Source organism: Massilia aurea (assembly GCF_040790145.1).
Lineage (GTDB): Bacteria > Pseudomonadota > Gammaproteobacteria > Burkholderiales > Burkholderiaceae_D > Telluria > Telluria aurea_C.
Window position 1 is genome coordinate 1 of record NZ_JBFMMP010000023.1, and the last position, 57,168, is coordinate 57,168.

General features: G+C 64.6%; 53 protein-coding genes and 2 tRNA genes (1 of these 55 only partly in view). 25 read left to right on the forward strand and 30 right to left on the reverse strand.

Going from position 1 to position 57,168, the window contains the following annotated elements:
• The 6 genes from AB2N08_RS21130 to AB2N08_RS21155 form a co-directional block, all read right to left on the reverse strand.
• Positions 1 to 76: transfer RNA gene (locus tag AB2N08_RS21130), tRNA-Glu, on the reverse strand.
• Positions 77 to 159: 83 nt separating this feature from the next.
• A tRNA-Ala gene (locus tag AB2N08_RS21135) sits at positions 160 to 235 on the reverse strand.
• 91 nt (positions 236 to 326) lie between these two features.
• On the reverse strand, positions 327 to 1,718 hold the full coding sequence (gene gltX / locus AB2N08_RS21140) for a glutamate--tRNA ligase (RefSeq protein WP_367612874.1): 1,392 nt from the start codon (positions 1,716 to 1,718) through the stop codon (positions 327 to 329).
• 62 nt (positions 1,719 to 1,780) lie between these two features.
• Positions 1,781 to 2,248 (reverse strand): acyl carrier protein, encoded by a 468-nt coding sequence (locus AB2N08_RS21145; RefSeq protein ID WP_367612875.1) that lies wholly within the window; start codon positions 2,246 to 2,248, stop codon positions 1,781 to 1,783.
• Positions 2,249 to 2,379: 131 nt separating this feature from the next.
• A complete protein-coding gene (locus tag AB2N08_RS21150; protein ID WP_367612876.1) occupies positions 2,380 to 3,741 on the reverse strand; it encodes an aminotransferase class I/II-fold pyridoxal phosphate-dependent enzyme in 1,362 nt (453 codons plus the stop codon).
• A 63-nt stretch (positions 3,742 to 3,804) separates the two neighbouring features.
• Positions 3,805 to 4,689 carry a putative bifunctional diguanylate cyclase/phosphodiesterase gene (locus AB2N08_RS21155; RefSeq protein ID WP_367612877.1) on the reverse strand — a complete coding sequence of 295 codons (885 nt, stop codon included), beginning with the start codon at positions 4,687 to 4,689 and terminating at the stop codon, positions 3,805 to 3,807.
• A gap of 47 nt (positions 4,690 to 4,736) precedes the next feature.
• On the opposite strand from AB2N08_RS21155, the gene AB2N08_RS21160 reads away from it, so the two are divergent.
• Positions 4,737 to 5,153, forward strand: a complete 417-nt coding sequence (locus AB2N08_RS21160) for a hypothetical protein (protein WP_367612878.1) — start codon at positions 4,737 to 4,739, stop codon at positions 5,151 to 5,153.
• A 172-nt stretch (positions 5,154 to 5,325) separates the two neighbouring features.
• Here the strand turns inward: AB2N08_RS21160 and apbC are convergent, their stop codons facing one another.
• Positions 5,326 to 6,414 (reverse strand): iron-sulfur cluster carrier protein ApbC, encoded by a 1,089-nt coding sequence (gene apbC, locus AB2N08_RS21165; RefSeq protein ID WP_367612879.1) that lies wholly within the window; start codon positions 6,412 to 6,414, stop codon positions 5,326 to 5,328.
• Positions 6,415 to 6,575: 161 nt separating this feature from the next.
• Between apbC and metG the strand changes: the two genes are divergently transcribed.
• From metG to AB2N08_RS21195, 6 genes are all read left to right on the forward strand, one after another.
• Positions 6,576 to 8,729, forward strand: coding sequence for a methionine--tRNA ligase (gene metG / locus AB2N08_RS21170; RefSeq protein ID WP_367612880.1), 2,154 nt, complete (start codon positions 6,576 to 6,578; stop codon positions 8,727 to 8,729).
• Between the two features lie 164 nt (positions 8,730 to 8,893).
• Entirely contained in the window at positions 8,894 to 10,210 is a 1,317-nt protein-coding gene (locus AB2N08_RS21175; protein WP_367612881.1) for an enoyl ACP reductase FabMG family protein, read from the forward strand.
• Between the two features lie 98 nt (positions 10,211 to 10,308).
• Entirely contained in the window at positions 10,309 to 10,518 is a 210-nt protein-coding gene (locus AB2N08_RS21180; RefSeq protein WP_332531156.1) for a DUF3460 family protein, read from the forward strand.
• Positions 10,519 to 10,532: 14 nt separating this feature from the next.
• The gene (locus AB2N08_RS21185) at positions 10,533 to 11,390 is read left to right on the forward strand and encodes a segregation and condensation protein A (protein WP_370662443.1); all 858 of its coding nucleotides are present in this window, start codon (positions 10,533 to 10,535) and stop codon (positions 11,388 to 11,390) included.
• A 28-nt stretch (positions 11,391 to 11,418) separates the two neighbouring features.
• On the forward strand, positions 11,419 to 12,258 hold the full coding sequence (panC, locus tag AB2N08_RS21190) for a pantoate--beta-alanine ligase (protein WP_367612883.1): 840 nt from the start codon (positions 11,419 to 11,421) through the stop codon (positions 12,256 to 12,258).
• 103 nt (positions 12,259 to 12,361) lie between these two features.
• On the forward strand, positions 12,362 to 13,156 hold the full coding sequence (locus AB2N08_RS21195) for a PilZ domain-containing protein (protein WP_367612884.1): 795 nt from the start codon (positions 12,362 to 12,364) through the stop codon (positions 13,154 to 13,156).
• 11 nt (positions 13,157 to 13,167) lie between these two features.
• Here AB2N08_RS21195 and AB2N08_RS21200 read toward each other — a convergent pair whose 3' ends face one another.
• From AB2N08_RS21200 to AB2N08_RS21275, 16 genes are all read right to left on the reverse strand, one after another.
• Positions 13,168 to 14,382, reverse strand: coding sequence for an EAL and HDOD domain-containing protein (locus AB2N08_RS21200; protein ID WP_367612885.1), 1,215 nt, complete (start codon positions 14,380 to 14,382; stop codon positions 13,168 to 13,170).
• 33 nt (positions 14,383 to 14,415) lie between these two features.
• Positions 14,416 to 15,066 (reverse strand): protein phosphatase CheZ, encoded by a 651-nt coding sequence (cheZ, locus tag AB2N08_RS21205; RefSeq protein ID WP_367612886.1) that lies wholly within the window; start codon positions 15,064 to 15,066, stop codon positions 14,416 to 14,418.
• A gap of 1 nt (position 15,067) precedes the next feature.
• A complete protein-coding gene (gene cheY / locus AB2N08_RS21210; RefSeq protein WP_367612887.1) occupies positions 15,068 to 15,466 on the reverse strand; it encodes a chemotaxis response regulator CheY in 399 nt (132 codons plus the stop codon).
• A gap of 129 nt (positions 15,467 to 15,595) precedes the next feature.
• Positions 15,596 to 16,660, reverse strand: coding sequence for a protein-glutamate methylesterase/protein-glutamine glutaminase (locus AB2N08_RS21215; protein WP_367612888.1), 1,065 nt, complete (start codon positions 16,658 to 16,660; stop codon positions 15,596 to 15,598).
• A gap of 17 nt (positions 16,661 to 16,677) precedes the next feature.
• Entirely contained in the window at positions 16,678 to 17,274 is a 597-nt protein-coding gene (gene cheD / locus AB2N08_RS21220; protein ID WP_367612889.1) for a chemoreceptor glutamine deamidase CheD, read from the reverse strand.
• A 15-nt stretch (positions 17,275 to 17,289) separates the two neighbouring features.
• Positions 17,290 to 18,144, reverse strand: coding sequence for a CheR family methyltransferase (locus AB2N08_RS21225; protein WP_367612890.1), 855 nt, complete (start codon positions 18,142 to 18,144; stop codon positions 17,290 to 17,292).
• Positions 18,145 to 18,226: 82 nt separating this feature from the next.
• Positions 18,227 to 18,730 (reverse strand): chemotaxis protein CheW, encoded by a 504-nt coding sequence (locus tag AB2N08_RS21230; RefSeq protein WP_183558070.1) that lies wholly within the window; start codon positions 18,728 to 18,730, stop codon positions 18,227 to 18,229.
• 34 nt (positions 18,731 to 18,764) lie between these two features.
• Positions 18,765 to 20,924 carry a chemotaxis protein CheA gene (gene cheA / locus AB2N08_RS21235; protein WP_367612891.1) on the reverse strand — a complete coding sequence of 720 codons (2,160 nt, stop codon included), beginning with the start codon at positions 20,922 to 20,924 and terminating at the stop codon, positions 18,765 to 18,767.
• 47 nt (positions 20,925 to 20,971) lie between these two features.
• Complete coding sequence (locus tag AB2N08_RS21240; protein ID WP_367612892.1) at positions 20,972 to 21,337, reverse strand: response regulator; 366 nt, start codon at positions 21,335 to 21,337, stop codon at positions 20,972 to 20,974.
• 73 nt (positions 21,338 to 21,410) lie between these two features.
• Positions 21,411 to 21,959 carry a chemotaxis protein gene (locus AB2N08_RS21245; protein ID WP_367612893.1) on the reverse strand — a complete coding sequence of 183 codons (549 nt, stop codon included), beginning with the start codon at positions 21,957 to 21,959 and terminating at the stop codon, positions 21,411 to 21,413.
• Between the two features lie 37 nt (positions 21,960 to 21,996).
• Positions 21,997 to 22,929 (reverse strand): flagellar motor protein MotB, encoded by a 933-nt coding sequence (gene motB / locus AB2N08_RS21250; RefSeq protein WP_367612894.1) that lies wholly within the window; start codon positions 22,927 to 22,929, stop codon positions 21,997 to 21,999.
• Between the two features lie 40 nt (positions 22,930 to 22,969).
• Positions 22,970 to 23,824 (reverse strand): flagellar motor stator protein MotA, encoded by an 855-nt coding sequence (gene motA, locus AB2N08_RS21255; RefSeq protein WP_367612895.1) that lies wholly within the window; start codon positions 23,822 to 23,824, stop codon positions 22,970 to 22,972.
• A gap of 147 nt (positions 23,825 to 23,971) precedes the next feature.
• Complete coding sequence (locus AB2N08_RS21260) at positions 23,972 to 24,694, reverse strand: class I SAM-dependent methyltransferase (protein WP_367612896.1); 723 nt, start codon at positions 24,692 to 24,694, stop codon at positions 23,972 to 23,974.
• 81 nt (positions 24,695 to 24,775) lie between these two features.
• A complete protein-coding gene (flhC, locus tag AB2N08_RS21265) occupies positions 24,776 to 25,381 on the reverse strand; it encodes a flagellar transcriptional regulator FlhC (protein ID WP_367612897.1) in 606 nt (201 codons plus the stop codon).
• Positions 25,382 to 25,438: 57 nt separating this feature from the next.
• Positions 25,439 to 25,756, reverse strand: a complete 318-nt coding sequence (gene flhD / locus AB2N08_RS21270) for a flagellar transcriptional regulator FlhD (RefSeq protein ID WP_332531140.1) — start codon at positions 25,754 to 25,756, stop codon at positions 25,439 to 25,441.
• Between the two features lie 249 nt (positions 25,757 to 26,005).
• Positions 26,006 to 26,329, reverse strand: a complete 324-nt coding sequence (locus AB2N08_RS21275) for a hypothetical protein (RefSeq protein ID WP_367612898.1) — start codon at positions 26,327 to 26,329, stop codon at positions 26,006 to 26,008.
• On the opposite strand from AB2N08_RS21275, the gene AB2N08_RS21280 reads away from it, so the two are divergent.
• The 4 genes from AB2N08_RS21280 (at position 26,322) to AB2N08_RS21295 (ending at position 30,761) form a co-directional block, all read left to right on the forward strand.
• Positions 26,322 to 27,473 (forward strand): acyltransferase family protein, encoded by a 1,152-nt coding sequence (locus AB2N08_RS21280; RefSeq protein WP_367612899.1) that lies wholly within the window; start codon positions 26,322 to 26,324, stop codon positions 27,471 to 27,473. The two genes, AB2N08_RS21275 and AB2N08_RS21280, sit on opposite strands and share 8 nt — an antisense overlap.
• A complete protein-coding gene (locus AB2N08_RS21285) occupies positions 27,463 to 28,008 on the forward strand; it encodes an RBBP9/YdeN family alpha/beta hydrolase (protein WP_367612900.1) in 546 nt (181 codons plus the stop codon). The genes AB2N08_RS21280 and AB2N08_RS21285 overlap by 11 nt, the downstream gene beginning before the upstream one ends.
• 7 nt (positions 28,009 to 28,015) lie before the next feature.
• Complete coding sequence (locus tag AB2N08_RS21290; protein WP_367612901.1) at positions 28,016 to 28,444, forward strand: GFA family protein; 429 nt, start codon at positions 28,016 to 28,018, stop codon at positions 28,442 to 28,444.
• Between the two features lie 139 nt (positions 28,445 to 28,583).
• Positions 28,584 to 30,761 carry a TonB-dependent siderophore receptor gene (locus tag AB2N08_RS21295; protein WP_367612902.1) on the forward strand — a complete coding sequence of 726 codons (2,178 nt, stop codon included), beginning with the start codon at positions 28,584 to 28,586 and terminating at the stop codon, positions 30,759 to 30,761.
• Here the strand turns inward: AB2N08_RS21295 and AB2N08_RS21300 are convergent.
• The 3 genes from AB2N08_RS21300 to AB2N08_RS21310 all read right to left on the reverse strand — a co-directional run bounded on the left by AB2N08_RS21300 (position 30,758) and on the right by AB2N08_RS21310 (position 35,457).
• The gene (locus tag AB2N08_RS21300; protein WP_367612903.1) at positions 30,758 to 31,852 is read right to left on the reverse strand and encodes an extracellular catalytic domain type 1 short-chain-length polyhydroxyalkanoate depolymerase; all 1,095 of its coding nucleotides are present in this window, start codon (positions 31,850 to 31,852) and stop codon (positions 30,758 to 30,760) included. The genes AB2N08_RS21295 and AB2N08_RS21300 overlap by 4 nt on opposite strands.
• A gap of 160 nt (positions 31,853 to 32,012) precedes the next feature.
• Positions 32,013 to 33,932 (reverse strand): molecular chaperone HtpG, encoded by a 1,920-nt coding sequence (htpG, locus tag AB2N08_RS21305; RefSeq protein ID WP_367612904.1) that lies wholly within the window; start codon positions 33,930 to 33,932, stop codon positions 32,013 to 32,015.
• 118 nt (positions 33,933 to 34,050) lie between these two features.
• Positions 34,051 to 35,457, reverse strand: a complete 1,407-nt coding sequence (locus AB2N08_RS21310) for an aminotransferase-like domain-containing protein (protein WP_367612905.1) — start codon at positions 35,455 to 35,457, stop codon at positions 34,051 to 34,053.
• Positions 35,458 to 35,570: 113 nt separating this feature from the next.
• Between AB2N08_RS21310 and AB2N08_RS21315 the strand changes: the two genes are divergently transcribed.
• The 4 genes from AB2N08_RS21315 (at position 35,571) to AB2N08_RS21330 (ending at position 39,907) form a co-directional block, all read left to right on the forward strand.
• Positions 35,571 to 36,491: a DMT family transporter gene (locus tag AB2N08_RS21315; RefSeq protein WP_367612906.1), complete on the forward strand. Its 921-nt coding sequence runs from the start codon at positions 35,571 to 35,573 to the stop codon at positions 36,489 to 36,491.
• Between the two features lie 61 nt (positions 36,492 to 36,552).
• Positions 36,553 to 37,014 carry a RidA family protein gene (locus tag AB2N08_RS21320; RefSeq protein WP_367612907.1) on the forward strand — a complete coding sequence of 154 codons (462 nt, stop codon included), beginning with the start codon at positions 36,553 to 36,555 and terminating at the stop codon, positions 37,012 to 37,014.
• 173 nt (positions 37,015 to 37,187) lie between these two features.
• Positions 37,188 to 38,381, forward strand: coding sequence for an aminotransferase-like domain-containing protein (locus AB2N08_RS21325; protein WP_367612908.1), 1,194 nt, complete (start codon positions 37,188 to 37,190; stop codon positions 38,379 to 38,381).
• Positions 38,382 to 38,551: 170 nt separating this feature from the next.
• Positions 38,552 to 39,907 carry a diguanylate cyclase gene (locus AB2N08_RS21330; RefSeq protein ID WP_367612909.1) on the forward strand — a complete coding sequence of 452 codons (1,356 nt, stop codon included), beginning with the start codon at positions 38,552 to 38,554 and terminating at the stop codon, positions 39,905 to 39,907.
• Positions 39,908 to 40,050: 143 nt separating this feature from the next.
• Here the strand turns inward: AB2N08_RS21330 and AB2N08_RS21335 are convergent, their stop codons facing one another.
• Entirely contained in the window at positions 40,051 to 41,589 is a 1,539-nt protein-coding gene (locus AB2N08_RS21335) for a glycerol-3-phosphate dehydrogenase/oxidase (RefSeq protein WP_367612910.1), read from the reverse strand.
• Positions 41,586 to 43,217: an FAD-binding oxidoreductase gene (locus AB2N08_RS21340; RefSeq protein ID WP_367612911.1), complete on the reverse strand. Its 1,632-nt coding sequence runs from the start codon at positions 43,215 to 43,217 to the stop codon at positions 41,586 to 41,588. Before AB2N08_RS21340 ends, AB2N08_RS21335 begins: the two co-directional genes overlap by 4 nt.
• Before the next feature lie 80 nt (positions 43,218 to 43,297).
• Here AB2N08_RS21340 and AB2N08_RS21345 point away from each other — a divergent pair, with 80 nt between their 5' ends.
• The 4 genes from AB2N08_RS21345 to AB2N08_RS21360 all read left to right on the forward strand — a co-directional run bounded on the left by AB2N08_RS21345 (position 43,298) and on the right by AB2N08_RS21360 (position 49,713).
• Positions 43,298 to 44,338 (forward strand): AraC family transcriptional regulator, encoded by a 1,041-nt coding sequence (locus tag AB2N08_RS21345; protein ID WP_367612912.1) that lies wholly within the window; start codon positions 43,298 to 43,300, stop codon positions 44,336 to 44,338.
• A 316-nt stretch (positions 44,339 to 44,654) separates the two neighbouring features.
• The gene (locus tag AB2N08_RS21350) at positions 44,655 to 46,802 is read left to right on the forward strand and encodes a TonB-dependent siderophore receptor (protein WP_367612913.1); all 2,148 of its coding nucleotides are present in this window, start codon (positions 44,655 to 44,657) and stop codon (positions 46,800 to 46,802) included.
• Between the two features lie 20 nt (positions 46,803 to 46,822).
• On the forward strand, positions 46,823 to 48,688 hold the full coding sequence (locus tag AB2N08_RS21355; RefSeq protein WP_367612914.1) for an arylsulfatase: 1,866 nt from the start codon (positions 46,823 to 46,825) through the stop codon (positions 48,686 to 48,688).
• Between the two features lie 41 nt (positions 48,689 to 48,729).
• Entirely contained in the window at positions 48,730 to 49,713 is a 984-nt protein-coding gene (locus AB2N08_RS21360; protein ID WP_367612923.1) for an SUMF1/EgtB/PvdO family nonheme iron enzyme, read from the forward strand.
• Positions 49,714 to 49,765: 52 nt separating this feature from the next.
• Here AB2N08_RS21360 and AB2N08_RS21365 read toward each other — a convergent pair whose 3' ends face one another.
• Positions 49,766 to 51,034, reverse strand: a complete 1,269-nt coding sequence (locus AB2N08_RS21365) for an alpha/beta hydrolase (RefSeq protein WP_367612915.1) — start codon at positions 51,032 to 51,034, stop codon at positions 49,766 to 49,768.
• Between the two features lie 166 nt (positions 51,035 to 51,200).
• Complete coding sequence (locus tag AB2N08_RS21370) at positions 51,201 to 51,980, reverse strand: YoaK family protein (protein ID WP_367612916.1); 780 nt, start codon at positions 51,978 to 51,980, stop codon at positions 51,201 to 51,203.
• A 140-nt stretch (positions 51,981 to 52,120) separates the two neighbouring features.
• Here AB2N08_RS21370 and dapC point away from each other — a divergent pair, with 140 nt between their 5' ends.
• The 6 genes in view from dapC to prmB are tightly spaced (at most 51 nt apart) and all read left to right on the forward strand, a layout consistent with a single transcriptional unit that may run on beyond the window.
• Positions 52,121 to 53,335: a succinyldiaminopimelate transaminase gene (gene dapC, locus AB2N08_RS21375; protein WP_367612917.1), complete on the forward strand. Its 1,215-nt coding sequence runs from the start codon at positions 52,121 to 52,123 to the stop codon at positions 53,333 to 53,335.
• A 40-nt stretch (positions 53,336 to 53,375) separates the two neighbouring features.
• Positions 53,376 to 54,200 (forward strand): 2,3,4,5-tetrahydropyridine-2,6-dicarboxylate N-succinyltransferase, encoded by an 825-nt coding sequence (gene dapD / locus AB2N08_RS21380; RefSeq protein ID WP_367612918.1) that lies wholly within the window; start codon positions 53,376 to 53,378, stop codon positions 54,198 to 54,200.
• A gap of 50 nt (positions 54,201 to 54,250) precedes the next feature.
• Positions 54,251 to 55,396, forward strand: a complete 1,146-nt coding sequence (locus tag AB2N08_RS21385; RefSeq protein ID WP_367612919.1) for a PilT/PilU family type 4a pilus ATPase — start codon at positions 54,251 to 54,253, stop codon at positions 55,394 to 55,396.
• A gap of 51 nt (positions 55,397 to 55,447) precedes the next feature.
• Positions 55,448 to 55,807, forward strand: coding sequence for an ArsC family reductase (locus AB2N08_RS21390; RefSeq protein WP_367612920.1), 360 nt, complete (start codon positions 55,448 to 55,450; stop codon positions 55,805 to 55,807).
• Positions 55,804 to 56,940, forward strand: a complete 1,137-nt coding sequence (dapE, locus tag AB2N08_RS21395) for a succinyl-diaminopimelate desuccinylase (RefSeq protein WP_367612921.1) — start codon at positions 55,804 to 55,806, stop codon at positions 56,938 to 56,940. The genes AB2N08_RS21390 and dapE overlap by 4 nt, the downstream gene beginning before the upstream one ends.
• Before the next feature lie 25 nt (positions 56,941 to 56,965).
• A protein-coding gene (gene prmB / locus AB2N08_RS21400; RefSeq protein WP_367612922.1) for a 50S ribosomal protein L3 N(5)-glutamine methyltransferase crosses the window boundary here: on the forward strand, positions 56,966 to 57,168 show its beginning. 691 nt of this gene lie beyond the right edge of the window; 203 of the gene's 894 nt are visible here — the first part of the coding sequence; its start codon is at positions 56,966 to 56,968; its stop codon lies off the right edge, out of view.

Below are 57,168 nucleotides of genomic sequence, written 5' to 3' on the forward strand. Positions count from 1 at the left end.
TGGCGTCCCCACGGGGATTCGAACCCCGGTACTCACCGTGAAAGGGTGATGTCCTAGGCCTCTAGACGATGGGGACCGTGAACAACCGATTACTGCACTTGCAACTACTATTTTACTGCTTCACATTACTGCGACAAAACCACTGCCACACTTCAGAGTTGGTGGAGGTAAGCGGGATCGAACCGCTGACCTCTTGCATGCCATGCAAGCGCTCTCCCAGCTGAGCTATACCCCCGCAGCGCTGAAGTGCGAGCATTATATAGGACACCCTTGCATTTCGCAAACAACGTTTTGAGACGTTGCAACAGGGTGTCCACCCTGCCGTGTTACAGCCCCTTCTGCACGCGCTCCAGCACGACGTCGCGGCCAAACAGCTCGCACACCACATCGATCGCCGGCGTTTGCAACTGGCCCGTCAACAGCAGGCGCAGCGGCATGGCCAGTTGCGGCATCTTGAGGCTGTGGGCGGCCAGCACTTCCTTGATCATGGCTGCCAGCGCCGCCTTGTTCCACTCCACCGTGGCGCAGCGTTCGGCAAACAGCGCCAGCGCCGCGCGCACGGCTTCGGTCAGGTGCAGCGCCAGCTGCTCGGCGTCCGGCTGCGGATCGCGGTAGAACAGCATGGCCGAATCGGCCAGCTCGTTGATCGTGTTGGCGCGTTCTTTCATCAGGCCCAGCACGGTCGGCAGGGCTGGCGCGCCATCGAAGCGGGCGCCGTCGCATTCCAGCTTCGGCTTCGCCAGCGCAGCCAGGCGTTCGTTGTCAGCCGCCTTGATGTAGTGGTTGTTCAGCCAGTTGAGTTTTTCAGGATTGAACTGGGCCGCCGAGGCAGTCAGGTGTTCCAGGTTGAACCACTCGGTGAACTGCGCCATCGAGAACACTTCGTCGTCGCCATGACTCCAGCCCAGGCGCGCCAGGTAATTCAGCATCGCCTCCGGCAGATAGCCTTGTTCCGGATAATCCATGACGCTCACGGCGCCATGGCGCTTGGACAGCTTGGCGCCATCGGTGCCCAGGATCATCGGCAGGTGGCCGTACAGCGGCAGCTCGGCGCCGAGCGCGCGCAGGATATTGATCTGGCGCGGCGTGTTGTTGACGTGATCGTCGCCGCGCAGCACGTGGGTGATCTTCATGTCCCAGTCGTCGACCGCGACGCAGAAGTTATAGGTCGGCGTGCCGTCCGGGCGCGCGATGACCAGGTCGTCGAGCTCCTTGTTGCCGATCGTGATCGTGCCCTTGACCACGTCGGTCCACGTTACTTCGCCATCAAGTGGATTCTTGAAGCGCACTACCGGCTTGACGCCTTCCGGCACGGCCGGCAAGGTCTTGCCGGCTTCCGGACGCCAGGTACCGTCGTAGCGCGGTTTTTCGCCGGCCGCGCGCATGCGCTCGCGCATCGCCTCGACTTCGTCGGGCGCGCAGTAACACAGGTAGGCGGTGCCGGCCTCGAGCATGCCGGCGACCACTTCGCGGTAGCGGTCCATGCGCTGCATCTGGTAGAACGGGCCTTCATCGTGCTCCAGGCCCAGCCACTTCATGCCTTCGAGAATGGCTTGCACGGCTTCCGGCGTCGAGCGTTCGAGATCGGTGTCTTCGATGCGCAGGATGAAGGTGCCGCCGAAGTGGCGGGCGTAGGCCCACGAATACAGCGCGGTGCGCGCGCCGCCGACGTGGAGGTAGCCGGTCGGGCTGGGAGCAAAACGGGTGCGGACGGTCATGGCGGAAGCAATCAGGTAAAAGGCGTATTCTACCCCGATGCCCGGCCGGCCAGCACCACCGGTCAGCCTGGCGCCGCGCCCGCAGCAGCGGCGGCGCCGACCCGACGCGCATCGAGATACGCCGCCAGCGTCGCCACCGTTTGATATTCATGGAGAAGTGCCGAATTGATCGTCAGGCCAGGCTGGCGCTCGAATTCCAGCGTTACGGGCATCGCCGACAACGAGTCGAGGCCGGCGTCGGCAAACGCCTGATCATCGTCCAGCGTCTCGAGACCCGCATCCTGCAAGCCGTACAACAGGCAGCGCCGCACCAGCATCCGCGTATCGTGGGCCAGCAGCAGTCCAACGCCGGGCGCATCGGGCGGGCAGTCGCCCTGTTCCGGCGCCCGCCAGGCTATCAGCGCCGAACGAAAACCCACCGCCGCCGGGGCCACGATGCTGCCGACCAGGCCCATGTCGTGAAACGGCGGCAGCCAGCTGACCATCACGCTGGCTGCATCGAGGCCGGACGCGGCCTCGATCGCCACCACGTTGGCTGCCGGATTGGCATGACTGGCCTCTCCCCCCCCCCGCGCGGCGTCCGCGTCGAGCCTGACGTGTACTGGATGAAGGCCAGCGCGTGGGGGTCAATGGTTGGCTGCGGTACTGCTGCGGCTCACCCTCAGCCACGATGACGCTCCTGGCCCATGGCGCGGGCCGGCCGCCCGGCCCCGGCACGGGTACAGGCGTCGGCCACCAGGCGCGCGCCGCGCCGCAACTGGCCAGATGCGTGCTGCGCCATCAGTTGCAGGCGCAGGCGCGCGGCGCCCAGCGGCACGCCAGGAAATTCCACCGGGTTGACGAACACGCCTTCTTGCGCGAGCAGCATGCCGGCCACGCGCGCCGAGGCTTCCGAGCCGGTCCAGACGGACACGATCGGTGATGGCCCGCCCAGGCAATGCAGGCCGGCTGCCCCCAGCAGCGCGCGCAGTTCCACGGCATTGCGCAGCAGGTCGGCGCGCAAGGCGTCGCCCACGGCCGAGGTGGCGATGCCCAGGCTCGCCGTGGCCACCGCCGCCTGCACCGGCGAGAGCGCACTGGAAAACATGTGCGGTCCGGCGAACAGTTGCAACTGGCGCCGCGCCGACCGTTCGGCGCAGGCGACAAAACCGCCATTCGTGGCGAAGGTCTTGGACAAGCTGCCCATCACGATGTCGATCCGCCCCGTCATGCCCTGGCTGGCCATCACCCCGCCGCCGCCCGGGCCCAGCGCGCCGAGATCGTGCGCGACGTCCACCAGCAACGTGGCGCGGTATTCGCGGCACAGGTGCTGCAGCAGCGGCAGGTCGGGACTGTCGGCATCCATGCTGAACAGCCCTTCGGTCACGACCAGGATGCCATTGACCACGTCGGCCGCGCGGATGCGGGCGAGCTGCTCGCGCACGTGGTCGCAGTCGAGATGGCGGTGCACCAGCACGTTGCGCGTGGCCGCGGCCGCACCCTGGCGCAGCGAGGCGTGGGCCAGGGTGTCGATCACGATATGGTCGGCCCCGTGCACCAGCGCCGTGATGGCGCCGAAGGCGGCGGCCCAGCCGGTCGGGAACAACACCACCTGTTCCAGGCCGAGAAGCGCGCCGAGCGCCGCTTCGAGCACTTGCGAATGCCCCGTATTGCCCAGCAAGACGGCGGAGCCGGCGCTGTGCGGGCCGGCGTCGCACAGCGCGCGACGGGCCGCCTCGTGCACGGCCGGGTGGGCGGCCAGCGACAGATAATCGTGGGAGGCGAAATTGATGCCGCGCGTGGCCTGGCCATTGTGCTCGGCTACCTCGGCCACCGGCCCCGGCGCGCCTTCCGGCACGCGCGCGTACGGCCAGACGCCGTGACGCATGCGCAGCGTCACCCAGGCGTCGAGCGCGCCGCTGCGGCGCAGCAGGTCGGGGCCGCGCGGCTGCGCGAAGCGGGCGACGTTGCCATCGAGCGCGCCGGACATGCCAAGGGCGATCGGGTCGCGTGCTGGATCGAAGGGGATGGATTCATTGTGCACGGCATGCTCCTGGGCAGGTCGGTGATGGCGGAAAAAAACCGGAAAGGTGGCTGGCCGGGAGCGTCACGCCGGCAGCGTGGCGGACGGCGCGGCCGGCGGGATTGAGGATGTCTCGGGCGCTACCGAAAACGGCAACGCCAGGCGCGGCCCCGGCGCATCAGGGGCCTGCTCGCGCGCCAGCAGTGCCGCCACCAGCTCCGGCGCCAGCGGCCGGTCGAACAGATGGCCTTGGGCGGCGTCGCAGCCCATCGCGCACAGGTCGCCGAGCTGCTCGCTCGTCTCGACCGATTCGGCGATCACGGTCAGGCCGAGGCGATGCGCCATCGCCACGATGCTGTCGGCGATGGCATAGGCGCGCGCACGCCCTCCGGGCGCGCCCAGGCGGCGCACGAACAAGCCGTCGAGCTTGAGGATGTCGACCGGCAGCTCGCACAAATAATTCAGGCTCGAATAGCCGGTGCCGAAGTCGTCGATCGAGATCAACACACCGGCGCGGCGCAGCTGGTGAATCGGGGCGCAGTTCGCCGTCATGTCTTCGATCGGGATGCCTTCGGTGATTTCCAATTCCAGCAGCGCCGGCGGCATGTCCGTTTCAGCCAGGATCGCCAGCATGCGGCCGGCCATGCCGGGCTCCTTGATCTGGCGCGCCGACAGGTTCACCGCTGTCTTGACCGGCGGCAGGCCCGCGGCGCACCAGGCGCGGTTCTGCAGGCAGGCGCAGCGCAGCACCCATTCACCGATCGGCACGATCATTCCCGTTTCTTCGGCCAGCGGAATGAAGCGGCCCGGGTCGATGCGGCCATACACGGGATGCTGCCAGCGCAGCAGCGCTTCGACGCCCGTCACGCGCCGGTCGTGCAGCTCGACCTGGGGCTGGTACTCGATGAACAGCTGGCCCTGGATCAGCGCATCGCGCAAGCCATTCTTGAGCGCCAGGCGTTCGCTCAACGGCTGCGCGGGGGCGTCGGCGCCGCTCGCCGCGGCCCGGACCGGTGATGAGCCAGCTGACGGTTGGCGAGACGATCCCGCCCAGGTGCCAGCTGAGCCAGCTGAAATTGAAGAACAGCGCGCACAGGAACGCGTCACGCGCCGCGATCGCGCTGCCGCTCACGCGCAGTACCGGTAGCGCGGCCAGCATCAAGGCACTGCACAGCAGGACTTCCAGCGCCGCCATGTGCAGGCCGAGCGCCCAGTACGCCAGCGCGTACAGCGGCCCGGCGGTGCCGGCGCAGACGGCGGCGTTGACCACACTGGTGGCGCGCGCGCCCTGTGCGGCGTCCTGCTGCAAAGCTGCCGGGACGACGCGGCGCGCAATGCCCAGGCAGCAACCGGTCCAGCGAAGCGTGTTGTCGCTCATCGAAAAATCCCATTCCAGACGTGCCCGCCACGGCGATACCGGGCGCTCAATCTGAAAGTGTAGGTAGGGAGTTTCCGGGCGAGTTTATTTTCAAACAGATTGTCAGCAGGAAATTACTGACACGCTCACACGGTTTCGGGATGCGAAATGAACGACGCCCGCGCGCAACAGGGTTGCGTGCGGGCGCTAAAAAATATGCCTGGGCGTGGCGCCCGGGCAAGCTGGCTTTAGTCGTTCTTGACGACGATGCTCGGGAATTTGCTGCTCATGTCCTTGGCCTTGTCGGCGATCTTGATCGCCACCTTGCGCGCGATCTGCTTGTACACCGCGGCGACGGCGCCATCCGGATCGGCGACCACGGTCGGGCGGCCCGCATCGGCCTGCTCGCGGATCGACATGGTCAGCGGCAGCGCACCCAAAAAGTCGATGCCGAAGTCGGCGCACATTTTCTCGCCGCCGCCATGACCGAAGATTGCTTCAGTGTGGCCGCAATTGGTGCAGGTGTGGGTGCTCATGTTCTCGACCACGCCCAGGATCGGGATGCCGACCTTCTCGAACATTTTCAGGCCCTTGCGCGCGTCGAGCAGTGCGATATCTTGCGGCGTGGTGACGATCACGGCGCCCGTGACAGGCACTTTCTGCGACAGCGTCAACTGGATGTCGCCGGTGCCTGGCGGCATGTCGACGATCAGGTAATCGAGGTCGCGCCAGTTGGTCTGCTCGAGCAGCTGCTGCAACGCGCCGCTGGCCATTGGGCCGCGCCACACCATCGGCTCGTCGGGATCGATCATGAAGCCGACCGACGACACCTGGATGCCGTGGTTTTCCAGCGGCTCCATGCTCTTGCCGTCATTGGTCAGCGGGCGACCGCTCACGCCCAGCATCATCGGCTGCGACGGGCCATAGATGTCGGCGTCGAGGATGCCGACGCTGGCGCCTTCGGCGTGCAGCGCCAGGGCCAGGTTCACGGCCGTGGTCGATTTACCAACGCCGCCCTTGCCCGAGGCGACGGCGATGATGTTCTTCACGTTCGGCATGACCTTCATGCCGCGCTGGACCGTATGCGAAACGATCTTGCTGTAGGCGCGAATGGCCACGCCTTCGACGCCCGGCAGGGCCAATACGGCGCCGGCGGCCATCTGGCGCAGCATCTCGACCTGGCTGGCGGCCGGGTAGCCCAGCTCCAGCTCGAACGTGACCTGGCCGTTGTCAATATTGATATTCTTGATCGACTTGGTGGTGATGAAATCCTTGCCCGTATTCGGGTCGATCACGCCTGCCAATGCAGTCTTGATGTCGTTGTCAGTAATGCTCATGGTGCTCTCCGGGTGTTCTCCGATTAATATTGGGGCGAAGTGTAGCCTAAAACGGCTGGGCGGCCAGCCTGTTGGTTGCAAACCACCCCGAATACCCCCTGCGCGCACAGGGCCATCCGCTGGTAAAATGCTTCTTTTCATATAACCGAAGCGTTTCAACCATGACCCGCAAGCTGTTCGTCACCACCGCACTGCCCTACGCCAACGCTGCCTTCCATATCGGCCACATGATGGAGTACATCCAGGCCGACATCTGGGTCCGCTTCCAGCGAATGCAGCGCGAAGGCAATGCGCAGGGCGGCCAGAAACGCGAAGTGCATTTCGTCTGCGCCGACGATACCCACGGCACCCCGATCATGATCGCGGCCGAAAAAGAAAACATCACGCCGCAGGAATTCGTGGCCAAGATCGCCGCCGGCCGCGCCCAATACCTCGATGGCTTCCATATCGCCTTCGACAACTGGTACTCGACCGATTCGCCGGAAAACGTCGAACTCTCGCAAGGCATCTACCGCAAGCTGCGCGACGCCGGCCTGATCGTCACCAAGACCGTCGACCGTTTCTACGATCCGGTCAAGGGCATGTTCCTGGCCGACCGCAACATCAAGGGCGAATGCCCGGTGTGCCACGCCAAGGACCAGTACGGCGACAACTGCGAAGTCTGCGGCGCCGCCTACCAGCCGACCGAACTGATCAACCCGTTCTCGGTGTTCACCGGTTCCACGCCCGTACTCAAGCCGTCGGAACAATACTTCTTCAAGCTGTCGGACCCGCGCTGCTTCACGTTCCTCAAACAATGGCTGAACACCCCGGGCCGCTTGCAGCCAGAAATGGTCAACAAGGTCTCGGAATGGCTGGGCGAGTCCGGCGAAAAGCTGGCCGACTGGGACATCTCGCGCGACGCGCCCTACTTCGGCATCCCGATTCCCGATGCACCGGGCAAGTTCTTCTATGTATGGCTGGACGCGCCGGTCGGCTACCTGGCCAGCCTCAAGAACTACTTCGACAAGCAGGGCCTCGATGTCGAAGCGTTCCTGAACGACCCTGCCGCCGAGCAATTGCACTTCATCGGCAAGGACATCGTGTCGTTCCACCTGCTGTTCTGGCCGGCGATGCTCAATTTCTCTGGCCACCCGATCATCGACAACCTGAAGGTCGCCGTGCACGGTCACCTGACGGTGAACAATGAAAAAATGTCCAAGTCGCGCGGCACCGGCATTTCGCCGCTGCGCTACCTCGAACTGGGCATGAACCCGGAGTGGCTGCGCTACTACCTGGCCTTCAAGCTCAATGCCAGGGTCGAAGACCTCGACTTCAATGGCGACGACTTCGTGGCCCGCGTGAACAGCGACCTGATCGGCAAGTACGTGAATATCGCCAGCCGCTGCGCCGGCTTCATTGCCAAGCGTTTTGACGGCAAGCTGGCCGACAGTGTCTCGCCGCTGGGCCGCGACTGGATCTGCAAGGCGCTGATGCACGATGGCGCCGAGCGCCAGGCCTCGGTGGCTGCCAGCTTCGAGGCGCGCGAGTACGGCCGCGCGCTGCGCGAAATCATGGAAATCGCCGACGTCATCAACCAGTACGTCGACGAGCACAAGCCATGGATCCTGGCCAAGGACGAAGCCAAAACCGCTGAACTGCACGACGTGTGCACCACCGCGCTGATCTTGTTCCGCCAACTGACGATCATGCTGCAACCGGTGCTGCCGCAAGTGGCCGCGCGCGTCGCCGAATTTTTGGGCGACGCCGAACTGAGCTGGGCCGACACGCACGGCGCCGCCGTCTACGAATCGATGCTCGGCCGCACCATCGGCACCTACACGCACCTGATGCAGCGCGTCGATGCCAAGATGGTCGAGAACCTGTTCGACAAGCCGGCCGCCGCGCCAGTTCCTGTCGCGACGCCAGTCGCTGCGACAGCGCAAGCGCCGGCCACCGAGGCTGGCGGCGAGAGTGACATCGAGGCCCTGGCCCCGGACATCACGATCGACGACTTCACCAAGATCGACCTGCGTGTGGCAAAAATCGTCAATTGCGAACACGTCGAAGGCTCGACCAAGCTGTTGCGCCTGACGCTCGACGTGGGCGAAGGCCGTCACCGCAATGTGTTCTCGGGCATCAAGTCGGCGCACCAGCCGGAAGACCTGATCGGCAAGCTGACGGTGCTGGTGGCCAACCTGGCCCCGCGCAAGATGAAGTTCGGGATTTCGGAAGGCATGGTGCTGTGCGCATCCGCCGCCGACGAAAAAACCAATCCGGGTCTGTACCTGCTCGACCCGATGCCGGGCGCCACGCCAGGCATGCGCATCCGCTGATTTTCCACGCCGGCGCTGGCTTCGCGTACCACGTTGACGTGGCCGAACGCCAGCCGCCGCACGGCCCGGAACGCGATTTTCGGGGCCGGTACCGGGTGTACAATGCCATGTTTAAACTATGACAAGACGCCCCTACAAACTCTTTTGATAGGTAGCCAAGAACTATGACCGATTTGACTCCCCTGCGCCATATCCCGACCGCCAACGTGTTCCGCAAAGGCGACGTGTTCGTCCTGTTCGGCGAACTGTTCGGCCGTGGCTACGTGAATGGCCTGATCGACGAAGCGCGCGCCGCCGGCATGACGATCGTCGGCATCACCGTGGGCCGCCGTGACGAGACCGGCGCCCTGCGCGCACTCGATGCTGCCGAACTGGCCGAAGCCGAAGAAAAACTGGGTGGCCGCATCATCAACGTGCCGCTGATGGCCGGCTTCGACATGGACGCGCCGGATGGCGAAAAGAACCCGACCGAGATGCTGTCCGGAATCACGCTGAAGACATGGCAAGAAGAAAAGCTGGACTGGGCGCACATCGAGCGCTGCCGCGAAGCCGGCGTGCGCCGCTTCACGACCTCGGCCGCCACGGTGATGGCTGAAATCGACAAGCTGGTGCCGCAGGGCGCGAATGTCTTCTTCGCCCACACGATGGCCGGCGGCATTCCGAAGATCAAGGCCTTCTTGGCCATTGCCAATCGCATCTACAAAGGCCGCGGCGAGCGTTTCATGTCCTCGCGCGCCCTGCTCGACAGCGACCTGGGCAAATTGATCCTGATGAACTTCGATGAAGTCTCGGCCAACACGCTCAAATACCTGATCGACGCCTCCGCCACCATCCGCGACCGCGTCACGCAAGCCGGCGGCGAAGTGCGCTACACGGCCTACGGCTACCACGGTACCGAGATCCTGATCGGCGGCGACTACCACTGGCAGACCTATACCAACTACACGCAGGGCTATGCCAAGATGCGCCTGGAGTCGGTAGCAGAAGCGGCCTGGAAAGGCGGCATTACCGCCACCGTGTTCAATTGCCCTGAAATTCGCACGAATTCGTCGGACATTTTTGTTGGCGTGGAACTGTCGCTGTTCCCGCTGCTGGTGGCGCTCAAGCGCGAAGGCGGCGGCGCCTGGGCCGATGAGCAATGGCGCATCTGCGAAGAATTGCTGGGCGAAGGCACGTCGCTGCAACAGTTGCTCGACACCATCGAGGGCTATAACAACGACGCCACCAGCGCCGAGTTCCGCAACTTCGAAGCCTGGCCGATGGACAACACGCCGGCCCTCGCCGACGTGATGATCGGCACGTCAGAGGCGATCACGGCACTGCACAAGGACAAGAAGGCCCTGGTCACCGACCACCTGTCGAGCCTGGTCCTGGAAGGCGCCGGCCCGTTGATGTTCCATGGCGCGTCGGAAAAAATCGCCCCGGTGCTGTGGCTGAGCCACGACATCATCGCGCGCCAGCTGAACGCGCTGCACAAGTAACACTTGACGCCATCGGCGCGGGGTACAAGAATCTGCCCCGACGCCGGCGTCTTCAAGCCGCTTATCCCATAGCACCCACCGCACCCACGAAGCCCATCATGATCTTCTCGAAAAAACACGTGAACTACGAATCCGAGCACACCAAGTTCATCTCGGAACTGAAGAAACAGCACCCTGAAATGGATGCAGGCCAGGTGGCCGGCCGCGCGCTGCTGTGGGACAAGTCCCCGGTCTCGCTCGACGAACAGGCGCGCACCGAAGAGTCGCGCCTGCGCCAGCAAGCCTATCCGTACCAGAACAAGGTCTGAGGACGGACGCGCGCATGATGCCCGACGGGGCGGCTGACGGGCACGACGTGCCTGTTCAGCCCGCCATGGAAATACCGCATCCTGCGCCGGTCGACGCCACCCTGGCGCGCCTGTACGGCGAACCGCTCACGCGCTTGCCGAACGACCTGTATATCCCGCCTGATGCGCTCGAGATCTTTCTCGATGCCTTTGAAGGCCCGCTCGATCTGCTGCTGTACCTGATCCGCCGGCAAAACTTCAATATTCTCGATATCCCGATGGCGCAGGTCACCCTGCAATACCTCGTGTACGTCGAGCAGATCCGCAAGAGCAATCTCGAACTGGCCGCAGAATACCTGTTGATGGCGGCGATGCTGATCGAGATCAAGTCACGCATGCTGTTGCCAAAGCGCCAGGATGAATTGATCGACGACGCGGGCGACCCGCGCGCGGAACTCGTGCGGCGCCTGCTTGATTACGAGCAGATCAAGACCGCCGCCGTCGCACTGGGCAATGTGCCGCAAGAAGGCCGTGACTTTGTCCGGCCCGAGCTGTTCGTCGAACAGGGCCTGGTCCAGCCGCTGCCAGACGTCGATCCATGGGACTTGCAGCGCGCCTGGCTCGACGTGCTGCGCCGCGCCAAGCTGACCCAGCATCACCGGATCGGGCGCCAGGAACTGTCGGTGCGCGAGCATATGTCGGCCATCCTGCGCGCATTGCAATCGCAACGCTTCGTCGAATTCGGCGACCTGTTCGCGGGCCAGCATACCGTGCCGATCGTGGTCGTCCACTTCGTGGCCATGCTCGAGCTGGCCAAAGAAACCCTGATTGAAATTACACAGGCCGAACCGTTCGCACCGATTTACGTGCGCCTGGCCTATTCGCCGGCTTGATGCCGGCCTCTTTTCTCGCTATCCAATCATGAAAATCATCTCTTCCATTGACGAACTGCGCGACCAGCTCAGCGGCCAACTGCGCACGGCGTTCGTGCCGACGATGGGCAATCTGCACGAAGGCCACCTGTCGCTGATGCGCCTGGCCCGCCGTCACGGCGACCCGGTGGTCGCCTCGATCTTCGTCAACCGCCTGCAATTCGGTCCGAACGAAGACTTCGACAAGTATCCGCGCACGTTCCAGGAAGACGTGGCCAAGCTGGAAAAAGAAGGTGTGTACGTGCTGTTCGCGCCGACCGAGAAAGACCTGTACCCGGAGCCGCAAGAGTACCGCGTGCGCCCGCCCGATGGCTTGGGCAGTACGCTGGAAGGCGAGTTCCGTCCCGGCTTCTTCGAGGGCGTGTGCACGGTCGTCACCAAGCTGTTCTCGTGCGTGCAGCCGCGCGTGGCCGTGTTCGGCAAGAAGGATTATCAGCAGCTCATGATCGTGCGGAACATGGCGCGCCAGTTCGCAATGCCCACCGAAATCATCGGCGCCGAAACGTACCGCGCCGAAGACGGCCTGGCACTGTCGTCGCGCAACGGCTATCTGTCGAACGCGGAACGTGCCGAAGCACCGGCGCTGTACCAGCACCTGAACGCGGTGGCCGCCAGCGTGCGCGCGGGCGACCATGATATCGCGCAGGTCGAGGCGCGCGCCATGGCCGCGCTGGCCGAGCGGGGCTGGAAGCCCGACTATATCTCGGTGCGCAAGCGCAGCGACCTGCAGGCGCCGGCATCAAGCGACCTGGCCGGCGGCGCGCCGCTGGTGGTGCTTGCCGCAGCCAAGCTGGGCAACACGCGCCTGATCGATAATCTGGAAATTTGATCGATAACAAACATATACGATTGATTTCCTATTTGCAACAAGGTTACAAACAACGTTATACTTCCGGGCAGCAGCATCTCATCATCACGCCCAGGAACCCGCCGTGAATGTCTCCGTTGCACTTGCCCGCAAGGGCCCGCCCAAACCCGCCGATGCGGTCACCCGCATCCCGGGCAACGCTGCGCCGCACCAGATGTGCGATCCGTTCGACATCGGCGAAGCCTTGACCACCCTCTCGCTGCGCGGCGACGCGTTGACGCTGTATGCCCGCGATGCCGGCGATGCCGGCGATGCCGGCGATGCCGGGCCGATCCTGGCGCGGATCGCCTCGGTCGATCCGGAACTGCCGCATTTTGTCCTCGACTTCACGGGCAGCACCCCGCCCCCTGCCGGCCATGCGACCGTGGTTGCATCGATCGCCGGCAACGCCAAGCTGCAATTCGAGCTCGACAGTAACTGGGATACCGCCGTTGGCGAGCCGCACCTGGTGCCAGCCACCTTTCCGGACGCCTGCCTGGTCCTCAACCGGAGATCGGCGCGGCGCGTCGAAACACCGGTCGGCGGCAATTTCATGGCTAGCTTCGGTGCTGGCGGCAAGCAGTACGAATTGCCGCTTTATGATTTCTCGGAAGGCGGCGTCGGGATGCGCGCCACGCCCGAAGAGTGCTTCGGGCTGCACGTGGGGAAAAAACTGGTGGGTGTGCGGCTGGAACTGGGGCCAGCGCTGGTGATCGTCGCCGACCTCGAAGTGCGGCTGCTGCGCCCTTTTCGTACCTATTTACTGGGCGAACAGGTGCAGATCGGCTGCAGCTTCGCCAGCATCTCGATGCAGATGCAGCAAACGCTCGGACGCTTCGTGACGGCAGGCCGGGAAGAGCGGCGCGCGCTGCGGCGCTGAGCGCCCGCCGCTCAGCCGTCCAGGCCCACGCTCTGGGCCCAGGCCAGCGCCGACAGATGCGCGGCGTTGACCTCGGACGGCGACAGCGCCAGCGTCGCCGCCAGCGACGCCACCAGGTTCGAATTGAGTTCGCACGCCTCGGCCAGCGCCAGGTACGGCCCGTAGCTGCCCTCGCGCTTCGTCAAGGCCTTGACGACTTCGTCGGGCAACTGGATCGTGTCAAGCACCTCCTGCATGCTCAGGCCCAGCAGGCGATCGAGGAGCGAAAACATGCCGGCCACGAACAGGTGCTCGGCGGCACCCTTGCCCAGGGCTTTTTGCCCGAGCAATTCGGCAAGGCGCCCGCGCACGACCGCTGTTTCCATCAGCACCGGCGAGTAACCGCTGGCACTGGCCGTGGCCAGCAGCAGCACCAGCCAGCGATACAGCGGCGCATAGCCCAGCAACGCGATGGCCTGGCGCAGCGATTGCACTTCGCGCCCGGCGCCGAAGCCCGCGGTATTGATATAGCGCAGCAGCTTGTAGGTCAGCGCCGGATCGCGCTTGAGCACGCTTTCGAGCTTGGGCACGTCGTCATTGGCCTGCACCATCTGCATCAATTGCAGGATGACTTGCTGGCTGGGGTTCAGGGCCTTGACCGGATTGCCGGGCCGCGGGGTCAGGTGCAGCTTGCCGACGAAGGCGTCGAGCCCGAGCGCGGCGCAGGCGTCGAAGTCAGCCCAGGTGCCCACCGGGCGCCCGACCATGCGCAGCGCCGAATGCTTGGCGCTGGCGTAAGTGCGCGCCTGATCGGCCACGTCGACGCCAGTGAAGCGCACTTCGACGTGCGAAGCGTACGGCGACAGGTTGCGCCCGAGCAGCGTGAGGTCGCAACCGCGGATGGCCACGCCCACGCCGCCAGCGCGCACGGCTTGCACGGCCGAGCGCACGTCGAGGTCGGTCAACTGGCGGATATCGAAGGTGAGGACGGTGTGTTCCGGCGGCAATGCATGCAGCGCGTCGGTCGATAGCATGGCTGGCACGGCGTCCAGGAACAGGATCTTGTCGCGCAGTAGCCAGCCATGGTCTTCATGGTTGACGTGCTCGGCGACAAAGCCGACCAGGCCCTCGAGATCGAGGTCGGTCGGGACACGGCCGTCGTGCTGTTGCCATGACAGCTCGTAACCGAGAACGCGCTGGCGGGGATCGAGCAGCGGTTCACGGACGATGAAATTGGTGCGATGCATTAGGGGCGCCGTTTTAAATTGCTCGGCGCAAGCTTAGAACCCGAGACTATCGAGCAGATCATCGACCTGCCCCTGGTTTGCCACGACTTCGGTGCCAAGCGGCTTGATTTGCGGACCGTTCATCAGACCATTGTCGGTTTCGCGCTTGAACTCGCTCGGCGCGAAATCGATCAGGACCTGGACCAGTTGTTTTTCCAGGTTCTGGGCGATGCCCGTGATGCGGCCAATCACTTGACCGGTGAGGTCCTGGAAATCCTGGGCCATCATGATGTTCATCAACTCGCCACGGGTGGCAATGGCCCCCGCGCGTGACTCGTCCAGGCCGGCAATGGTGCGCCGGGCCAGTTCGCGCCACTGCGCATCGGTGGTCGCGCTTGCATCGGCATCGAGCAAGGCCTGCCAACCTGCCTTGAGGTCGGCCGAGCGTGTTTCGATGCCATCCTGCAGCGGGCCGGCGGCGTCGGTTGCGTCCAGCACTTTCTTGGCGGCCTGTTCGGACAGGCGCGCCACGTAGTCGAGCCGGTCGCGGGCGTCGGGAATGTCGCTCGCGGCCTTTTCGATCAGCTTGTCGAGCCCCAGCCCGCGCAAGTTCTCGTGCAGCGCGCGGGTCATGTGGCCGATCCGGCTCAGCACCTCGTCGTGCGACGCCGCGCCGGCAACAGGCGCGCTGTTCTGCTCAACCATTTCAGGCTCCGGCTTTGTCCAGTTTCTCGAAGATCTTGTTCAGCTTTTCGTCGAGCGTCGCGGCCGTGAATGGCTTGACGACGTAACCGCTGGCGCCCGCCTGTGCTGCGGCGATAATGTTTTCTTTCTTCGCTTCGGCGGTCACCATCAGCACCGGCAGCTTGGCCAGTGCCGGATCGGCGCGAATGTTCTGCAGCATGGTCAGGCCGTCCATATTCGGCATGTTCCAGTCGGACACGACGAAATCGAACGTTTCACTGCGCAGTTTCGCCAGCGCCATGACGCCATCTTCCGCTTCGTCGACGTTGGCATAACCCAGTTCTTTCAACAGATTCCGGACAATGCGGCGCATCGTCGAGAAATCGTCAACAACCAGAAAACGCATCTTTGGATCAGCCATGAATAACTCCGTGTGAATCTACTAATTTGGTTTGTTGGGTAAGCTACTTTTACAGACGCAAGAATAGCATTTTTGTTGCTTTACGGCGATAAAATAGCCGACAAAGCATCGCTGGATGATGAATTCAGTTCAAACACGCAACGCCCGGCTGCCTTGCGCCGCCAGATGGTCGAGCACGAGGCGCGGTAATGCCTGCAATGGGCCGACTTCGTGGGCCGCGCCCAGCGCAATTGCCTCACGTGGCATACCGAACACCACGCAGCTCGCCTCATCCTGCGCAAAGTTGTGGGCGCCGGCTTCGCGCATCTCGAGCATGCCGGCCGCGCCGTCCTTGCCCATGCCGGTCAGGATAACACCAACGGCGTTTTTACCGGCCGCCTGCGCAGCGGAACGAAACAACACATCGACCGATGGGCGGTGGCGATTGACCGGCGGACTTTGTTCGATGCGCGTCATGTAGTTGGCGCCGGACCGCACCAGCAACAGGTGCGAATGGCCCGGCGCGATATACGCGTGGCCCGGCAGCACCCGCTCGTTGCCGGCCGATTCGCACACGCTGATCTTGCACAGCGAATCGAGACGTTTGGCGAACGACGTGGTAAAGCCTTCCGGCATGTGCTGGGCGATCAGGATGCCCGGGCAATCGGACGGCATCTGCATCAAGAATTCGCGGATCGCTTCGGTGCCGCCGGTCGAGGCGCCAATGATGATCAATTTTTCGGATGAAATGAGAGGACTCCTCAGCGCCGACAGCTGCGTACTGGCCACCTGGGGCGTGCGGCTGCGCGGGGCGATGCGTGCGCGCGCGGCGCCGCGGATCTTGTCGGCGATCATGTCGGCGTACTCGCGCATGCCGCTCTGGATCGACATCTTGGGCTTGGTGACGAAGTCGACCGCGCCCAGCTCCAGCGCGCGCATCGTGATCTCCGAACCGCGCTCGGTCAGCGACGACACCATCAGCACCGGCATCGGGCGCAGGCGCATCAGTTTTTCGAGAAAGTCGAGACCGTCCATCTTCGGCATCTCGACGTCGAGCGTCAGCACATCGGGATTGTGTTTCTTGATCAGCTCGCGCGCGACCAGCGGGTCGGGCGCCGTGGCCACCACTTCCATATCGGGCTGCGAATTGACGATCTCGCTCATCACGCTGCGGATCAGTGCCGAATCGTCGACGATCAGAACCTTGGTTTTCATTATGTGTCTCTTTCAGCTCAGAACAGGTCGATCGCGCCGCCGACCGGTTCGACCTTGAGTCGCTTGGCGTAATCGAGTTCGCGCTTGGCCAGCGTATCGTTATGGGTCTGCATCAGTTTTTTCACGAGCACCTTGCCCGTGCGCGGGAAGAAGAACACCTTGCGCGGGTAGATGTCGTTGAGGTCTTCGGCCAGCACCGGAATGCGCTCGGTTTTCAGGAACTGCATCACGAAGGCGGCATTGCGCTCGCCGACATTCATCGCGGTAAAGCCGCGCAGCACGGCGCCGCCGCCGAAGACTTTGGCTTCGAGGTGTTCACGCCGCGCGCCGGCCTTGAGCAAGTCATTGATCAGCACTTCCATTGCGAACGTCCCGTAGCGCATCGATGCCGACACCGGGTTGTTCGGTTCGGCCGCGCCGTCGGGCAGCATGAAATGGTTCATGCCGCCCAGGCCCGTGAGGCGGTCGCGGATGCAGGCCGACACGCACGAGCCGAGCACGGTCGCGATCAGCATGTTTTCCTTGGTGTAGAAGTACTCGCCCGGCAGCACCTTGGCCGCATCGATGGCGAACGTGCGGTCGTGATACCGGTTGGTTGCGAATTGGCTGTTCATGGTCGCCCCTCGTTCTTACGCCTTGCGCGCATCGAGTTCATACACGGTCTTGCCGCGCAGGCGCAGGGCGTCGGACACATACAGGAAGTTCTCCGAGTGCCCGGCAAACAGCAGGCCATGGTTTTTCATCAGCGGCACGAAGCGGCTGAGGATGGTGCGCTGGGTCGGCTTGTCGAAATAGATCATCACGTTGCGGCAAAAGATCGCGTCGAACTGCCCTTCCAGCGGCCAGCCGTCGGCCAGGAGGTTGAGCGGCTTGAACGTGACGAGCGAGCGCAGCTCGGGACGGATGCGCACCATGCCTTCGTGGGCGCCCTTGCCGCGCAAGAAGAAGCGGCGCAGGCGCTCGGGCGAGACTTTCTCGATGCGCTCCATCGGATACACGCCATTGGACGCCGTGGCCAGCACATTGGTGTCGATGTCGGTGGCGATGATCTCCACTTTCGGCGTGAGCGTGTTGAACGCTTCGCAGGCGGTCATCGCGATCGAGTACGGCTCTTCGCCGGTGGACGCGGCCGAGCACCAGATGCGCAGCGGGCGCGGATCTTTCTTGTGCAGCGCGGCCAGGTGCTCGAGCAGGAGCGGGAAGTGATGCGCCTCGCGGAAGAACGACGTGAGGTTGGTGGTGAGCGCATTGGTGAACGACTCCCACTCGCGCTCCATATGCCCTGCTTCGAGATCGTCCAGATAGCGGGTAAACGTCTGGATGCCCGTCGCGCGCAGGCGCCGGGCCAGGCGGCTGTAGACCATCTCTTGCTTGCTGTCGGCCAGCGAAATGCCGGCGCGCTGATGGATGAGAGCGCGAACCCGTTCGAAATCACGGCGTGTGAAATCGAATTCCTTGCTTGTTTCAGTTTTCTGCTGCGGCACTGTGCGTGACTTTCTTGATTGCGATGGCCCGCTCGCCGAGCGGACCGGATTGTTGTGCTTCGTGCCGACGCAGCGCCGTCGCTTACGCCGCCAGCTTGTCGATCAGGCCCATCTCGCTCGACGACATCAGCTTGTCGATGTCGACCAGGATCAGCATGCGCTCGTCGACCGTGCCCAGGCCGATCATGTAGTCGGAATTGAAGGCGCTGCCCATTTCCGGGGCCGGCTTGATCTGGTCCGGCGTGAGCGTGGTGACGTCCGAGACGCTGTCGACGACCATGCCCATGATGCGGCCACCGATGTTCAGGATGATCACGACGGTAAACTGGTCGTACACCGGCGTGCCGAGCTTGAACTTGATGCGCATGTCCACCACCGGGATGATGATGCCGCGCAGGTTGATCACGCCCTTGATGAATTCAGGGGCGTTGGCGATGCGGGTCACGGCTTCGTAGCCGCGGATTTCCTGCACCTTCAGGATGTCGATGCCGTATTCTTCCGAACCCAGGGTGAAGGCAAGGAATTCGCTGCCGGCGCCGTCGTGCGCGGTGCCGTCGGTCGAGAGGGTGTTTGCCAGGTTGGACATGGGGTTCCTTTGTTTTACAGTGAAAAATGAATAATTATTGAACGACGGGATCGTCGGCCAGCTGGCGCGACGAGCGCACCAGCGCTGCCACGTCGAGGATCAGGGCCACGCCGCCGTCGCCCATGATCGTTGCGCCGGAAATCCCGGCGACTTTGCGGTAATTCGCTTCCAGGTTCTTGACCACCACCTGCTGCTGCCCAACCAGTTCGTCCACGAACAGCGCCGCTTTCTTGCCCTCGGTCTCGAGGATGACGACGATGCCATCGGACGGATCGCGGTGCACCGGTTCGATATCGAACATCTGGTACAGCGGGATCATCGGCAGGTATTCGCCGCGCACTTTCAGCACGCGCCCGCGCCCGGCGATGTCGCGCACGTCCTCGGGGGTCGGTTGCAGTGATTCGACCACGAACGACAACGGCAAGATATAGATTTCTTCGCCACTGCGGATCGACATGCCGTCCAGGATCGCCAGCGTCAGCGGCAGCGAAATCGAGATCGTGGTGCCGAAACCGGCTGCCGAGCGGATGTCGACCGTGCCGCCCATGGCGGTGATATTGCGCTTGACCACATCCATGCCCACGCCGCGACCCGAGACGTCGGTGACGGTGTCGGCGGTAGAAAAGCCCGGCGCGAAGATCAGTTGCCAGACTTCGGCGTCGGTCATCGTGTCGGCCACCGCCAATCCATTTTGCGCGGCCTTGGCCAGGATTTTTTCGCGGTTCAGGCCGGCGCCGTCGTCGGCCACTTCGATGACGATATGGCCGCCCTGGTGGCCGGCCGACAGGAACAGGCGCCCCGCTTCGGATTTGCCGGCGGCGATGCGCGCGGCCGGCATCTCGACGCCATGGTCGATCGAGTTGCGCACCAGGTGCGTCAGCGGATCGACGATGCGCTCGATCAGGCCTTTGTCCAGTTCGGTCGCGGCGCCGTTGGTGATGAAATCAACCTTCTTGCCGAGTTTGCCGGCCAGGTCGCGCACCATGCGCGGGAAGCGCGAGAACACGAAGTCCATCGGCATCATGCGGATCGACATCACGGCTTCTTGCAGCTCGCGCGTGTTGCGATCGAGCTGGCTCACCGACGACAGCAGGCGCTCGTGCTGGATCGGATCGAGCACGGCGCTGCGCTGCTCGAGCATCGCATTGGTGATCACCAGTTCGCCGATCAGATTGATCAGCTGGTCGACCTTCTCGACCGACACGCGAATCGACGACGACTCGTTTTTATCGTCCTTGCGCGCCGCTTTCTTTTCCAGCGCCAGCTCGGCCAGGTGCTCCACCACGTTCTGCGCCTGCGTGGCGAGCGCAGCCACCGGTTCCGGCGCGCTCTCGACGATACCGGCGGCGGCGCGGATCTGTTCGATCGGCTGGAAGAAACCGTAACCCAGGTCGTCTTCCGATGGTTCGCCAACCACGGGCGCGACGTCGTCGTCCGGGCTGAAGAAACCGTAGCCCAGTTCATCCTCGATGCGCTTGCGTTCGGCCGCCTCGAGCAGGCGCTGCTCGGGCGTGAGCGCCGGCGCCTCGAAAATCTTCAGGTCGTCCGGATCGAGCACGAACGAGCAGATGGCGATGATGTCGTCCAGGCTCTCGAGCGTGGTGATGATGACCGCGGTGCGCCCGCCGTCGAGCGGGGCGACCGAGATCCGGCCCATCAGGCCCAGTTCGTCGACCAGCGCATCGATGTCGCGCTGCGCTACTGGCGGCAGTTCGATCTTGTAGCGGTGCGCGCCTTCGGTGGGCAGCTCCACGCGCGCCGGCGCCGTCAGGTACGACGGCGCGACCACGAGCGCTGCCGGCACGACGCCTTCGGCCAGATCATGCAGCGCCATGCGCACGTTGGCGACGACTTCGTGGTCGACGTGCTTGCCGTGACGATGGCCGTCGAGCTGCATCTTGAGCGCGTCCTTGGCCGCCAAAAACGCGTCCACGTGGTTCGAGGTCAGCGCCATCTCGCCCTTGCGGATGCGGTCGAGCAGCGACTCGAGCACGTGGGTCACGTCGCACATATCGGTCAGGCCGAAGGTCGACGCGCCGCCCTTGACCGAGTGCGCGGTGCGGAAGATCGCGTTCAGGTCTTCGGCGTCGGGCGCCGCGAGATCGACGCCCAGCAACAGGCGCTCCATTTCGGCGAGCAGTTCTTCTGCTTCGTCGAAAAAGACCTGGTAAAACTGGCTGATGTCGATGCTCATGGTGCGGTCCGCTCGAATGGGCTCTGGGTTACGCCATCGTTCATGGCTTAACCGATCACTTTTTTGACCACCTCGATCAGGCGCTGCGGATCGAACGGCTTGACCAGCCAGCCGTTGGCGCCGGCGGCGCGGCCCTTGGATTTCATTTCATCCGACGACTCGGTGGTAAGCATCAGGATCGGCGTCTTGGCGTAGCCGGGAAGCGTGCGCAGCGATTTGATCAACGCCAGGCCATCCATCTTCGGCATGTTCTGGTCGGTCAGCACGAGATCGACGGCCTGCAGCTTCGCCTTGTCGAGGCCATCCTGGCCGTCCACGGCTTCCACCACATTGTAGCCGGCGGCCTTCAGACTGAAAGCCACCATCTGGCGTAGCGAACTGGAATCGTCGACTGCGAGAATCGTTTTTGCCATCTTGTGCTCCTGCTGTTTTTACACCGGGCGGGCCCGGGTTGAATTGGTTATAAAGTGGGAAAGGTCGGCGCGTTCAGAACAGCTCGACGTCGCCGCTTTCCAGATGTTTCTGTTCGACCGAGCGGCGCAGCGTACTGCGCAATTCGAGCGACTGGATCGCCAGCGCGATGCTGACCTTGCCCAGCCGGTCGACGATCTCGTCGCTGCCGGTGTCGGGAGCGATACCGGCCCCATGGTCGTTCAATGTGCCCAAAAAGTCACGCAGGCCCGACACGCGCCGCAGCGTGCGTTCGATCAGTTGCGCCGTCATGTCCTGGAACTGCATGCTGGTGATCGCCGTGTTGACGTGCTCGCTCACGTCCTGCGACATCGAGGCCAGCAGAGACCGATCCTCGCCCGACAGTTCGCCACCGGCCAGCATGCGGTCGATCGCTTCCTGGCGCGCGCCGACGACGGCGTGCACCGCCACGAAGCTGCCGGTGAGCTTGTCGATGGCTTCTTCAAGCAGCAGTTCGGTCTGGAGCAGATCGGCTTCCACCTCGGTCAGGTGGCGCCGGCCGTGCACCGACACGCCCGACAGCAGGCGCTTCACATGCGATCCGAGTATCTTTTTTCTTGTCATCGTGTTCTCTCCAAACCTGGCCGCACCGCGTTCTGCATTAGTGTTTTACCGCACCGAGCGTCGCCGCCGCTGCTGCCTCGGCATCTTCGGCCGGCACGTCGATCGTGGTCGCATCGCGCCGCACTGCTTCTTCGGTGCGCTTGTTCATGACGATGATGCTGATGCGCCGGTTGGTGGGGCTGAACGGGTCGGCGGCGTCGAGATGCGCGGCCGAGGCCAGGCCCACCACGCGCAGCACCTTGTCGTCCTGCAGGCCGCCCAGCACCATCTCGCGCCGCGATGCATTGGCGCGGTCGGCCGACAGTTCCCAGTTGCTGTAGCCGGCATCGCTATGGTATGGCGTCGAATCGGTATGGCCCGAGATGCCCAGCTTGTTCGGCACCTCGTTGAGCACCATGCCGATGATGTGCAGGATTTCCTTGGTGTACGGCTGCAGCTCGGCCTTGGCCATCGCGAACATCGGCCGGTTCTTTTCGTCGACGATCTGGATGCGCAAGCCTTCGCTCGTGATGTCGAGCAGCAGCTGGTTCTGGTACTTCTTGAGCATCGGATTGACTTCGATGGCCGACTCGATGCGCGCCTTCAGGTTCTTGAGCCTCTCGCCTTCTTCGCGCGCCAGCGCGGCCTTCGCCGCCTGCAGGTCGTAGCTCTTGTTGGCCGGCGCCGAGTCGCCGCGCTTGACCTGGCCGGCGGTGCGCGTCAGGTCCTCGCCGCCGCCCATGATCACCGACGACGAGTCGCCCGAACCGGAGCCGCCCTGCATCGCCACCTTCAGCGGGGTCTTGAAGTATTCAGAAATGCCCACCAGGTCGCCCTTGGCGGTCGAGCCCAGCAGCCACATGAGCAGGAAGAACGCCATCATCGCGGTCACGAAGTCGGCATACGCAATTTTCCAGGCGCCGCCGTGGTGGCCGCCGGCCACCTTCTTGATGCGCTTGACGACAATGGGGCGTGCGTTGTCATCAGCCACGGTTGTACTCCAGCAAGAGGTCGAATGCGGTCATCGCGGCTTACTTCTTCTTCTTGATGTGTTCTTCGAGCTCGGCGAAGGTCGGGCGCTCGGTCGAGTAGAGCACCTTGCGGCCGAATTCGACGGCCAGCGCCGGGGCGTAACCGTTCAGGCTCGCCAGCAGCGTGACTTTCACACACTGGAACATCTTGGTCGATTCTTCCAGTTTTTGCTCGAGCACGGTGGCCAGCGGGCTGACGAACGCGTAGGCCAGCAGAATACCGAGGAAGGTGCCGACCAGCGCTTTCGCGATCAGGATGCCCAGCTCGGCCGGCGGCAAGCCGACCGATTCCATCGTGTGGACCACGCCCATCACCGCCGCGACGATACCGAAGGCCGGCAGGCCGTCGCCGATCTTGGCGATCACGTGGGCCGGGATGGCGCCCTCGTGGTGGTGCGTCTCGATCTCGTTGTCCATCAGGTTTTCGATCTGCATCGCGTCCATATTGCCCGACACCATCAGGCGCAGGTAATCGGTCATGAATTCGATGATGTGGTGGTCGGCCACGACGGCCGGGTATTTGGAGAACAGCGGCGAGGCGTCCGGGGCTTCGATATCGCCCTCGATCGACATCAGGCCTTCCTTGCGCACCTTGGAGAGCACGTCGAACTGCAGCGCCATGAGTTCCATGTACATGTCTTTCGAGTACTTGGAGCCCTTGAAGATGCTGGGGAACGCTTTCAGCGTGGCCTTGATCGCCTTGGCGCTGTTGCCGACGAAGAATGCGCCGAAGGCGGCGCCACCGATCATCAAGAGTTCGATTGGCTGCCACAGGGACGCGAGGTGACCGCCCGCCAGGGCGAAGCCGCCGAAGACGCAGGCACAGACGAGGATGTAACCAACAATGACTAACAAGGGATTTAGCTCCAGAAAACCCGTTCCATGTCGCGACATGACGACTCGAAACCGGTAATTTCAGAAAATGTTTATGCAGGGAACTACTCTAGCTTGAGTAGCGCCGACGGGCAAGCAAAACCACCCCGGAAAGTCACCATTTGTCGCCTAAAAGTCCCATATATACAAAGCCGGCCCATCTGTGTACGGATGCACAACACGACTCGGTGTCTGCCCGACAACGATAAATTCGTAACTGAAAAGCATCGAGCCGGGACGCATCTCGCGCGCCGCCTTGCGCCATAGCGCGCCCATCGCGGCCGGCGACAAATAGGCGAACACGGCGTCGTACTCGCCCAGGTCGAGTTTTTCATAATCGCCGCGAATAAAAGCGGCCGGGCTGCGCCCCAGCCGGGCGCGCATGAAGCTGGCCAGCCAGGGGAGCGGCGCGAGCTCGATACCCTCGATGCGCGCATCGGGCCGGCGGCGCTGCAGCGCCAGCACCAGGCCACCGATGCCGCTGCCGATATCGATGACGCGCAGCGCCCTGCCCTGCGGCAGCGCGGCGTCGACCGCTTCCCACACCTTGCGCCCGGACGGGTAATACGGCACCTGGGTGCGATAAGTCGACCAGTACAGCAGCAACAGGAACAGGAAGACGGCCAGAAACGCCAGCGGCGGAATTGCCAGGGTGCTGGTGGCCAGCAGGGCCAGGGGGAAGCCGAACTGGATCGCGCGCCACCAGAGGGCCAGGCCGCGCCACCAGGTCAGGCCGGCGGCCAGCACACCCTGGACCAGGGCGACATGCCAGTACGAGACCACCAGGCCGCCGGTGGCAAGCAGGTAGATCACGGCGAGGGTCAGTGGAAATGCGGCGAGCTGGAGCAACAATGCCCGGATCGCGGGAACGCCCAGCAAGCGCCGGGGCGAGGAAGGTGAAGAAGATGCTGGCAAGGGCGGCTGCCGGCGCGCTTAATCAGGCCGGGTCGAGGCCGGGCTCTGGCCGCCGGCCTCATGGTCGGCCTGTTCGTCCGCCCGGGCCTGGTCAAGCGCTTCCTTGGCCTTGCGGGTCTTGCCGGCGCGCGAGGGCATGTGGCACAGGCCGCACAGGTAGTCGCTGTTGAGGTCGAGGGCGTTGACGATGAACTTGCCCTGGCATTTGCTGCACGGGGCCAGTTGCAGCATGCCGCCATTGAAGAAACGCACCAAGGTCCAGGCGCGCGTGAGCGAGAGCAGCGGCTCTTCGTTCGGCGCCGGCGGCATTTGTTCGAGGTAGAGTTTGTAGGCCTTCATCACGGCCTGGATGCCGGTGGCGCCGGCATGCTCCACCAGGAACTGGTGGATATTGATGAACAACGACGAGTGGATATTCGGTTGCCAGGTCAGGAACCAGTCGGTCGAGAACGGCAGCATGCCCTTGGGTGGAGAGACACCCTTGAGTTCCTTGTACAGCTTGAGCAAGCGTTCGCGCGACAGCGAGACCTCGGTCTCGAGCAGTTGCAGGCGTGCGCCCAGGGTAATCAGTTCAATGGCGAGCTGGATTTCCTGCGCTTCGGTGACGACGCTCTTTTTGCTCATGGCGGTACAACTCCCTGCTCTGGACGGTCGGCCTTACAGCAAGACCGCTGGCAGGGATTATACGATCTCTTCGACCGGCTGGCCGGCCATCAGGATGGCGGCGTGCGATTGGGCCAGGCTGCGTTCTTTCGTGTGGCTCGTCAGCATCGACAGGATCGCGCTGTCGTCGAAGCGGAAGCGGGCCAGCATCATGTTGCCGCCGGCGAGCTTCAGGATCTGGGCATTGCTCATGCCTTCGATCAGGTCAGCGATGTCGGCCGAGACGCCCAGGCGGAAGATGGCGGTGACCTTGTCGGCACGGATCATCTGCTGAGCAAGCATCAGGTAGCTCAGGTTAGCGTCGCGAATTTCAGCCATCATGTCGTTCATCGTCATTTTCTCTCTCCGGTCGTTGTCTCGGCTGCCGTTGTGTTGCCGATGAGATAGATTCTGACTCTGAGGAAACTATTCTCAAATTGGAGGAAGTCTGTATTTTCAGTCAGTGAACGACGAGACGGGCCCATAGGAGTTTGTCTGACAAACCCATCTGGTTCCCTATGAAACCCAGGTAAAAGCCGGGGCTGTTTTGGCGCAGGACAGCACCTTGATGATCTTCAGCAACAAACAGGGTTTGTCGCAATTTTGCTACTCGGCAATAGCCGTTTTTATCTTTATCGGCAGCCGGCTCAGCAACTTTAGGGTCAGTTTGAACATATTTTCAAAAAATTTCTGGCCCGGCTTGCCTACCTGCTCATCCATTAACGGCAGCCAAGCTGCCGACTTTAGGGCGATCTGAAAATTTTTTGCATTATTTTCAGCGGATCGCCGCCTATCTAAGATCGTTATCGGACGGTTCGCCGGGAACTTTAGGGCCGACTGCAAAAAAAAATTGAAATTTTTTTCAAGCGTCCCGACCCGGCCGAAAGTTGCCCTGTAAAGGTTTTGCTTTACTATTAACACCATGCGCACGCCCCCTACTCCCCTCGACCAGCCGTTCTCGGTCTACCTCGACCTGGTCCGCTTTCTGGCCGCGCTGGCCGTGGTGCTGATGCATATGCGCATGTTCAGGCTGGTGGATATTGCTGGCGCCGAACACTGGACGCTGCTTGGACGCGAATCGGTCATGGCCTTCTTCGTGCTGTCCGGCTTCGTCATTGCCTACACCACCCAGATGCGCCGCCCGGATGCGCTCGACTTCACCGTCGCGCGCGCGGCCCGGATCTATTCGGTCGCCCTGCCCGTACTGCTGCTGGGCTTCCTGTGCGCCTACCTGAGCCAGGGCCCGCATGTGCCCGGCATGGACGCGAGCTACCAGGTGGCCAAGCCGTGGTTGTATATCCCATTCCACCTGCTATTCATGGGCGATCTGTGGCGACTGTCCGAGCACCCGCCCTGGCTCGGCCCGTGGTGGTCGCTGAACTACGAGGTCTGGTTCTATGTGCTGTTCGGCGTCGCCTGCTATGTGCGTCGGCCGTGGCGGCTGCCGGCGATCGGCCTGGTGCTGACCGTCATGGGCTACAAGCTGTGGCTGCTGCTGCCGGTGTGGCTGGCCGGCGTCGCGCTGTATCACTGGCAGGCGCGCTACTCGCTGGGCCAGACCGTGGCGCGCGCCGGCTGGGCGCTGAGCATGGTGCTGCTGGTGGCGTACGAGGCGAGCGGCGTCGAAGAACTGCTGCGCGCCGCCGGTCGCGCCAGCTGGCTCGGTCAACACGTCCCGCTGGGCAATGCCGACCGCTTCCTGGCCGACTACGCCTTCGGCCTGATCGTCTGCCTGAACTTTGCCTGTGCGCGCTTCGCCGGCTTTACGGGACTGCTGCGCGTCGCGCGGCCCATTCGCCTGTTCGCCGCCTATACGCTGACGCTGTACCTGTCGCATGCGCTGGTGCTGATCGGCTGGCCGACGCTGTACCCGCATGATCCCGCCAGCGTGGCCGACGTGCTGGCCCTGGCCGCGGCCGTCGCCGTTGCGACCGTCGTGCTGGGCATGCTGACCGAGCAGCGCAAGGATGCGTTCCGGCGCATGTTCGAGCATCTGGCGCGCCCGTTGCGGCCGCCCAGCCGCCTGGCGCCGGCGCGGCCCGTTCCCATCAAGGAGAAACAAGATGAAGTGTGACGTACTGATCCTGCCCGGCCTGTTCAATTCCGGGCCCCGCCACTGGCAATCGCTGTGGCACGAACGCTATCCGCAATGGCGGCGCGCCGAGCACCGCGACTGGACCAATCCCGAGCGCGACGAGTGGGTGGCCGAAATGGAAGAAGCCATCGCTGGCTGCAACGGCGCCCCGGTGCTCGTCGCGCACAGTCTGGGCAGCATGCTGGTCGCGCACTGGGCGCTGTCCGGTTCGCCCCTGAAAGTGGCAGGCGCCTTCCTGGTCGCCCCCAGCGACGTCGAGCGGCCATCGTTTCCGATCCCTGCCGGCAACTGGGCGCCGATCCCGCGCACGCCCCTGCCATTTCCCAGCATGATCGTGGCCAGCGCCAACGATCCGTTCGCCAGCGCCGAACGCACCCGATCCTTCGCCGACGCCTGGGGCAGCCGGCTGGTCGAGATCGGCGACGCCGGCCACGTCACGACCGATTCCGGCCATGGCGACTGGCCCGAGGGCCTGCGCTTGCTGGAAGATTTTTGCGCCGAAGTGAGCGCGTAAGCGCGTTATGAGTCTGGACAGCGCCCGGCCGCCCTGCGTGGCCACCTTCCACGGCAGTTGCCATTGCGGCGCGGTGCACTACGAGGCAGACATCGATCTGGCCACCGGCACCGTCAAGTGCAATTGTTCGGTATGCAGCAAGATGCGGTTCTGGGCAGTTGTCATCGCCCCGACCGCGTTCCGCCTGCTGCAGGGCCACGATGCGCTGCGCGAATACCGCTTCCACACCCATCGCGATGGCCACAACTTCTGCGGCACTTGCGGCATCAATGTATTTACCACCGGCGCGTCTCCCCGCTCGGGTCCGTTCATCGCGGTGACGGTCGCCAGCCTCGACGACCTGCCGCTCGATGCGCTGATGGCGGCGCCAGTGCGCCATATCGATGGCCGCAACGACCACTGGGACACGGCGCCAGCCGAAATCCGGCACCTGTAAGGCCGCCGCCGTTACGCGTCGAGCCGCTGTATTGCTCATGCACATTGATTAAATTTCAATTATCGACGAGAATGCGAATCACTCTCATTTGCATTCTTTGGGTGCATTTGCCCGTCCACTCGTCCTGAAAAAGAACAGCATGACTATTCCCATGCGCCTGCCGCTCGCGCTTGCACTCTCCCTCGCCTACCCGATCCACGCCGCCCACGCCGCCGACGCCCCGCTCGACATACCCATTGCGCCGACCACCGTGCAGATTTCGGCGAACCGCCTGGACAGCGATTACACGGTTGACGGCGCCTCGGTCGCCAAGGGCAGCCGCACGCTGCGCGAAACGCCGCAATCGGTCTCGGTCGTCACGCGCCAGCGCCTGGACGACCAGAACCTGCGCACGCTGGATGAGGCGCTGGCCAACGTGACCGGCCTGATCGTCGAGCAAGGCAGCAGCATCGAGCGGCGCTACTATTCGCGCGGCTTCGAGGTCGAGAACATCCAGTACGACGGCGTGACGACCCAACGCAACAATGGCTTTTTGATCAGCCCCGACCTGTCGGTATTCGAGCGCGTCGAGGTGCTGCGCGGGCCGGCCGGCTTGTTCAACGGTTCGGGCACTGCGGGCGGTACGGTCAACCTGGTGCGCAAGCGGCCGCTCAAGACCAACCGGATCGAGGGCCAGGCAAGTGCCGGCCGCTGGAACAACTACCGCGGCGTGGTCGATGCCAGCCGTGTGCTCAACGAAAGCGGCACCGTGCGCGCGCGCGTGGTCGCGACCCACGAAGACCGCGAATTCTTCTACGATATCTCCGAAGGCAAGCGTTCGGTGGCGTATGCGATCGTCGAAGCCGACCTGTCGCCGTCGACCACCCTGGGCGCCGGTGTGCACTACGAGCGCAACAAATCGCTGCCGTTCTATGGCGGCCTGCCGCGCCTCTCGACCGGCGCCGACCTGGGCTTGCCGCGCTCGACCTACCTGAACGCGGCCTGGTCGCGGGTCGACGTCAAATCCAACACCGCCTTCGCCGACCTGCAGCACCGTTTCAATGATGACTGGAAGCTGCGCCTGGCCGTCTCGCGCATGCGCGAGAACAACCACGACGTCAGCGGCGCGGCCTTTGGTGTCGTCAATCCAGTGACCAACCTGGGCCCGAGCCTGTCGTCGTTTCGCGCCAATCTGGTCGGCGAGCAAACCGGGGCCGATCTGACGCTCGAGGGCGGTTTCAATGCCCTGGGCCGCCGCCACGAGGTGCTGGTCGGCGCGAACTGGTCGCAGCGCGACTACAACAGCACCAGCCAGCTGTACGCCGTGGCCAATCCGATCATCAACCCGTACACCTTCAACCCGCTCGACTATGCGGTGCTGCCCACCACGATCGCGCGCGCCGGCACCCGTACGCTGACCGAACTCGAGCAGTCCGGCATCTACGCCTCGCTGCGCTTCGCGCTGACCGATACCGTCAAGCTGATCGCCGGCGGCCGTGTCAGCAACTGGGAAAGCTCGACCCGCAACCTGGTCACCGGCGCCCTGACCACGCAGCCGTACAAGCAGGATGGCGAAGTCACCCCCTACGGCGCGCTGACCTGGGACTTCGCGCCCGAATGGACGAGTTACCTGAGCTACGCCGAAATCTTCCGTTCGCAGGCGACCCAGTTCACCGCGAGCGGCGACCGGCTCGATCCGGCCACCGGCGGCAATATCGAGGCCGGCGTCAAGGGCGCCCTGTACGGCGGTCGCCTGAACGCCTCGCTGGCGGTGTTCCGCATCCAGGAAGAGAACCGCTCGCAGAGCGACCCGTTCAATCCGTCGCCGTGCGCCGGTTCGCCGACGGGCGGCGCGTGCTTCGTGGCCGAAGGTGAAGTGCGCAGCCAGGGCCTGGACGCGGAACTGTCCGGCATGCTCGCACCGGGCTGGCAGGCCAGCGCCGGCTATACCTGGAACCAGACGAAATATCTGCGCGACCGCACCGCCACCGGCCTGCCGAGCGCGAACGAGAACCAGCCGCTGTCGACGTTCACGCCGCGCCACCTGGCGCGCATCTGGACCACCTGGCAGCCGGCCGGCACGCCGTGGAGCATCGGCGGCGGCGTCAACGCCCAGAGCGTGAGCTACAAGACCGCCACCAACGTGCGCCTGGAACAGCGCGGCCATGCCGTGTGGTCGGGCCGCCTCGCGTACCAGATCAACCGCAACCTGACGGCGTCGGTCAATCTGAACAACGTCTTCGACAAGCACTACTACCGCACGCTGGGCAGCTTGTCGGGCAGCAACTGGTATGGCGAACCGCGTAATGTCACGGCGACGCTGCAAGCGGTGTTCTAACGCGCCGGGCTCGCCCGGCGGCGGTGCCGGCCGAAGAACTCGAGCACCATGCGGCTCGCATCCGGCCCGGCGCCGGCATTGAACTTCAGGGACCCGTCACCGCCGCTCCAGGCATGACCGAGCCCTGCGATGCGCGCCACACGCAGCATCAGCTTGCGGCCTATTAAGTAATCGTGCATCTCGAGCGCGTTGTTGCTGCGGCCACCACTGCGGCCGGCGGGTTTCACGGTGACCTTCGTCGCCGGCCCGGCCGGCAAGCCATTCAACTGCAGCCACTGACGCGTCAGGTGTTGCTGGTTGACGGGATGCACTACCTGGTCTTGCGCACCCTGGATCAGGATCGCCGGCATGGGCGGCATCGGCAGGATCTGCCCGCCTGCTACGGCGAGCGCGCTGCGGCGTTCGAGCAGGTTGCCGATCGCCGCATCGGCCCCCAGCGGGGCGCCATGGCGCATCACGTGCAGGGCGCCCATCCGGCTATGGCCGGCGCCGAACACAGGGCCGGAATGCTGGCCGATCGCCGCGATCAGTTCCGGATGGTTCAGCGCCAGCACGGCCGCCATGCCGGCGCCGGCGGACAGGCCGCAGGCATAGATGCGGCTGCGGTCGATCGGAAATCTTTTCACCACTTGTTCGATCAGAGCGGCAACGAGCGCGGTATCGCCGCCGCCCTGCTGGGTCGCGCGGTCATACCAGCGCCAGCAGCGGTGCGGGTGGGCGGTCAGAGACTGCTGGGGATACAGCACCGCGTAGCCCTTGGCGTCGGCCAGGCGGTTCATGCGCGTGCCTTCGGCGAATTCAGGGGCGCTCTGGTGGCAGCCATGGAGCATGACGATGAGGGGCCAGCCCTGGTGCGCCACGTCGCCGGGGATGGCGCGCGGCAGGTAGAGCCAGTAGTCGATGGGGGCAAGGGAGCCGGTGAGCCATTGGCCGGTCAATGGTGGCAAGGCCGGCGGTGGACGGGCTGTTCTGGGCGGGCGCTTGCGGGGTGGCGTGGAGCCGGCCAGCAATTTGAGGGTCAGCTTCTGGTTGGCCTTGGCTGCGCGCGCGAGGCTGCGCAATAGTTTGATGCCTGGTGCGAGTCTGGCCATCTCACCTCCACCGCTGACAACCATACCGGTTAACCGAAAAACCGTCGTTCCCGCGCAGGCGGGAACCCAAGTTTGCCAGCGTACCGTATACGCCAACAACTTGGGTTCCCGCCTCCGCGGGAACGACGGTCTTGGGGCTAACTTGCTACGCTTGCTGCGCTTACTTCGCGCCAGCCAGCAGCATGTCGTTCAAGCGCTTCACGAACGACGCCGGATCGCTCAGGCTGCCACCTTCGGCCAGCATCGCCTGATCGAACAGGATGTGCGACCAGTCGGCGAAACGCCCACCGGTCGTGTCTTCGTACTTCAGGCGCTGCACCAGCGGGTGGTTCGGATTGATCTCGAGGATCGGCTTCGATTCCGGCGCGTCCTGGCCTGCGGCCTTCAGCATGCGCAGCAGATTGCCTGACAACTCGTTGTCGTCGGCCACCAGGCAGGCCGGCGAATCGGTCAGGCGGAACGTGACGCGTACTTCCTTGGCCTTGTCGCCCAGTGCGCCCTTCATGCTCTCGACCAGCTCTTTGTAACCAGCTTCGGTCTCGGCATGTTCCTTCTTCTCGGCTTCGTCTTCCAGGCCGCCCAGGTCCAGGCCGCCCTTGGCGACCGACACCAGTTCCTTGCCTTCGAACTCGGTGAAGAACGACAGCATCCACTCGTCGACGCGGTCAGTCATCAGGATGACTTCGACGCCCTTCTTGCGGAAGATTTCCAGGTGCGGGCTGTTCTTGCCGGCGTTGTAGTTGTCGGCCGTGACGTAATAAATCTTGTCCTGACCCTCTTTCATGCGGCCGATATAGTCGGCAAACGACACGGTCTGGGCGTCCGAATCGTTCGCGGTGGAGGCAAAGCGCAGCAGCTTGGCGATGCGGTCCTTGTTGGTCGCATCCTCGCCCACGCCTTCTTTCAGCACCTGGCCGAATTCTTTCCAGAAGGTCGCGTACTTGTCCTTGCCGGCCTGGTCATCCGAGTTCGCCATTTCTTCCAGCATGCCCAGCACGCGTTTGGTCGAACCTTCGCGGATGACGCGCACGTCGCGCGACTCTTGCAGGATTTCACGCGAGACGTTCAGCGGCAGGTCGCTCGAGTCGATCACGCCCTTGATGAAGCGCAGGTAGGTCGGCATCAGCTGTTCGGCGTCGTCCATGATGAACACGCGCTTGACGTACAGCTTGATGCCGCCGCGCTTGTTGCGGTCCCACAGGTCGAACGGTGCATGCGCCGGCACGTACAGCAGTTGCGTGTATTCGCTGCGGCCTTCGACCCGGTTGTGGGTGTAGGTCAGCGGTTCCTGGAAATCGTGCGAAACGTGCTTGTAGAACTCGTTGTACTGTTCTTCGGTGATCTCGTTCTTCGAGCGGGCCCACAGCGCGCTGGCCTGGTTCACGGTTTCAAACTCGTCCTTCAGGACGGTTTCTTTTTTCTCTTCGTCCCACTCTTCCTTCTGCATCACGATTGGCAGCGAGATGTGGTCCGAGTATTTGCGGATGATCGACTTGAGCTTCCAGGCCGACAGCAGTTCTTCTTCGCCATCGCGCAGGTACAGGATGACGTCGGTGCCACGCCCGGCTTTCTCGATCTGCTCGATGCTGTAGTCGCCTTCACCGGCGGACTCCCAACGCACGCCGTCCGACGCCTCGGCGCCCGCGCGGCGGGTTTCGACGACGATTTTCGAGGCGACGATGAAGCCCGAATAGAAGCCCACGCCGAACTGGCCGATCAGGGCCGCATCTTGCTGCTGGTCGCCCGACAGCTTGCTGAAGAATTCCTTGGTGCCCGACTTGGCGATGGTGCCCAGGTGCGAGATCACTTCGTCACGGTTCATGCCGATACCGTTGTCCGAGATCGTGATCGTCTTGGCGGCGGCATCGAACGACACCTTGATTTTCAGTTCGTGGTCGTTGCCGTACAGGGCGTCGTTATTGATTGCCTCGAAGCGCAGCTTGTCGGAGGCATCCGAAGCATTCGAAATCAGTTCGCGCAGGAAGATTTCCTTGTTGGAGTACAAGGAGTGAATCATCAGTTGCAGCAGCTGTTTTACTTCAGCCTGGAAGCCAAGGGTTTCTTTTTCGGCGTGTGCCATCTTGTTCCTCGTTATAAACAAATAGGGTTGGTCAGACTCGGACGCATATGTGGCCCCGCCCGGGGATTTCAAGAGATATTTTTGATAAGCAATTTTCGGCAACCCCGGAAGTGCCCCTCTACACCCCGCGCGTTTCCAAAAAGCGCCAGACTGCCGGATCCTGCAGCGCCGCCAGGTTCAGGCGCATGCGGGTCGACGGCTGCTGGCTGGGCGAGAACAGGCTGCCCGGCGCCAATAACAGTTCTTGCCCCATGGCGCGCGCCGTCAGCGCGTTGGTGTCGCAGCCGGCGTCGACCCAGACGAACATGCCGGCCGCCGGGGCCGACTCGACCGCCAGGCCCAGCCCCTCCAACCGGCGCAGCGCCCCGGGCCGCATCTTGTCCAGCCGCGTCCGGATACGGTCGAGGTGCTTGCGGTAGTGGCCCTCGCTCAGGATTTTGTAGACGATGCGCTCGCCGAGATCGCTCGTGCTGAGCGTGGCGAGCATCTTGCGATCCGACAGCCGCAGTGCGCGCTCGCGCGAGGTGGCAATGAAGCCCACGCGCAGATTGGCCGCCATCGACTTCGAAAACCCGCCCAGGTAGATCACGCGCTGCAAGCCGTCGAGCGCGGCCAGGCGCGTGGCGCCGCCCGGGTGCAGGTCGCAATAAATGTCGTCTTCGACCACCAGAAAATCGTGCAGCCCGGCCAGGCGCAGCACCTGGAACGCCTTGGCGGCCGAGATCGATGTCGAGGTCGGATTGTGCAGGACAGAATTCAGTACGTACAGGCGCGGCCGGTGCAGCGCGGCCAGGTGCTCGAGCTGCGCCAGATCGGGCCCGTCGGCCAGGCGCGGCACGCCCACCACCTTCAGGCCCAGCGCCGCAAATGACCCGAACATCAAGAACCAGGCCGGATCGTCGACCAGCACCGTGTCGCCCGGCTGGCAGAATTCGCGCGCCACCAGGTCGAGCGCCTGGGTCACGCCCAGTGTGGTCACCAGCTGCTCGGGCCCGGCATCGATTTCCATCTCGGCCAGTTTCAACTGCAGTTGCTGGCGCAGTGGCAGAAAGCCGTGCGGCGGGCCGTACCCCAGCAGGCCATCGCAATTCTGCCGGCTCAGCGCGCGCAGCGCATTGGCCACCGCCGGGGCGTCGAGCCAGTCGGCCGGCAGCACCCCGGCGCCCGGCTGCATGCCCAGCGGCGCCTGGCGAAACATGCTGCGCACCAGCCAGGCGATGTCGAGCGCATCGGGCACGGGCGCCGCTTGCGCCGCCACCCGCACCGGCGCCGGCTGGCGTTCGCGCACGAAAAAGCCGGCGCCGCGGCGCGATTCCAGATAGCCCTGCGCCACCAGCCGATCGTAGCCGGCCACCACGGTGAACGGCGAGATGCCATGGCTGGCGGCGAACTGGCGGATCGACGGCATGCGCGCGCCGGGCCGCAGCAGACGGTCATCCACGCGCGCAGCCACCGCGCGCACGATCTGCTCAGCCAGCGGCTCGCCGTCGGCACGGGTGAAGGCAAAAGCAGGTGTATTGGTCATTGCACCACCACAGTGGATAAATTATCGGGGCAACTGTACTGGGACTGTATTGGTCTGTGGTCGTAGGATAGTCCCATCTTGTTCAATGCCGCAACCCCTGCCGAAGGAATCGCATGACCGCCCTTGCCCGCCCTCTGACGTCTCCCAGCCACGATGAAACACGCGGCATGCTGCTCGGACTGGCGGGCGTAGCCATGTTCAGCCTGACCATGCCGTTCACGCGCATGGCGGTGTTTGACCTCGATCCGCTGTTCGCGGCGCTGGCCCGGGCGCTGGGCGCGGCCGCGCTTGCTGCCGGCTGGCTCGTGTGGCGCCGCGCGCCCCTGCCGCCACGGGGCGCCTGGCTGCCCCTCGGCCTCGTGATGCTGGGCGTGGTGATCGGCTTTCCGCTGCTCAGCTCAATGGCGCTGCGCGCCCTTCCCGCCGCGCACGGCGCCGTGCTGGCCGGCCTGCTGCCGCTGCTGACGACGATCTATGCGGCGCTGCGGGGCGACGAGCGGCCATCGCTGGGGTTCTGGCTTTTGGCGGTGCTGGGCGCGGCCATTGTAGTGGCCTTCGCCTTATATCAGGGCGCCGGCGCGCTGCACCCGGCCGACCTGCTGATGTTTGCGGCGCTGGCCGCTGGCGGGATCGGTTACGCCGAAGGCGGCAAGCTGGCGCGCACGCTGGGCGGACCCGAGACGATCTGCTGGGCGCTGCTGCTGGCGGTGCCGCTCGCCGCGCCTGCGCTGGCCTGGCATCTCGCCATCCATCCGACCGACTTCGCCGCCGTCGGTCCCGCCGCCTGGTCCGGGCTGGCGTATGTGACGGCCATCTCGATGTTCGTCGGCTTTTTCTTCTGGTACCGCGGCCTGGCGCTGGGCGGCATTGCGCGGGTGGGGCAGGTGCAGTTGCTGCAACCGTTCATGAGCCTGCTTGGCGCGGCCGTGCTGCTCGGCGAGCCGCTGGCATTGAACAACTGCCTGTTCGCGCTGGCCGTGATCGGGGTCGTGTGCGCCGGCCGCCGCTTGCAGGTGCGCCGCCAGCCTTCTTGATTGGGCAGCGCGGCTGGCGCGACGTACAATACCGGCTTCATTCACGCAACCTGGAATTTCCATGACCGTCTACGACAAACTCAAAGAATTGAACATCACGCTGGAAGCACCAGCGACCCCGGCGGCCGCCTACGTCATGTACGTCCAGACCGGCAACCTCGTGTTCATCTCGGGCCACATCGCCAAGAACAAGGACGGTTCGCCAAACGCCGGCATCCTGGGCCGCGACAAGACCACTCTTGAGGGCCAGGCTGCCGCGCGCTCGGTCGCGATCGACCTGATCGGCACGCTGCAGGAAGCCGTCGGCGGCGACCTCACCCGCGTCAAGCGCATCGTCAAACTCATGAGCCTGGTCGCCTCGACCCCTGAATACAACGAACAGCACCTGGTCACCAATGGCGCCTCGGAACTGATCGGCGACGTGTTCGGCGACGCCGGCAAGCACGCACGCTCGGCCTTTGGCGTGGCGTCGCTGCCGCGCGGTACCTGCGTCGAAATCGAAATGATCGTCGAAGTGGCATAGGCGTGGCATAAGCACTGCAATTATGGGGAAACAACCGGCACTTATTTGTCGGCGTTTCCATTACTGTAGTTCACGGGTGGCGCTGACCCGGCGCCGTCCGCCGATAAGAATGCGCCTACCCGGCGTGTTTTATAATGGCCCGGCACGACCGTGCCCCTTCCTGCGAGACAAGTATGAAAATCGAAAACCCCAATCCCATCCAGTGGCAGTTCTCGGAACGCGCCGCCCAGCTGCAAAGCTCGTTCATCCGCGAAATCCTGAAGATCACCCAGCGTCCGGACATCATTTCGTTCGCCGGCGGCCTGCCGTCGCCCGCGACCTTCCCGGTCGAGCGCATGAAGGCGGCGTATGACAAGGTGCTCAGCGAAAGCGGCAAAGTGGCGCTGCAATACGGCCCGACCGACGGCTACGCGCCGCTGCGCGAATGGATTGCCAATTCGTTGTCGACGCAGGGCTCGACCATCCTGCCGGAACAGATCCTGATGACGTCCGGCTCGCAGCAGGCGCTCGACCTGCTCGGCAAGGTGCTGGTCGACGAAGGCAGCCGCGTGCTGGTCGAAACCCCGAGCTACCTGGGCGCGTTGCAAGCGTTCTCGGTGTACCGCCCAGAATTCAAATCGGTCGACACCGACGAGCACGGCCTGGTGCCGTCGTCGATCGATGCCGTCGCCAAAGGCGCGCGCATGCTGTACTCGCTGCCGAACTTCCAGAACCCGACCGGCCGCAGCCTCTCGCTCGAGCGCCGTCAAGAGCTCGTTGAGACCTGCGCGCGCCTGGCCATCCCGCTGATCGAAGACGATCCGTACGGCTCCCTGTCGTACCGCGGCGAGCCGATGCCGAAGATGGTCGCGATGAACCCGGACGGCGTCATCTACATGGGTTCGTTCTCGAAAGTGCTCACGCCAGGCATTCGCCTCGGTTACGTGTGCGCCCCGCTGCCGCTGGTGCGCCGCCTCGAGCTGGCCAAGCAGGCCGCCGACCTGCACACCGCCCAGCTCACGCAGATGGCCGTGCACGAAGTGATCAAGGACGGCTTCCTCGACCAGCACATTCCGACCATCCGCCAGCTGTACGGCGACCAGTGCCAGTGCATGCTGGATGCGATGAAAGAACACTTCCCGGCCGGCGTGAGCTGGACCGAACCGGAAGGCGGCATGTTCATCTGGGTCACGCTGCCGCAGCAGATCGACGCGATGAAACTGCTCGAGCAGTCGCTCGCCGCCAAGGTGGCGTTCGTGCCGGGCGCGCCGTTCTACGCCAACGATCCGGCCTCGAACACACTGCGCCTGTCGTTCGTGACGGTGCCGCCGGAACGCATCCGCGAAGGCATCGCCATTCTCGGCAAACTCATCGCCAATATGCTGTAAGAATATGCAGTAAAAATAGAGCCGGCCGCGCTACTGCGCGACCTGCTCGGATCGGTTGCAGTAGTGCAACAATCACATCAGATCGTGGAATTTTGGCAATGTAAGTTGTCTGATTTCTTCGGATTGCGGGTATGATTTCCTGACACTGATGAGGTAGCCTGCAACCGATGATGCACCCTGTTCTAGCGCTTGCAGCACCAGCGCGCCAATCCGCCATCCTGATCGTCGACGATGCCCCCGACAGCCTCGGGCTGTTGCAGGACATGATGCGACAGCAGGGTTACCAGACGTTCGTGGCCAGCACCGGCAAGCGCGCACTCGACATCGCCATGCGCGTGCAGCCCGACCTGATCCTGCTCGACGTGATCCTGCCCGACCTCGACGGGCTGGAAATCTGCCGTCGCCTCAAGCGCGCGCCCGACACCGCCCACATCCCCATCATCTTCATCAGCGCCTGCGGCGAGACCGACGACATCGTGGCCGGTTTCGACACCGGCGCGGCCGACTATATCGCCAAGCCGGTGCGCATGGCCGAAGTCTGCGTGCGCGTGCGCGCCCAGCTGCGCCTGCGCAGCAGCAGCGACAACCAGAAGCAGCAGGCCGAACGCCTGCAACTGATTGTCGACGGCATGGATGAAGGCCTGATGCTGGTCGATGGCGACGGCCGTATCGCCTATGCCAACCCGGCCAGCGAAGGCTTCCTGGCGCAGACCTGCAGCCTGCTCGCCGGCCAGCCTCTGTGCGACCTGATCGAGCCGCCGGCGGCCCATGACTATGCCGCCTTCTTCGCCAACAAGCACGACGCGGCCGCCGCCGCCCGCTGCCGCGGCACACGCGAAGTGCTGTTGCGCCAGCCCGAAGGCGCGTTGCGCGCGATCGACCTGGGCCTGTCGCCGATGGCCGGCGACGAAGCGCTGTTCGTCATCCTGCTGCACGACATCACGCACCACAAGAAATCCGAGACGGCGCTGCAGCACGCGGCCCTGGTCGACCCGCTCACGCGCATCGCCAACCGGCGCCACTTCGACGCCTTTCTCGAGAAGGAATGGCAACGCGCGATCAGGAGCGGCCAGCCGCTGTCGCTGATCGTGATCGACGTCGACCATTTCAAGGGCTACAACGACAGCCTGGGCCACGCCGCCGGCGACACCTGCCTGCAGGCGATCGCCGAAGCGCTGCAATCGCACGCAATGCGCCCGACCGATCTGGCGGCGCGCTACGGCGGCGAGGAATTCGTCGTGCTGCTGGCCGATACCTGTTCATCGACCGCCGCGCGTCTGGGCGAAACGATCCGCGCCGACATCGAGCGCCTGGCCATGCCGAACCCGCGCACCGACGGCGCCGGCGTGGTCACGGCCAGCGTGGGCGTGGCCTGCATCGTGCCAACGATGTTCGACGACATCCGCTCGTTCTTCGTCTCGGCCGACCGGGCGATGTACGAGGCCAAGGCGCGTGGGCGCAACCAGGTGGTGTCGATGCAGGCGGGAGCGGTGTGGGAGCCGATGCTGGGTGGACGCGCGCACTGAGCGTTTGAATTGGCCCGCAACGCCAAAACGTCGTTCCAGCCCTCGCCGGGCGCCTTGGCTGGAACCCAAGTGAGCGACCAGGCCACAAGATACGTTTCGACTTGCAGCATTACTTGGGTTCCAGCCTCCGCTGGAACGACACGCTACGGCGGTACCCCATGCTGCGAGCGCCACAGGGCCACATACCGCTTCTCCTGCGCCTCCCACTGCGCATCGTCCCACCCCAATTCCTTCTGACAGATCGCGCGCACCCGCCCCAGCAGCGCCGCGCCGCCGTCCGGCAACTGGATGCCGAGGCGCGTGCGCCGCAGCAGCAGGTCATCGAGCTGGTACACCTGTTCGGCGCGCGCAGCCCAGCGCAGCTCGGCCCACAGCGTGTGCGTGCCCGGGATGCATTCCAGCTCGCCTGCATGCGCGGCCGAGAGCAGCGCCTTGACCTGCGCGCCATGGCGCCCCGTCAGGCGTCGCAGCACGTTCGGCGGCAGGTCGCGCCGCGGCGGCGCGCTGGCCCGGGCAAACACGGCGCCGCGCTCGGCGCGCAGCGGCCAGCCCGGCAACTGGCGCGCCGCCTCGCGCAGCACGTCGCGCGCGGCCAGGCGGAAGGTTGTCAGCGTGCCGCCCGCCACCGACACCAGGCCCGGCTCGGACCATACCAGGTACTCGCGCTTGTCGCTGATCGGCACGCCGTCGCTGCCGCTGTCGAACACCAGGCGCACGCCGGCGAACGTGGCCAGCACATCGGCGTCGGCCAGCACCGCTTGCGGAAACTGCGCCTGCAGCGCTGCCATCAGGTAGTCGCATTCGCGGCGCGTGATGCGCGCCTGGGCGTTGACCTCGGCCGCCTGGTCGATGTCGGTGGTGCCCACCAGCGTCACGCCCTCCCATGGGAAGGCAAACACCGGGCGCCCGTCGAGCGGGTGCAGCAGGCTGACCGCCTCGGTCAATGGCAAACGGTCGGCCGGCAGCACCAGGTGGCTGCCGCGCAGCCAGCGCAGGCGCGGCGCCTGGGCGCCGGTCAGCGCAGGTGGCGCGCCGGTGGCGTCGACTACCAGGCGTGCGCGCACTGCCGTCTCGAGCTTGCTGCGTTCGTCGCGCAGCAACGCGCCGTGCACCTTGCCGCCATCGCGCACGAGCGATTGCACGGTGACGTAATTGCAGGCCACCGCGCCATGGGCGCGCGCCTCGCCCAGCACGCGCAGCACCAGGCGCGCATCGTCCGTCTTGGCGTCGGTGTAGCGGATGCTGCCCGCGTGGCGCGGGTCGGGCGCATCCGGCGCCGGTTTGCGCAGCGCGTCCTGGCGCTGCCATTGTGGTTCGCGCCGGCCCGTGAGCAGGTCGACCACGCGCAGCATCGACAGCAGGCCCAGGCGGCGCGTGAGGTCGGCGCCATGGTTGGCGAACGCGAACGGCTGCGCATCGACCAGGCCGGGCGCTGCGCGCAGCAGTGCCTCGCGTTCGGCCACCGCATCGCGCGTGCGGCGCAGGCTGCCGGCAGCCAGGTAGCGCAGGCCGCCGTGCATCAATTTCGACGAGCGGCTCGAGGTGCCGCAGCCGAAATCGGCCTGCTCGACCAGCAGCGCCTTCAGGCCGCGGCGCGCCGCTTCGAGCAGGATGCCGGCGCCCGTGATGCCGCCACCGATCACGAGCACGTCCCAGTCGCGCGCGGGCGGGAAGGTCGTCATGGCGTCACCAGCTTGCCCGGATTCATGCGGCCCTCGGGATCGAAATGGCGAAACAGCGCGCCCATCGCGCCCAGGCCCAGCGCACCCTTCTCGGCCTCGAGCCACGCGCCGTGCAGTATGCCGATGCCGTGCTGGTGGCTGATGGTGCCGCCGCAGCCGACGATCGCGGCGGACACTTTGGCCTTGATCTGGCGCCAGCGCGCCAGGTCGGTCTCGTAGTCGCCTGCCAGCCGGTAGACGAACGTGGTGCAGACGCTGGCGCCTTGCTGGTACAGGCCGGGCAGGTGCGTGTAGGCGTGCACGCGCTCGCCGAAGGGCTCGAGCGCGGTCGCGGCGGCGCGCTCGATCGTGTCCACCGCCGCCGTGACGTGGGGCCAGTCGAGCGCTGTCTCGACGGTATCGACCGCATAGCCCAGCTGCCAGGCCGCGTTGCGCAGATAGGCGCCGCGAAAACGGTCGCGCCGCCAGCGCTCGCCCAATGAACGGCCAACGTGCACGCCGCGCTGGCGCCGCGCCAGCGTGATCGCCGCGCGCAACGCTTCGCGCGCCTGCGCCTTGATGCCGGTGGCGCCGATCAACAGCATGCACTTGTCGGGACCGCAGCCGCGCCAGCGCAGGAAGCGATCGATCAGCGCCGCCTGGCGCCCGGCGCCACCCATGGCCAGCAGCGTGCGCGTTTCGCTGGCGTTGGACAGCCGCAGCATTGACAGGCCGAGCCGCGTCTGGGCCAGCGCGCGCGTCGCGCGCGTCGCATGCGCCCAGTCCGGGAAGAACAAGGCATGGAACGCTTCATATTCGGGCAGGCAGCTGATGCGCACGGCCGCGTGGGTCAGCACGCCGATGCGGCCTTCGGAGCCGAGCACCATCTCGCGCAGGTCGATGCCGCTGCTCGATGCCGGAAAAGTCGGGATTGTCAGCGTGCCCGATGGCGTCTCGACGTGTCCGCCGGCGAACAGGGCCTCGATGCGGCCATAGCGCAGCGATTGCTGGCCGGACGAGCGGGTGGCGATCCAGCCGCCCAGCGTGGAGAACTCGAACGAGCGCGGATAGTGGCCCAGCGTGTAGCCGTGGGCACGCAACTGGGCTTCGAGTTCGGGACCGGTCACGCCGGCGCCAAAGCACGCCAGCAGCGCCTCGCGGTCGAGCGAGATCAGCGCGCGCATGCGGCTCATGTCCATGCTCAGCGTCGGGCGCTGACCGTTCCCGGCGCGAATCTCGGCACGATTGCCGGTGCTGTGGCCGACATCGAGGTGCCCGGCCACGCTGGTGCCGCCGCCGTATGGAATCACCACGGCGTCCAGGCTGGCGGCCAGGTCGAGCAGTTCGCGTACCTGGGCGGTCGATTCGGGAAAGGCGACACCGTCGGGCACGGCGCCCAGCCGACCGTGGCGCAGGCGCAGCCAGTCGGGCAGGCTCTGGCCGAGCGCATGGCGGGCGCGGACGGCGGGGCTGGCGTCGATCAGTGGGTGGTGCGGCAGACGGCCCGGCGGCACGGCGGCGCAGGCGGCGTCGAATGACGCGTCGAGCGGCGCGATGCCCCGACCCAACCGCGCCCCGAGAAAGGCCCGGGCCTCGCCCTCCAGTCGTACCTCGATTGACTCATCGCCCCAGCCGTTCCAACGCCGCATCAACTCTTTCCCATTATACTAGGCACAAGTTGCCCTTTTTGCCAGATTAGTCAGGGCCTTGCCAACTGTATTGCGCATTCATGACACCGCCTTGCTCGATCACGCCACACCCTGCCAATAACCCCCGCGTGACCGGCGCGTACCTCCAGACCCTGCTCGACACGGCCCGTGAACGCGGCGTCATGCTCGAGGCGCTTACGGCCGCGGCCGGCCTGCAACCCGGTGCGCTCGCCCCCCTTCCCGAGACCCTCCCGACAGCACGCTACATCGCCCTGCTCGATGCTGGCGCGCGGCTGGCGAACGATCCGTTCTTCGGCCTGCATGTTGGCGAGAAGGTGGGCCCGGCCACCTATAGCGCGTACGGCATGGTGCTGCTGGCCTGCAGCAGCTTCGGCCACGCGATGGAGCTCACCCAGCGCTACGAATCATTGGCGCACGACCTCGGCTGCAGCCGGCTGGCGATCGAGGGGCCGCACGCCATGTATGAATGGATCAGCCGCTATCCGGACGCCACGCGCCACCTGGCCGAGAGCGTGTACGCCGGCATTCGCGTGTTCGGCAGCTGGATGGCCGGGCGGCCGCTGATGCCGCACGCGATGCGCTTCCGGCACCGTGATCCCGGCCACGGCCACGGCGAATACCTGCGCGTGCTGGGCATCGCACCGAGCTTCGGCGCCGCTACCCACTGCGCCGCCTTCGACGTGGCGCTGCTGGCCATGCCGGTGCCGAATGCCGACACGAGCCTGTACCCGGTGCTGCACCAGCACGCCGAGCGCCTGCTGGCGCAGCGCGCCGTGCAGGCCGACGGCATCGTGGCGCGCTTGACGGCGACGCTCACGCGGCGCCTGCCCGATGGCGACGCGCGCCTGGCGCCGGTGGCGGCCGAGCTGGGCCTGTCGGCGCGCACACTGCAGCGCAAGCTGGCCGAGGCCGGATCGAACTTCCAGCAGGTGCTCGATGCCGTGCGCTTCGGGCTGGCGCAAGACTACCTGCGGCGGCGCGAGCTCGCGCTGGCCGACGTCGCCTTCTTGCTCGGGTTTCAGGACCAGAGCGCGTTCACCCACGCGTTTCGCGAGTGGAGCGGCACCAATCCGGGGGCGTGGCGCGATCAGGCCGCGTGAACGGAGCAACGCAACCGTAGGGTCGGCAGGTTTCTGCCGACGCGTCCAACCGCCGGTGGCGCCACCGGATCGCTGCCCATGAACAATCCCGCATATCCATAGTTGAAATCAATCGTTCTGCGCAGCGCGCGCCGAACCTACCATATCAACTCATCAACGCTCTGCCGTTATCGACGGCGAGCGCTGTCGGCTCGTTTGCCCGCCCGGCGCCGCCCTACTCCGGCGCCAGGCCCGCGGCCCGCCGGACCTCGATCCTGCCCTATCTGCACGATGTGTCGTCCTGCAACAAGTCACTCATCAACTCGGGAAAACCATCATGCAATCTACTGTGAACCTGCGCCGCCGGCGCATTGGCCTCGTCGTCGCCGGCGTTCTGGCAACGCTGTCGAACGCCCAGGCGAACGATACCTCTGCCCTGCCGGACAACCTGGTCGTGCAGACCGTGAACGTCAACGGCGAGCGCGAACGCGACGAGCGTGGCGCGCGCGGCGCCCTCGGCGACCGCGCCGATCTCGATACGCCGTTCGCCACTGCCAGCGTGGGCAGCGCGCAGATCGAAGACCGCCAGATCGCGTCGCTCGCCCAGGTGTTCGCCGACGACGCGTCGGTCACGTCGCAAGGCGGCACCTACACCCAGGCGGCGCACGCCGTGAACGTGCGCGGCCTGAGGCTGGACTTCACCAACGGCTACAAGATCGACGGTCAGCCGTTCCAGATGTTCGGCGTCGAATTGCCGCTCGAGACGGTCGAATCGGTGCAGCTGCTCAAGGGCGCCTCGGGCTTCCTGTATGGCTTCGCGGCGCCGGGCGGCATCATCAACTACATCACCAAGAAACCCACCAACGAGACCCTGCTCAGCGTTGACGCCGGCTGGTCCAGCGCGAGCCTCAAACGTGCCCACGTCGATGCGGGCGGGCGCTTCGGCGACGACAAGCGCTTCGGCTACCGCGCCAACCTGGCGCGCGAACAAGGCGGCACCTACAATGGCGCCGAGGTGAACCGCCAGGCGGCATCGGTGGCCCTCGACGCGCGCCTGACGAAAGACCTGGCCTGGAGCGCCAATTTCCTGTACCAGGAACGCGATATCGACGGCGCCGTGCCGACCATCTCGCTGCAGAACTACCCCGCCGGCACGCGCCTGCCGTCGCCGGTCGACGGCCGCAAGGACTTCGGCGCGTATGCCACCTCATACTACAACTCCACGCTGTGGATGGGCACCACGGCGCTCGACTGGCGCATCAACCGCGACTGGAAAGCCAGCCTGACCTACGGCCACACCGTCAAGCGCATCGACAGCGCCAACGAAACGCTGTACCTGACGAATGCCGCCGGCAATTACAGCAACCGCCTGGCGCCGTTCTACCGGCCCAACCTGACCTACGACGCGGTGCAGGCCAGCGCCGAAGGCAAGTTCTTTACCGGGCCGCTACGCCACCACGTGACCTTCGGCGCCGGCTGGCAAACGCTCGAGCGCACGCTCAATCCCGAATCGAACCTGAGCCTGTTCGGCCCGGCCACCGCCGGCAACCTGTACGCGCCGCCGCCGGTGCTGGTCGACACCTCGACGTTCGATCGCAGCGTGTTCTACACGATCTCGGAGTACACCCACAAATCGGTATTCGCCAGCGACACGATCGAATTCAACGACAACTGGTCGGTGCTGGCCGGCGCCCGCTACGTCGACTATGAAAACCTGAACTGGAACGCGCGCGGCGTGCAGACGTCGAGCTACAACAAGAAGCCCGTCTCGCCAACCGTCGCCCTACTCTACAAGCCGTCGTCCAACGCGACGTTCTACACCAGTTACGTCGAAGCACTGGAAGATGGCGGCACGGTCGGCACCACCTACGCCAACGCCAATGAAGTGCTGCCGCCGCTGACCAGCCGCCAGGCCGAACTGGGCGTCAAGGTCGACCAGGTGGGCTGGGCCGCGAACGCTGCGCTGTTTCGCGTCAAGCGCGGCGCCACCTACGCCGACTACAGCACGGATCCGCGCGGCGTCTTCACGCAGGCCGGTGAACTCGGCTACAAAGGACTGGAAATCAATGGCAGCGCCGACGTCACGCGCTGGCTGAAAGCCAATGGCGGCGTCACCTGGCTCGACGCCGAATACAAGGCCACGGCGCCCGCGCTGATCGGCAACCGGGTCGAAAGCACGCCGCGCTTCCAGGCGGTGCTCGGGCTCGAAGCGAAGGTGCCGCAACTCGCCGGCCTGTCGCTGCACGCCAACGCGAGCTACCTGGGCGAACAGGAAGCCAACAGCGCCAACACGATCCAGGTGCCGTCGCTCACGCTGTTCAACCTGGGCGGCGCCTGGCGCACGCGCCTGGACAACCGCGACCTGACCTTGCGCCTGCAGGTCAACAACGTGGCCGGCAAGGATTACTGGTATTCGGCAGGATCGAATTCGCTGCAGATCGGCGCGCCGCGCACGATCTCGTTCAACGCCCGCATCGACTTGTAAGAAAAAAGAAGGAGCATCGCATGACAAGACTGCCACATCAGGCCCTGGCGCTGACCATTCTGGCCACCCTGCTTGCCGCCTGCAACTCGGCGCCAACGAGCAGCAGCGTTGCGCACGTCCCGGCGAAACGCCCGAACATCCTGTTCATCATGGCCGACGACCTGGGCTACTCGGACATCGGGGCCTTTGGCGGCGAGATCGATACGCCCAACCTCGACGCCCTGGCGCGCGACGGCCGCCTGCTCGGCAACCACCACACGGGGCCCGTGTGCGCCATCACGCGCGCCATGCTCATTTCGGGCACCGACCATCACCTGGTCGGCATGGGTTCGCAAGGGGCCCCGCGCGACGAACGCCGTGGCGCGCCCGGCTACGAGGGCTACCTGACCGACAACGCCCTGTCGTTCGCCAACCTGCTGCAGGACGCCGGCTACCACACCTATATGGCCGGCAAATGGCACCTGGGCTTCGGCGAAGGTCGCGGCAAGACGCCCGACCGATGGGGCTTCGAGCGCAGCTACGCCCTGCTGCCGGGCGCGGCGCGCAACCACTTCGGCAACGAAGCGTCCGATGCGCGCAACTACGTCGAGGATGGCCGCCACGTGCAGCCGGGCGCGGGCTTCTATTCGACCGACTTCTATACCGACAAGCTGATCGCCTACATCGACGCCAACCGCGCCGACGGCAAGCCGTTCTTCGCCTACGCCGCCTACACGTCGCCGCACTGGCCGCTGCAGGTGCCGGAACCGTGGCTGAGCAAGTACAAGGGCCGCTACGACGCCGGCTACGATGCGGTCCGCAACGCGCGCATCGAACGCATGAAAACACTGGGCGTCATTCCGCCCGGTTTCACACCGTGGGCCGGCGCGCCCGATGCACCGACCCGCGCGCCGGCGTCAAGCAACAATGGCAAGCCGGAAGCACGCTACGTCAATGCGCTGGCCGGCGCCGACAAGGGCCACCTCGACCATGGCCCCGGCCGCGTCGACAAGCGCTGGGAAAGCCTGAGCCCGCTGGAGAAGAAAACCCAGATCCGCTACATGGAGATCTACGCCGGCATGGTCGATAACCTCGACCACAATATCGGCCGCCTGGTGCAGCACCTGAAGGCCATCGGCGAATACGACAACACCTTCATCCTGTTCCAGTCGGATAACGGCGCCGAAGGCTGGCCGGTCGATGGCGGCGCCGACCCGAAAGCCACGGACGAAGCCAATGCCGCGCCGGACGTCTACGCAAAGCTGGGCACCGACCAGGTCAAGCGCATCCAGTACGGCCTGCGCTGGGCCGAAGTGAGCGCGGCGCCGCTGCGCAACGTCAAGAGCATGCCGCACGAAGGGGGCGTATCGACGCCGCTGATCGCCAAGCTGCCGGGCCAATCGCAGAGCGTGGTTGGAAGCGCGCGGCCCGTCCTGCGCGAGTTTACGCATGTGACTGACAACGCCGCCACCTTCCTGGCGCTGGCCGGCGTCACCCCGCCGCAGCAAAAGGCGCCGGCCGACATCGATCCGGCCACCGGCATCGACCGCAACGCGAACAAGGTGCTCTACCAGGGCCGCGCCGTGTTCCCGATCAGCGGCACGTCGCTGCTGCCGCTGCTGAACGGGGCGGCGCTGGCGCCACGCGGTCTGCCGGCCGCCGGCGAGGCCTATGGCCGCGGTTATGTGTTCAGCGCCGACGGCCGCTGGAAGGCGGTGTTTGTCGAGCCGCCGCACGGGCCGAAAGACGGCCACTGGCAGCTGTACGACATCCGGCTTGATCGCGCCGAGAACCATGACGTGGCGGCGCGCCATCCGGAGGTGGTGGCGCAACTGGTCAAGCGCTGGCAGGACTATATGGCGCGGGTGGGCGGCGTCAATCCGTTGCGCCCGGCCAGCTTCTATTAAGGAGAGCTGCATTGACCAAGCTACTGCTGCCCCTGGCCGCGCTGGGCGCGATTGCCCTGGCCACGGTTGCCCTCGCACGAACAGTGCCGGCGACGCCCCCGCTCGCGCCTCTGGGCAACCCGTCCCTGTGCGCGGCCGGCAGCGGCCTGCCGCCGGGCTGGGGCCAGCAGCCGCATGCCGGGATGGTGCACGTTGCCGGCGGCGACTTCGTGTTCGGCAGCGCGGTCGGCTATCCCGACGAACAACCGGCCACGCCTGAACGGCAGCGCGTGGCGGGCTTCTGGATCGACCAGACCGAGGTCACCAATGCGCAATTCGCGGCGTTCGTGCGCGCCACCGGCTACGTCACCGAGGCCGAGCGCCAGGGTGCAGCGGTGGTGTTCCACACGCCCGACACCGACGAGCTGCAGCGCCGCCCGTACGCCTGGTGGCGCTATGCGCGCGGCGCGAGCTGGAAAGACCCGCAAGGCCCAGCTGCGCCAGCGCCGAACGCGCCGGTGACGCTGGTAACCCAGGCCGACGCGCTGGCCTACGCCCGTTGGCTCGGGCGTGACTTGCCGACCGAAGCCGAATGGGAATACGCGGCCAAGGCCGGACGCAGCGACGCGGGCCTGGACAGCGCGCCGGTCGATGCGCACGGCCGGCCCGACGCCAACTACTGGCAAGGCCCCTTTCCGCTGGCCGATGCGGCCGAGGACGGTCACGCGGGCCTGGCGCCGGTCGGCTGCTACCGCGCCAACGCCTTCAAGCTGCACGACATGATCGGCAATGCCTGGGAGTGGACGAAGGACGGCTACACCGGCCCGCGCCAGCCGCACATGAACGGCGACACGGCAGCGGTTGCGGCCAGCGCGACGGGGCGCACTGTCGCCAGAGCGCCGAACCAGCCGATGGTGATCAAGGGCGGCTCGTTCCTGTGCGCGCCGAGCTACTGCATGCGCTACCGGGCCTCGGCGCGCGAAGCGCAAGAGGCCGACCTGGGAGCTAGCCACATCGGGTTCAGGACGGTGCAGCGCGGGTCCTGATACGTCACAGCGCGAACGCTTCCAGAAACCCGCTACGTGCTAAACACAATACTCAGGGAAATCGCCACCGATTGGGTATCGGCGCGGGATACCCAAACAGTCCCACCCTGTCCTTCGCGCGCATTCCGCTTTTGAACATTTGCGCCATATCGGTCAGCAACGCACGATTGCTCCCAATGTAGTCATGCCCCATGAAATTAGTCCTGAGTGAAGATGTATCCACAAAATCGATACCATCAATCGTATCGACAATAGCGTCCGGATGCCCAAGTCGCAGACCGTTCATCCTCAAGCGGCTGTGATAAGCGATCGATGCCTTCAAGGCCTTGTCGTTTCTCGACGAGTAAATCGTCACCGGCATTTTCAATTCGTTGAACTTTGGCGCAATCTGGGTTTTAAAATTTTCCGGATCGATGTCGGGTGCGGCCAGAACTATCTGGGTAAACTTTTTGCTCAAGTCGCGGTGATTGGCAAACAGCGATTTCATCGCGTTTGTCGTGACCAGGTTACCCATGCTGTGCGCTATCACGAAGATTTGTTCTGCATCTGAGCGTTCGGCAAAGTCACGAAAGAATGCCTCGAGATGGGTAACCGATGCCTTTGCGTTGGTCAAATCTCGCCGGTATCCTCTGATCGTCGCAGCCGATGGCCAGCTATACATCACAGGAACGACAGGCAAATTGAGGTCTACCGCAATCTGGCCAGTCCGCCGCGCCGCGTCGTCAAACGAATTGTTATAACCGTGGATATAAACGAAGGCCGCTTTCGATGGAGTGCCGAGGGTGGCTCCGGAGACGCTAGAGAAGAACTGCTCCCTCGTCATCGGCCGCAACGGATGCAAAAGCACGTATCTCCGCACCTTGTCGTTGGTGAATTCTCCATACCAAGGCATCAGCGGAATGGAACCGAGCGGCCGATTTTCTGGCAGGCTCACTAGGACCGAGCCGTATGCCAGTGAGGCTGCAAGGTCGACGGGTTTCGCACCGAACGTTCTCCCGACGCGGGTACGGTTAGTGGCATAATAAACCCGGGTAAGTACCGCTCCATCAACCGGCGTAACGACAGAACCTGCTTGTGGTGCCGGTGCTGGGACTGGTGCTGGTGCTGGGACTGGCGTGGCTAGTGGATCCGTCGATCCCGCCTCCACCGGCCGGACTTCCCGGTCAACTGCTACCGGTGCTGGCGATGCCGGACGCGGCACCATATATTCATCGGATGGTGTTGCGCATCCGGCAAGCAGAATTGCCGCGAATACCTGTAATACCAGACCACGAAAAATCCTTGCTCCGTACCCGTTTTTCAACTCACGATTCGTGACCATATTTTCCTCTCAAGGTGGAAAGCCGTGATTCTGCGGGAGATAAATAATGTGGCGCGCCAATGCAAATATACCAATATTTAAACTGGCGTAAATACAATAGTTTCTGTCGTCGTGTGAATGCCACAGCGGTTGCAAGATGCGTCGCGCGCGTGCGCGCGCGGTCAACTCAACGGGTGGCGTCGTTCCCGGCCCGCCGCTCGCGGCCCAGCACGGATAAGGCGTCATCGACGACCGGCACGATCCCCAGTACGCACAGGAACGCCGCCAGCGGAATCGTCGACAGATACCCCAGGTGCTTGAAGCCCAGCGCGCCGACCACGCCGCCGATGCAGAACGCGCCCAGCAGCGCCAGCATCAGGGCCAGGCGGCCCAGGTTGGCCGTCACCTTCGGCTGGCGCCGGCCGCCATCCATATTCCAGTAGGCCATCTTGCCCAGCTCGATGCCGATGTCGGTGACGATGCCGGTCATGTGGGTGGTGCGGATTTCGGCATGCGATACCTTGGTGATGACGGCGTTCTGCAAGCCCATCATGAAGCACAGCAGCATCACGGTCAGCGGGATGAACAGCGTATCGATGTCGTTCAGGCGGGCGCCGAGGATGCCGAAGATCAGCAGCAGGATCGCCTCGAGCACCAGTGGCAGCGCGTAACCGCTGTGCAGACCCTGGCGCCGCACGACGTTCACGAGGACTGCCGTGCAGGCCGCGCCCAGCAGGAAACTGAGCAAGGCGCCGATCGCCGCCAGCACCAGGTCGGTCTGGCCCAGGACCAGGTGGTCGGCCGCGCTCGAGACAATCCCGGTCATGTGCGACGTGTATTCGCGCACCGCCAGGTAGCCCCCGGCATTGATCGCCCCGGCCACGAAGGCCAGCGCCACGCCCAGGTGGCGGTTGGCGCCGGGGGTGCGGTCGTGTCCAGTCAGGCTGCGCGCGTAATTGATCGGCACGGCGGATCGGCTTTCGGCGTAAAAACGCGGGTTGGTATTGATGCTAGATGTTACCGCAAATCACTTTAAGCGCACGCCCCGTACGGGCGATTGGTGGCGCTATAATGAAAAATTAGCGAAAAGCGCACACTGGTATCGCCGTGAATCCCCATCTCGACAAACTCCATTCCTACCCGTTCGAAAAACTGCGCCAGTTGTTTGCCGGCGTGACCCCGCATCCGGACTACGCGCCGATCAGCCTGGGTATTGGCGAACCGAAGCATCCCACGCCCGCGTTCATCGAAAAGGCGCTGATGCATGCGGTATCGGGCCTGGCCAGTTATCCGAGCACGATCGGCAGCGAACCTCTGCGCACCGCGATCGCCGGCTGGCTTGAACGGCGCTACGGCTTGCCGGCGCTGGACGCGGCCACGATGGTGCTGCCGGTGAACGGCTCGCGCGAAGCGCTGTTCGCCATCGCCCAGTGCGCGATCGACGCGTCGAGGCCCGACGCCCTGGTGATGTGCCCGAACCCGTTCTACCAGATCTACGAAGGCGCCGCCTACCTGGCCGGCGCCACGCCGTGGTTCGTCAATTCGGAACCTGGCCGCAATTTCGCGCCCGACTATGCCGGCGTGCCGGCTGATGTCTGGCCACGCGTGCAGCTGATGTACGTCTGCTCGCCCGGCAACCCCACCGGCGCCACGCTCACACTGGACGACTGGCGCGAGCTGTTCGCGCTGGCGGACCGCTGGGGCTTTTTGATCGCGGCCGACGAATGCTATTCCGAGATCTACACCGGCAGCGCGCCGCCACTGGGCGCGCTGGAAGCGGCGCACCAGCTGGGCCGCAGCAGCGGCGAGCAACCGTACCGCAACCTGATCGTGTTCTCGAGCCTGTCGAAGCGCTCGAACGTGCCGGGCATGCGCTCGGGCTTCGTGGCGGGCGATCCGGTGGCGATGAAGCGCTTCCTTCTGTACCGCACCTACTGCGGCGGCGCGATGTCGCCACCGGTGCAGGCGGCGTCGATCGCGGCCTGGAACGACGAGCAGCACGTGCAGGACAACCGCGCGCTGTACAAGGAAAAATTCAGTCTCATCACCCCGCTGCTCAAGAAGGTGATGGATGTCGAACTGCCCGACGCCGGCTTTTACCTGTGGGCCGACGTGCGCCGCACGGGCCTGTCGGATGTCGACTTCGCACGGCGCCTGTACGCCGATTATAATGTCACGGTCCTTCCGGGCAGCTACCTGGCGCGCGATGCGCACGGGCAGAACCCGGGCCGGGACCGCATCCGCATGGCCCTGGTGGCCGGCGTCGACGAAGGACTGGAAGCGGCGAACCGCATCGTCCAGTTCTGCCAGGGCCTCGCCTAGCGTCCGATTTTTTGCAATCAATCCAACCAAGACCAGCATCATGACCCAACAACTCCAGAACATCATCGACACCGCCTGGGAACAGCGCGCCGACATCAGCCCAGCCAGCGCCAACGCCGAACTGCGCGAGGCAGTGGCCCACGTGCTCGCCGGCCTCGACAACGGCAGCCTGCGCGTGGCCCAGAAAGACACCGGCGCCTGGGTCGTGAACGGGTGGATCAAGAAGGCCGTGCTGTTGTCGTTCCGCCTCGAGAACAACGTGCAGGTCGCATCGGGAGACATCCAGTTCTACGACAAGGTGCCGACCAAGTTCGCCGACTACACGCCAGAAGATTTTGCACGCGGTGGTTTCCGTGTCGTGCCGCCGGCGGTTGCCCGTCGCGGCAGCTTCATCGGCAAGAACGTGGTCTTGATGCCGTCGTACGTCAACATCGGCGCCTACGTCGATGAAGGCACGATGGTCGACACCTGGGCCACGGTCGGTTCGTGCGCGCAGATCGGCAAGAATGTCCACCTGTCGGGCGGCGTCGGCATCGGCGGCGTGCTCGAACCGATGCAGGCCAATCCGACCATCATCGAAGACAACTGCTTCATCGGCGCGCGTTCCGAGATCGTCGAAGGCGTGATCGTCGAAGAGAACTCGGTGATCTCGATGGGCGTGTACATTGGCCAGTCGACCAAGATCTATGACCGCGCCACCGGCGAAGTGACGTATGGCCGCGTGCCATCCGGTTCGGTCGTGGTCTCGGGCAGCCTGCCGTCCGCCGATGGCAAGTACAGCCTGTACTGCGCCGTGATCGTCAAGCGTGTCGATGCGCAGACGCGCTCGAAGACGGCGATCAACGATCTGCTGCGCGGTGACTGATTGCTTTCATGACGCGTTTTTGAACCACCCCGACTCACGGAGAAGAAGCCATGGCCATGGACCGCCTGTTCCACCTGATGAAAGAGAAGAACGCGTCCGACATGTTCTTCGCCGTGAACTCGCCGGTGCACATCAAGATCAACGGTGCGCTCATCCCCATCAACCAGCACCGCCTCGAACCCGAGAACATTCTCTCGCTGCTGTCCGAGATCGCCACGCCGGAACAGATCGATGAACTCCAGCGCGACAATGAATTGAACATGGGTGTCTCGGTCGCGAACGTGGGCCGTTTTCGCCTGTCGGCGTTCCGCCAGCGCGGCTCGATCTCGGCCGTGTTCCGCTTCATCCCGTTCACCATCCCGCCACTTGCCGAACTCGGTCTGCCGTCGGTGCTGTCCGAACTGATCATGGAAAAGCGGGGCCTGATGCTGATCGTGGGCGCCACCGGCTCTGGCAAATCGACCACCATTGCGTCGATGCTCGACCATCGCAACGAAATACGCACCGGGCATATCCTCACATTGGAAGACCCGATCGAGTACCTCTTCAAGAACAAGAAATCGATCGTCAACCAACGCGAGATCGGCAGCGACACCCACGACTTCGGCATCGCGCTGAAGAACTCGATGCGCCAGGCGCCCGATTGCATCCTGATCGGCGAAATCCGCGATCGCGAAACGATGGCTGCGGCTCTGGCCTACGCCCAGTCCGGCCACCTGGTACTGGCCACGCTGCACGCGAACAACAGCTACAACGCCCTCAATCGCATCATCAGCTTCTACCCGATGGACAACCGCAACGCGCTGCTGCAAGACCTGGCATCGAGCGTGAAGGCGATCGTCTCGCAGCGGCTCGTGAAAGCGGCTGGCGGCGGTGCGCGCCGCGCGGCGGTGGAAGTCATGCTCAACACCCGCTACATCGCCGACCTGATCGAACAGGGCGAAATCAGCCAGATCAAGGAAGCGATGGACAAGAGCCTGTCGCCCGGCTCGCAATCGTTCGAAGGCGCGCTGTTCCACCTGATCAAGGAGGGCCATGTGACGCAGGACGAAGGCCTGGCCAACGCCGATTCGGCCACCAACCTGCTATGGCTGCTCAACAACGGGCCCGATAGCCAGGTCCAGCAGCAGCTTGACGACAAGGCGGGTGAGCCCAAGGGCGGCGCGTCGTTTACCGAGTTTACACTCAACGCCTGATTTTCCTGAATCTGCGGGCGGCGCTGCCGCCCGCTTTTTTACTTTCCCCCCATGACGACTACCCTCTACGGCATCCCCAATTGCGACACCGTCAAGAAAGCCCGCACCTGGCTGCAAGACAATGCCATCGACTTCACCTTCCACGATTTCAAGAAGCAGGGCCTCACCCCTGAGCTGGTGAAGGGCTGGCTGCAAGACCTCGACTGGGAAACGCTGGTCAACCGCAAGGGCACCACCTGGCGCAATCTGCCGGACGAGCGCAAGGCGTCGATTGTCGATGCCGACAGCGCGCTGGCGCTGATGCTCGAGAACCCCTCGGTGATCAAGCGCCCGGTCCTGCAAGGTGCCGGGCCGGTCTCGGTCGGTTTCTCGCCCGCTGCATTTGCCGGCAAATTCGAGGCGATCAAGTGAAATCCTCGCGCACCCTGCTCCTGACCGAAGCGCTGATCGCGCTCGACTCGATCACGCCGCAGGACAAGGGGTGTCAAACCCGCCTGATCGAGTTGCTTGCGCCGCTGGGCTTCGTGTGCGAAACGATCGAATCGAACGGCGTGACCAATCTGTGGGCGCGAAAAGGCGTCCAAGCGCCGCTGTTCGTGTTTGCCGGCCACACCGACGTGGTGCCGGCCGGCCCGCTGCACCAGTGGGAATCCGGCCCGTTCACGCCCACGCAGCGCGACGGCAAGCTGTTCGGGCGCGGCGCGTCCGACATGAAGACGTCGATCGCGGCGATGGTCGTCGCCTGCGAAGAGTTCATCAACGCCCACCCCGAACACCGCGGCTCGATCGCCTTCTTGATCACCAGCGACGAGGAAGGCCCGGCCGTCGACGGCACCGCCATCGTGTGCGACCTGCTCGAAGAACGCGGCGTGACGCTCGATTACTGCCTGGTAGGCGAGCCGACCTCGAACCACGTGCTGGGCGACACGATCAAGAATGGCCGCCGCGGTTCGCTGTCGGGCCACCTGACGGTCAAGGGCATCCAGGGCCACATCGCCTACCCGCAACTAGCGCGCAACCCGATCCACCAGGCCGCGCCGGCACTGGCCGAACTGACGCTGGAAGTCTGGGACGAGGGCAACGAGTACTACGCGCCGACCAGCTGGCAAGTGTCGAACATCGCCGCCGGCACCGGCGCCAACAATGTGATCCCGGGCAGTCTGAGCCTGGACTTCAACTTCCGCTTTTCCACCGCCAGCACGGCCGAAGGCCTGCAGGCGCGGGTACATGCGATCCTCGACCGCCATGGCCTGGATTACGATCTGGACTGGACCTTGTCGGGCCTGCCCTACCTGACCGAGAAAGGCACGCTGTCGGACGCCGTCTGTGGCGCAATCGCCGACGAACTGGGCGTGCAGGCCGAACTGTCGACCACCGGCGGGACCTCGGATGGCCGCTTCATCGCCCGCATCTGCCCTCAGGTGATAGAATTCGGCCCACCGAATGCCAGCATCCACAAGATCGACGAGCATATCGAACTGCGCTACATCGATCCCCTGAAGAACATCTATCGCCGCACGCTCCAGCGCCTGCTGGCCGACTGACGCTTTATAACCAAACATCCAGGCCATGACCACCACCTCATTTTCCACGCCGCGCGACCTGCTGCGCTATGCGATCACCCGTTTCAACGGCGCCAAGCTGTTCTTCGGCCACGGCAGCGTCGAAGCCTTCGACGAAGCCGCCTACCTGATCCTGCACACGCTCAAGCTGCCGCTGGATCGCCTGGAGCCGTTCCTCGACGCGAAGCTGCTGGCCGATGAAGTGCTGCA

Coding starts and splice junctions, on each gene's coding strand:
- gltX (WP_367612874.1), bottom strand. CDS start 1,718: ATGACCGTCCGCACCCGTTTTGCTCCCAGCCCGACCGGCTACCTCCAC.
- AB2N08_RS21160 (WP_367612878.1), top strand. CDS start 4,737: ATGAGCCAGCTGACGGTTGGCGAGACGATCCCGCCCAGGTGCCAGCTG.
- apbC (WP_367612879.1), bottom strand. CDS start 6,414: ATGAGCATTACTGACAACGACATCAAGACTGCATTGGCAGGCGTGATC.
- metG (WP_367612880.1), top strand. CDS start 6,576: ATGACCCGCAAGCTGTTCGTCACCACCGCACTGCCCTACGCCAACGCT.
- AB2N08_RS21175 (WP_367612881.1), top strand. CDS start 8,894: ATGACCGATTTGACTCCCCTGCGCCATATCCCGACCGCCAACGTGTTC.
- AB2N08_RS21180 (WP_332531156.1), top strand. CDS start 10,309: ATGATCTTCTCGAAAAAACACGTGAACTACGAATCCGAGCACACCAAG.
- AB2N08_RS21185 (WP_370662443.1), top strand. CDS start 10,533: ATGATGCCCGACGGGGCGGCTGACGGGCACGACGTGCCTGTTCAGCCC.
- panC (WP_367612883.1), top strand. CDS start 11,419: ATGAAAATCATCTCTTCCATTGACGAACTGCGCGACCAGCTCAGCGGC.
- AB2N08_RS21200 (WP_367612885.1), bottom strand. CDS start 14,382: ATGCATCGCACCAATTTCATCGTCCGTGAACCGCTGCTCGATCCCCGC.
- cheZ (WP_367612886.1), bottom strand. CDS start 15,066: ATGGTTGAGCAGAACAGCGCGCCTGTTGCCGGCGCGGCGTCGCACGAC.
- cheY (WP_367612887.1), bottom strand. CDS start 15,466: ATGGCTGATCCAAAGATGCGTTTTCTGGTTGTTGACGATTTCTCGACG.
- AB2N08_RS21215 (WP_367612888.1), bottom strand. CDS start 16,660: ATGAAAACCAAGGTTCTGATCGTCGACGATTCGGCACTGATCCGCAGC.
- cheD (WP_367612889.1), bottom strand. CDS start 17,274: ATGAACAGCCAATTCGCAACCAACCGGTATCACGACCGCACGTTCGCC.
- AB2N08_RS21230 (WP_183558070.1), bottom strand. CDS start 18,730: ATGTCCAACCTGGCAAACACCCTCTCGACCGACGGCACCGCGCACGAC.
- cheA (WP_367612891.1), bottom strand. CDS start 20,924: ATGAGCATCGACATCAGCCAGTTTTACCAGGTCTTTTTCGACGAAGCA.
- AB2N08_RS21240 (WP_367612892.1), bottom strand. CDS start 21,337: ATGGCAAAAACGATTCTCGCAGTCGACGATTCCAGTTCGCTACGCCAG.
- AB2N08_RS21245 (WP_367612893.1), bottom strand. CDS start 21,959: ATGACAAGAAAAAAGATACTCGGATCGCATGTGAAGCGCCTGCTGTCG.
- flhC (WP_367612897.1), bottom strand. CDS start 25,381: ATGAGCAAAAAGAGCGTCGTCACCGAAGCGCAGGAAATCCAGCTCGCC.
- flhD (WP_332531140.1), bottom strand. CDS start 25,756: ATGACGATGAACGACATGATGGCTGAAATTCGCGACGCTAACCTGAGC.
- AB2N08_RS21280 (WP_367612899.1), top strand. CDS start 26,322: ATGCGCACGCCCCCTACTCCCCTCGACCAGCCGTTCTCGGTCTACCTC.
- AB2N08_RS21285 (WP_367612900.1), top strand. CDS start 27,463: ATGAAGTGTGACGTACTGATCCTGCCCGGCCTGTTCAATTCCGGGCCC.
- AB2N08_RS21290 (WP_367612901.1), top strand. CDS start 28,016: ATGAGTCTGGACAGCGCCCGGCCGCCCTGCGTGGCCACCTTCCACGGC.
- AB2N08_RS21295 (WP_367612902.1), top strand. CDS start 28,584: ATGACTATTCCCATGCGCCTGCCGCTCGCGCTTGCACTCTCCCTCGCC.
- AB2N08_RS21300 (WP_367612903.1), bottom strand. CDS start 31,852: ATGGCCAGACTCGCACCAGGCATCAAACTATTGCGCAGCCTCGCGCGC.
- htpG (WP_367612904.1), bottom strand. CDS start 33,932: ATGGCACACGCCGAAAAAGAAACCCTTGGCTTCCAGGCTGAAGTAAAA.
- AB2N08_RS21310 (WP_367612905.1), bottom strand. CDS start 35,457: ATGACCAATACACCTGCTTTTGCCTTCACCCGTGCCGACGGCGAGCCG.
- AB2N08_RS21315 (WP_367612906.1), top strand. CDS start 35,571: ATGACCGCCCTTGCCCGCCCTCTGACGTCTCCCAGCCACGATGAAACA.
- AB2N08_RS21320 (WP_367612907.1), top strand. CDS start 36,553: ATGACCGTCTACGACAAACTCAAAGAATTGAACATCACGCTGGAAGCA.
- AB2N08_RS21325 (WP_367612908.1), top strand. CDS start 37,188: ATGAAAATCGAAAACCCCAATCCCATCCAGTGGCAGTTCTCGGAACGC.
- AB2N08_RS21330 (WP_367612909.1), top strand. CDS start 38,552: ATGCACCCTGTTCTAGCGCTTGCAGCACCAGCGCGCCAATCCGCCATC.
- AB2N08_RS21335 (WP_367612910.1), bottom strand. CDS start 41,589: ATGACGACCTTCCCGCCCGCGCGCGACTGGGACGTGCTCGTGATCGGT.
- AB2N08_RS21340 (WP_367612911.1), bottom strand. CDS start 43,217: ATGCGGCGTTGGAACGGCTGGGGCGATGAGTCAATCGAGGTACGACTG.
- AB2N08_RS21345 (WP_367612912.1), top strand. CDS start 43,298: ATGACACCGCCTTGCTCGATCACGCCACACCCTGCCAATAACCCCCGC.
- AB2N08_RS21350 (WP_367612913.1), top strand. CDS start 44,655: ATGCAATCTACTGTGAACCTGCGCCGCCGGCGCATTGGCCTCGTCGTC.
- AB2N08_RS21355 (WP_367612914.1), top strand. CDS start 46,823: ATGACAAGACTGCCACATCAGGCCCTGGCGCTGACCATTCTGGCCACC.
- AB2N08_RS21365 (WP_367612915.1), bottom strand. CDS start 51,034: ATGGTCACGAATCGTGAGTTGAAAAACGGGTACGGAGCAAGGATTTTT.
- dapD (WP_367612918.1), top strand. CDS start 53,376: ATGACCCAACAACTCCAGAACATCATCGACACCGCCTGGGAACAGCGC.
- AB2N08_RS21385 (WP_367612919.1), top strand. CDS start 54,251: ATGGCCATGGACCGCCTGTTCCACCTGATGAAAGAGAAGAACGCGTCC.
- AB2N08_RS21390 (WP_367612920.1), top strand. CDS start 55,448: ATGACGACTACCCTCTACGGCATCCCCAATTGCGACACCGTCAAGAAA.